General features: G+C 34.4%; 56 protein-coding genes and 1 riboswitch (1 of these 57 only partly in view). Of the genes, 26 read left to right on the top strand and 30 right to left on the bottom strand.

Annotated features, from left to right (window positions below; translation table 11 throughout):
* Positions 1–98: 98 nt before the first annotated feature.
* Complete coding sequence (locus Q5N74_RS00515) at positions 99–764, top strand: alpha/beta hydrolase (RefSeq protein WP_304386706.1); 666 nt, start codon at positions 99–101, stop codon at positions 762–764.
* A 35-nt stretch (positions 765–799) separates the two neighbouring features.
* On the top strand, positions 800–1,726 hold the full coding sequence (locus Q5N74_RS00510; protein ID WP_304386705.1) for a lytic transglycosylase domain-containing protein: 927 nt from the start codon (positions 800–802) through the stop codon (positions 1,724–1,726).
* Positions 1,727–1,804: 78 nt separating this feature from the next.
* Here the strand turns inward: Q5N74_RS00510 and Q5N74_RS00505 are convergent, their stop codons facing one another.
* The 3 genes from Q5N74_RS00505 to Q5N74_RS00495 form a co-directional block, all read right to left on the bottom strand.
* Positions 1,805–2,938 carry a PepSY domain-containing protein gene (locus Q5N74_RS00505; protein WP_304386704.1) on the bottom strand — a complete coding sequence of 378 codons (1,134 nt, stop codon included), beginning with the start codon at positions 2,936–2,938 and terminating at the stop codon, positions 1,805–1,807.
* Between the two features lie 72 nt (positions 2,939–3,010).
* The gene (locus tag Q5N74_RS00500; RefSeq protein WP_304386703.1) at positions 3,011–5,389 is read right to left on the bottom strand and encodes a TonB-dependent receptor; all 2,379 of its coding nucleotides are present in this window, start codon (positions 5,387–5,389) and stop codon (positions 3,011–3,013) included.
* 306 nt (positions 5,390–5,695) lie between these two features.
* Complete coding sequence (locus tag Q5N74_RS00495) at positions 5,696–6,271, bottom strand: DUF2892 domain-containing protein (protein ID WP_304386702.1); 576 nt, start codon at positions 6,269–6,271, stop codon at positions 5,696–5,698.
* Positions 6,272–6,564: 293 nt separating this feature from the next.
* On the opposite strand from Q5N74_RS00495, the gene rpmH reads away from it, so the two are divergent.
* Both rpmH and carB read left to right on the top strand, forming a co-directional pair.
* Positions 6,565–6,726, top strand: a complete 162-nt coding sequence (gene rpmH / locus Q5N74_RS00490) for a 50S ribosomal protein L34 (RefSeq protein WP_296348856.1) — start codon at positions 6,565–6,567, stop codon at positions 6,724–6,726.
* A gap of 112 nt (positions 6,727–6,838) precedes the next feature.
* Positions 6,839–9,691 (top strand): carbamoyl-phosphate synthase large subunit, encoded by a 2,853-nt coding sequence (carB, locus tag Q5N74_RS00485; RefSeq protein WP_304386701.1) that lies wholly within the window; start codon positions 6,839–6,841, stop codon positions 9,689–9,691.
* 30 nt (positions 9,692–9,721) lie between these two features.
* On the opposite strand, the gene Q5N74_RS00480 is transcribed toward carB, so the two are convergent.
* The 10 genes from Q5N74_RS00480 to Q5N74_RS00435 all read right to left on the bottom strand — a co-directional run bounded on the left by Q5N74_RS00480 (position 9,722) and on the right by Q5N74_RS00435 (position 17,477).
* Positions 9,722–10,264, bottom strand: coding sequence for a YceI family protein (locus Q5N74_RS00480; protein ID WP_304386700.1), 543 nt, complete (start codon positions 10,262–10,264; stop codon positions 9,722–9,724).
* Positions 10,265–10,269: 5 nt separating this feature from the next.
* Complete coding sequence (locus tag Q5N74_RS00475; protein ID WP_304386699.1) at positions 10,270–10,644, bottom strand: hypothetical protein; 375 nt, start codon at positions 10,642–10,644, stop codon at positions 10,270–10,272.
* Between the two features lie 30 nt (positions 10,645–10,674).
* Positions 10,675–11,523 (bottom strand): DUF5777 family beta-barrel protein, encoded by an 849-nt coding sequence (locus Q5N74_RS00470; protein WP_304386698.1) that lies wholly within the window; start codon positions 11,521–11,523, stop codon positions 10,675–10,677.
* A gap of 24 nt (positions 11,524–11,547) precedes the next feature.
* Positions 11,548–12,129 (bottom strand): T9SS type A sorting domain-containing protein, encoded by a 582-nt coding sequence (locus Q5N74_RS00465; protein WP_304386697.1) that lies wholly within the window; start codon positions 12,127–12,129, stop codon positions 11,548–11,550.
* Positions 12,130–12,152: 23 nt separating this feature from the next.
* A complete protein-coding gene (locus Q5N74_RS00460) occupies positions 12,153–12,530 on the bottom strand; it encodes a hypothetical protein (protein WP_304386696.1) in 378 nt (125 codons plus the stop codon).
* Between the two features lie 94 nt (positions 12,531–12,624).
* Positions 12,625–13,170 carry an acyl-CoA thioesterase gene (locus tag Q5N74_RS00455; RefSeq protein WP_304386695.1) on the bottom strand — a complete coding sequence of 182 codons (546 nt, stop codon included), beginning with the start codon at positions 13,168–13,170 and terminating at the stop codon, positions 12,625–12,627.
* Positions 13,163–13,879 carry a DUF3307 domain-containing protein gene (locus Q5N74_RS00450; RefSeq protein ID WP_304386694.1) on the bottom strand — a complete coding sequence of 239 codons (717 nt, stop codon included), beginning with the start codon at positions 13,877–13,879 and terminating at the stop codon, positions 13,163–13,165. The genes Q5N74_RS00455 and Q5N74_RS00450 overlap by 8 nt, the downstream gene beginning before the upstream one ends.
* A complete protein-coding gene (locus Q5N74_RS00445) occupies positions 13,876–14,487 on the bottom strand; it encodes a transcriptional regulator (protein WP_304386693.1) in 612 nt (203 codons plus the stop codon). Before Q5N74_RS00445 ends, Q5N74_RS00450 begins: the two co-directional genes overlap by 4 nt.
* A gap of 104 nt (positions 14,488–14,591) precedes the next feature.
* Positions 14,592–15,908, bottom strand: a complete 1,317-nt coding sequence (locus tag Q5N74_RS00440; protein WP_304386692.1) for a DNA recombination protein RmuC — start codon at positions 15,906–15,908, stop codon at positions 14,592–14,594.
* A gap of 60 nt (positions 15,909–15,968) precedes the next feature.
* The gene (locus Q5N74_RS00435) at positions 15,969–17,477 is read right to left on the bottom strand and encodes a reverse transcriptase domain-containing protein (RefSeq protein WP_304386691.1); all 1,509 of its coding nucleotides are present in this window, start codon (positions 17,475–17,477) and stop codon (positions 15,969–15,971) included.
* Between the two features lie 470 nt (positions 17,478–17,947).
* Here Q5N74_RS00435 and Q5N74_RS00430 point away from each other — a divergent pair, with 470 nt between their 5' ends.
* Entirely contained in the window at positions 17,948–18,709 is a 762-nt protein-coding gene (locus Q5N74_RS00430) for a hypothetical protein (RefSeq protein ID WP_304386690.1), read from the top strand.
* A gap of 5 nt (positions 18,710–18,714) precedes the next feature.
* Here Q5N74_RS00430 and Q5N74_RS00425 read toward each other — a convergent pair whose 3' ends face one another.
* Genes Q5N74_RS00425 through Q5N74_RS00415 form a run of 3 tightly spaced genes read right to left on the bottom strand, consistent with a single transcriptional unit; the run spans position 18,715 to position 21,716 of the window.
* Entirely contained in the window at positions 18,715–19,509 is a 795-nt protein-coding gene (locus Q5N74_RS00425) for an ABC transporter ATP-binding protein (protein WP_304386689.1), read from the bottom strand.
* 32 nt (positions 19,510–19,541) lie between these two features.
* Entirely contained in the window at positions 19,542–20,573 is a 1,032-nt protein-coding gene (locus Q5N74_RS00420) for an iron ABC transporter permease (protein ID WP_304386688.1), read from the bottom strand.
* A complete protein-coding gene (locus Q5N74_RS00415) occupies positions 20,574–21,716 on the bottom strand; it encodes an ABC transporter substrate-binding protein (protein ID WP_304386687.1) in 1,143 nt (380 codons plus the stop codon). It abuts the gene before it with no gap.
* A 70-nt stretch (positions 21,717–21,786) separates the two neighbouring features.
* Positions 21,787–22,019, top strand: a riboswitch (cobalamin riboswitch).
* A gap of 28 nt (positions 22,020–22,047) precedes the next feature.
* Between Q5N74_RS00415 and Q5N74_RS00410 the strand changes: the two genes are divergently transcribed.
* Both Q5N74_RS00410 and Q5N74_RS00405 read left to right on the top strand, forming a co-directional pair.
* Positions 22,048–23,898 carry a TonB-dependent siderophore receptor gene (locus Q5N74_RS00410; protein WP_304386686.1) on the top strand — a complete coding sequence of 617 codons (1,851 nt, stop codon included), beginning with the start codon at positions 22,048–22,050 and terminating at the stop codon, positions 23,896–23,898.
* A gap of 16 nt (positions 23,899–23,914) precedes the next feature.
* Positions 23,915–24,973, top strand: coding sequence for a YncE family protein (locus Q5N74_RS00405; RefSeq protein ID WP_304386685.1), 1,059 nt, complete (start codon positions 23,915–23,917; stop codon positions 24,971–24,973).
* An 81-nt stretch (positions 24,974–25,054) separates the two neighbouring features.
* Here Q5N74_RS00405 and Q5N74_RS00400 read toward each other — a convergent pair whose 3' ends face one another.
* Positions 25,055–26,536 carry a S41 family peptidase gene (locus Q5N74_RS00400; protein WP_304386684.1) on the bottom strand — a complete coding sequence of 494 codons (1,482 nt, stop codon included), beginning with the start codon at positions 26,534–26,536 and terminating at the stop codon, positions 25,055–25,057.
* A 40-nt stretch (positions 26,537–26,576) separates the two neighbouring features.
* Positions 26,577–28,076, bottom strand: coding sequence for a S41 family peptidase (locus tag Q5N74_RS00395; RefSeq protein ID WP_304386683.1), 1,500 nt, complete (start codon positions 28,074–28,076; stop codon positions 26,577–26,579).
* 142 nt (positions 28,077–28,218) lie between these two features.
* Between Q5N74_RS00395 and Q5N74_RS00390 the strand changes: the two genes are divergently transcribed.
* Genes Q5N74_RS00390 through Q5N74_RS00375 form a run of 4 tightly spaced genes read left to right on the top strand, consistent with a single transcriptional unit; the run spans position 28,219 to position 30,397 of the window.
* Positions 28,219–28,728: an RNA polymerase sigma factor gene (locus Q5N74_RS00390; RefSeq protein ID WP_304386682.1), complete on the top strand. Its 510-nt coding sequence runs from the start codon at positions 28,219–28,221 to the stop codon at positions 28,726–28,728.
* Positions 28,729–28,738: 10 nt separating this feature from the next.
* On the top strand, positions 28,739–29,200 hold the full coding sequence (locus Q5N74_RS00385; RefSeq protein ID WP_304386681.1) for a hypothetical protein: 462 nt from the start codon (positions 28,739–28,741) through the stop codon (positions 29,198–29,200).
* Between the two features lie 41 nt (positions 29,201–29,241).
* Positions 29,242–29,838 carry a DUF4252 domain-containing protein gene (locus Q5N74_RS00380; RefSeq protein WP_304386680.1) on the top strand — a complete coding sequence of 199 codons (597 nt, stop codon included), beginning with the start codon at positions 29,242–29,244 and terminating at the stop codon, positions 29,836–29,838.
* A 16-nt stretch (positions 29,839–29,854) separates the two neighbouring features.
* Positions 29,855–30,397, top strand: a complete 543-nt coding sequence (locus tag Q5N74_RS00375; protein WP_304386679.1) for a DUF4252 domain-containing protein — start codon at positions 29,855–29,857, stop codon at positions 30,395–30,397.
* Positions 30,398–30,680: 283 nt separating this feature from the next.
* Here Q5N74_RS00375 and purB read toward each other — a convergent pair whose 3' ends face one another.
* Complete coding sequence (gene purB / locus Q5N74_RS00370; protein WP_304386678.1) at positions 30,681–32,024, bottom strand: adenylosuccinate lyase; 1,344 nt, start codon at positions 32,022–32,024, stop codon at positions 30,681–30,683.
* Positions 32,025–32,116: 92 nt separating this feature from the next.
* Complete coding sequence (locus Q5N74_RS00365) at positions 32,117–32,680, bottom strand: adenylosuccinate lyase (RefSeq protein WP_304386677.1); 564 nt, start codon at positions 32,678–32,680, stop codon at positions 32,117–32,119.
* A 39-nt stretch (positions 32,681–32,719) separates the two neighbouring features.
* On the opposite strand from Q5N74_RS00365, the gene Q5N74_RS00360 reads away from it, so the two are divergent.
* Together Q5N74_RS00360 and Q5N74_RS00355 are read left to right on the top strand one after the other, a co-directional pair.
* Complete coding sequence (locus tag Q5N74_RS00360; RefSeq protein ID WP_304386676.1) at positions 32,720–33,193, top strand: heme-binding domain-containing protein; 474 nt, start codon at positions 32,720–32,722, stop codon at positions 33,191–33,193.
* 86 nt (positions 33,194–33,279) lie between these two features.
* Entirely contained in the window at positions 33,280–34,512 is a 1,233-nt protein-coding gene (locus Q5N74_RS00355) for a glycosyltransferase (RefSeq protein ID WP_304386675.1), read from the top strand.
* 16 nt (positions 34,513–34,528) lie between these two features.
* Here the strand turns inward: Q5N74_RS00355 and Q5N74_RS00350 are convergent, their stop codons facing one another.
* Together Q5N74_RS00350 and Q5N74_RS00345 are read right to left on the bottom strand one after the other, a co-directional pair.
* Positions 34,529–35,080, bottom strand: a complete 552-nt coding sequence (locus tag Q5N74_RS00350; RefSeq protein ID WP_304386674.1) for a hypothetical protein — start codon at positions 35,078–35,080, stop codon at positions 34,529–34,531.
* 57 nt (positions 35,081–35,137) lie between these two features.
* Positions 35,138–35,584 carry a KTSC domain-containing protein gene (locus Q5N74_RS00345; protein WP_304386673.1) on the bottom strand — a complete coding sequence of 149 codons (447 nt, stop codon included), beginning with the start codon at positions 35,582–35,584 and terminating at the stop codon, positions 35,138–35,140.
* 131 nt (positions 35,585–35,715) lie between these two features.
* Between Q5N74_RS00345 and Q5N74_RS00340 the strand changes: the two genes are divergently transcribed.
* From Q5N74_RS00340 to Q5N74_RS00320, 5 genes are all read left to right on the top strand, one after another.
* Entirely contained in the window at positions 35,716–37,353 is a 1,638-nt protein-coding gene (locus tag Q5N74_RS00340; protein ID WP_304386672.1) for an ABC-F family ATP-binding cassette domain-containing protein, read from the top strand.
* Between the two features lie 90 nt (positions 37,354–37,443).
* A complete protein-coding gene (locus Q5N74_RS00335; protein ID WP_304386671.1) occupies positions 37,444–38,508 on the top strand; it encodes a sensor histidine kinase KdpD in 1,065 nt (354 codons plus the stop codon).
* An 85-nt stretch (positions 38,509–38,593) separates the two neighbouring features.
* Positions 38,594–39,202: a YkgJ family cysteine cluster protein gene (locus Q5N74_RS00330; protein ID WP_304386670.1), complete on the top strand. Its 609-nt coding sequence runs from the start codon at positions 38,594–38,596 to the stop codon at positions 39,200–39,202.
* 92 nt (positions 39,203–39,294) lie between these two features.
* Complete coding sequence (locus Q5N74_RS00325) at positions 39,295–40,365, top strand: DUF3667 domain-containing protein (RefSeq protein ID WP_304386669.1); 1,071 nt, start codon at positions 39,295–39,297, stop codon at positions 40,363–40,365.
* Between the two features lie 202 nt (positions 40,366–40,567).
* The gene (locus Q5N74_RS00320) at positions 40,568–41,221 is read left to right on the top strand and encodes a DNA alkylation repair protein (RefSeq protein WP_304386668.1); all 654 of its coding nucleotides are present in this window, start codon (positions 40,568–40,570) and stop codon (positions 41,219–41,221) included.
* A gap of 99 nt (positions 41,222–41,320) precedes the next feature.
* Here the strand turns inward: Q5N74_RS00320 and Q5N74_RS00315 are convergent, their stop codons facing one another.
* Both Q5N74_RS00315 and Q5N74_RS00310 read right to left on the bottom strand, forming a co-directional pair.
* Positions 41,321–42,115, bottom strand: coding sequence for a transglutaminase family protein (locus Q5N74_RS00315; RefSeq protein ID WP_304386667.1), 795 nt, complete (start codon positions 42,113–42,115; stop codon positions 41,321–41,323).
* Positions 42,116–42,239: 124 nt separating this feature from the next.
* The gene (locus tag Q5N74_RS00310; RefSeq protein WP_304386666.1) at positions 42,240–42,917 is read right to left on the bottom strand and encodes an NAD-dependent deacylase; all 678 of its coding nucleotides are present in this window, start codon (positions 42,915–42,917) and stop codon (positions 42,240–42,242) included.
* Between the two features lie 147 nt (positions 42,918–43,064).
* On the opposite strand from Q5N74_RS00310, the gene Q5N74_RS00305 reads away from it, so the two are divergent.
* The 3 genes from Q5N74_RS00305 to Q5N74_RS00295 all read left to right on the top strand — a co-directional run bounded on the left by Q5N74_RS00305 (position 43,065) and on the right by Q5N74_RS00295 (position 45,173).
* Positions 43,065–43,883 carry a CHRD domain-containing protein gene (locus Q5N74_RS00305; protein WP_304386665.1) on the top strand — a complete coding sequence of 273 codons (819 nt, stop codon included), beginning with the start codon at positions 43,065–43,067 and terminating at the stop codon, positions 43,881–43,883.
* Positions 43,884–43,952: 69 nt separating this feature from the next.
* Positions 43,953–44,606 carry an RNA methyltransferase gene (locus tag Q5N74_RS00300; RefSeq protein WP_304386664.1) on the top strand — a complete coding sequence of 218 codons (654 nt, stop codon included), beginning with the start codon at positions 43,953–43,955 and terminating at the stop codon, positions 44,604–44,606.
* Between the two features lie 39 nt (positions 44,607–44,645).
* Positions 44,646–45,173 (top strand): SRPBCC family protein, encoded by a 528-nt coding sequence (locus tag Q5N74_RS00295; RefSeq protein ID WP_369686008.1) that lies wholly within the window; start codon positions 44,646–44,648, stop codon positions 45,171–45,173.
* Positions 45,174–45,241: 68 nt separating this feature from the next.
* On the opposite strand, the gene Q5N74_RS00290 is transcribed toward Q5N74_RS00295, so the two are convergent.
* The 3 genes from Q5N74_RS00290 to Q5N74_RS00280 all read right to left on the bottom strand — a co-directional run bounded on the left by Q5N74_RS00290 (position 45,242) and on the right by Q5N74_RS00280 (position 49,014).
* Positions 45,242–46,003: a carboxypeptidase-like regulatory domain-containing protein gene (locus Q5N74_RS00290; protein WP_304386663.1), complete on the bottom strand. Its 762-nt coding sequence runs from the start codon at positions 46,001–46,003 to the stop codon at positions 45,242–45,244.
* A gap of 101 nt (positions 46,004–46,104) precedes the next feature.
* The gene (locus tag Q5N74_RS00285) at positions 46,105–47,976 is read right to left on the bottom strand and encodes a DEAD/DEAH box helicase (protein WP_304386662.1); all 1,872 of its coding nucleotides are present in this window, start codon (positions 47,974–47,976) and stop codon (positions 46,105–46,107) included.
* Positions 47,977–48,117: 141 nt separating this feature from the next.
* The gene (locus tag Q5N74_RS00280; protein ID WP_304386661.1) at positions 48,118–49,014 is read right to left on the bottom strand and encodes a LysR family transcriptional regulator; all 897 of its coding nucleotides are present in this window, start codon (positions 49,012–49,014) and stop codon (positions 48,118–48,120) included.
* 104 nt (positions 49,015–49,118) lie between these two features.
* Here Q5N74_RS00280 and hutH point away from each other — a divergent pair, with 104 nt between their 5' ends.
* From hutH to hutI, 3 genes are read left to right on the top strand one after another with little or no spacing between them, the layout of a single operon-like run.
* Positions 49,119–50,609: a histidine ammonia-lyase gene (gene hutH, locus Q5N74_RS00275; RefSeq protein WP_304386660.1), complete on the top strand. Its 1,491-nt coding sequence runs from the start codon at positions 49,119–49,121 to the stop codon at positions 50,607–50,609.
* 7 nt (positions 50,610–50,616) lie between these two features.
* The gene (locus Q5N74_RS00270) at positions 50,617–52,614 is read left to right on the top strand and encodes a urocanate hydratase (RefSeq protein ID WP_304386659.1); all 1,998 of its coding nucleotides are present in this window, start codon (positions 50,617–50,619) and stop codon (positions 52,612–52,614) included.
* Entirely contained in the window at positions 52,614–53,852 is a 1,239-nt protein-coding gene (gene hutI / locus Q5N74_RS00265; protein ID WP_304386658.1) for an imidazolonepropionase, read from the top strand. The genes Q5N74_RS00270 and hutI overlap by 1 nt, the downstream gene beginning before the upstream one ends.
* Positions 53,853–54,153: 301 nt before the next feature.
* On the opposite strand, the gene Q5N74_RS00260 is transcribed toward hutI, so the two are convergent.
* Both Q5N74_RS00260 and Q5N74_RS00255 read right to left on the bottom strand, forming a co-directional pair.
* A complete protein-coding gene (locus Q5N74_RS00260; RefSeq protein WP_304386657.1) occupies positions 54,154–54,378 on the bottom strand; it encodes a hypothetical protein in 225 nt (74 codons plus the stop codon).
* A 305-nt stretch (positions 54,379–54,683) separates the two neighbouring features.
* Positions 54,684–54,929, bottom strand: a complete 246-nt coding sequence (locus Q5N74_RS00255; protein WP_304386656.1) for a hypothetical protein — start codon at positions 54,927–54,929, stop codon at positions 54,684–54,686.
* A 442-nt stretch (positions 54,930–55,371) separates the two neighbouring features.
* On the opposite strand from Q5N74_RS00255, the gene Q5N74_RS00250 reads away from it, so the two are divergent.
* Both Q5N74_RS00250 and Q5N74_RS00245 read left to right on the top strand, forming a co-directional pair.
* Entirely contained in the window at positions 55,372–56,136 is a 765-nt protein-coding gene (locus tag Q5N74_RS00250; protein ID WP_304386655.1) for a tyrosine-type recombinase/integrase, read from the top strand.
* Positions 56,136–57,092 (top strand): IS91 family transposase, encoded by a 957-nt coding sequence (locus Q5N74_RS00245; protein WP_304386654.1) that lies wholly within the window; start codon positions 56,136–56,138, stop codon positions 57,090–57,092. Before Q5N74_RS00250 ends, Q5N74_RS00245 begins: the two co-directional genes overlap by 1 nt.
* A 507-nt stretch (positions 57,093–57,599) precedes the next feature.
* On the opposite strand, the gene Q5N74_RS00240 is transcribed toward Q5N74_RS00245, so the two are convergent.
* Positions 57,600–57,671, bottom strand: partial view of a hypothetical protein gene (locus Q5N74_RS00240; RefSeq protein ID WP_304386653.1) — the 3' portion only. The gene runs 969 nt beyond the window's last position; the window shows 72 of its 1,041 coding nt (coding positions 970–1,041); its start codon lies off the right edge, out of view; its stop codon occupies positions 57,600–57,602.

The following is a 57,671-nucleotide window of genomic DNA, read 5'->3' as shown; positions in this document are numbered from 1 at the left end:
TACAAAAAATAATCGTTACTAAAAAGTAATGTGATTGTTAATCCCTTATGAAATAAACTGTTAGAGTTTTAAGGGATTTGGATTTTAAATGAGACCGAATGAGCGCCGAACTAATACATGTGTATTTGATGCCAGGAATGGCTGCAAGTCCTAAAATTTTTGAATATATTAAATTGCCTGAAAATCAATTTGAAATTCATTATTTAGAGTGGATGTTGCCTTTAAAAAATGAAACGATAAGTGCCTATGCTTTGCGAATGACGACGCACATAAGCCATGATCGTGTCGTGTTAATAGGCGTGTCCTTTGGTGGGGTGTTGGTTCAAGAAATGTGTAAACATATATCAGTTAGGAAACTCATTATTATTTCTAGTGTCAAGTCTGTGCAGGAATTACCAAGAAAAATGACGCTAGCCAAAACAACCAAGGCCTATAAATTACTGCCAACGCAATTGGTAAGCAATATGGAGCTTTTCACAAAGTATGCTTTTGGGAGCAATATTACCAAACGACTTGAGTTATATAAAAAATATTTGTCGGTAAATGACGCTGCTTATTTAAGTTGGGCTGTTAAAGAAATGGTTTGCTGGAATCAAGAAATAAGTAGAAAAGATATGGTTCATATTCATGGCGATTGTGATGCGGTATTTCCTATTAAAAACATTTCAGACTGTACTGTGATAAAAGGAGGAACTCATATCATGATTATCAATAAATATAAGTGGTTTAACGAAAATTTACCAAGGATAATTTTAGAGAATTAAACAAAATATTTACCTTTAAATAAAACTTTTTAAAAATGAAGATTATACAGAGAATACTGGCGTTTGTGGGGTTATTAAGTTTGTGTGCACTATTTGTTTATGCCATTCAAGATGCGCCTACCGATGCTAATTTTGAAACGAAGCTTATAAACGATTATAATGTTTACGCGCTTCAAGTACCTAGCAATTTAGATTTTGCAGGAGAACCTATGCCGCTTAAAAGTCCGGATATTTTAGAACGTATGGATAAAGAACTTTTGGTTAATACCTATTGGCAGTCTAACGGCTTGTTAATGTTTAAACGTGCCAAGAAATATTTCTCCATTATTGAGCCTATTTTGGCAAAGTATGGTGTGCCAGACGATTTTAAATATTTAGCCGTAATAGAAAGTGGATTAACAAATGCGGTGTCTCCAGCTGGGGCACGAGGCGTTTGGCAAATAATGCCTGCAACTGCACGCGAAAATGGGTTGGAGGTTAATGATAATGTGGATGAGCGTTATCATTTAGAAAAAGCTACAGAAGTAGCTTGTGAGTACTTATTGAAATCAAAAGAAAGTTTAGGGTCTTGGACTTTAGCTGCTGCTGCATATAATGCGGGTAATGCGGGGGTTTCTAGATATTTAAGAGAGCAAAATGTGAAAAATTATTATGATTTGCTATTGGGTGAAGAAACAGGCCGTTATGTGTTTAGAATTGTGGCGCTTAAAGAAATTTTAACGCATCCAGCGAAATATGGTTTTAATTTTAGAGATAAAGACTTGTATTCAAATGTGCCTACCTATAAAGTTGAAATTAATACGGAAGTTACAGATTTCACTGCCTTCGCTGAACAATATGGAATCAATTATAAAATATTGAAAATTCACAACCCTTGGTTGCGTGAGCCTAAACTTAATAATAGGTCAAGAAAAAATTACACAATAGAGATTCCTGAAAAGGGATACTATGATGTTCAATAGGGAAAAGTCCACTAATAATTTATTAAAAAGGCGTGAAACTAAGTTTTACGCCTTTTTTTATAATTGAATTTCATGCTTTTATGAAGTGGTGATTGTCTTTTTACGTTTCTTTTTTAATTTGTTCAACCAGATAATAGTACCTGTCACAGGAAGACTTGTTGCTATGAGGCAGGCTATAAAATAAATGATTTTTGATAGTGTACCAAAAATTTCACCTGTATGTATAGGGCGTATTAGTGCTGCTATTTTTATGTTTAAGGGTTTGTCTTTAAACCATTCTATAGCTAAAATACTTCCCGAAGAATCCATGTATAAGTTATCTGTTGTTACAGGCGACCAATTTTCCTCATTCGATTTTCTGAAAGTATAATAATTGTTTTTTTTATTCGGAAAAGTAACAGCGAGTTCTCCTTTATAATTTAAAGTCGTATTGGCTATTTTCAAGGCTTCATCTAGAGAAACGGGTTTGTTTTTAGCATCCAAATTAAATTCGGGCGTTGTTCTTTCAAAAATTTTAGCATTCAAAATAGTACTCAAACCTTCTCTGTAACTTTGAAACGACCAGCATAAGCCAGTAACACCCATAATTACTATGATGATGCAGGCGTAAAAACCGAGTGTGTTGTGTAAATCGTGATTAATACGTTTCCAATTGGCACCGGTTTTAATTTTTAGTCCATGCTTTATATGCTTCCATTTTAATTTCTTTGGAAACCACAAAACAATTCCTGAAACAGCAAGTAATAGAAAAATAATGGTGGCAACGCCTACTATAGGTCTACCTATAGTAGTTTCTAAAAGTAACCATCGATGTAGTTTAAACATGGTGAATAGGAATGTGTCTGTTTTTGTTTTTTCAATTTTATGAATACTTGAGGTGTAAGGGTTAACTAATATTTGAGTGCCTCGACGTTCTTTCAAATCTTTCTTTACAGAAAATAGATAAGGTTCGTTTGCTTCTACGGGTATGGTTACACCCGTAACAAAGCCATTGTTAGATTGTTTTAGTGTATTAACTAAATTTTCTAAAGGTAGTTTGTTGGATGTAGCTTCAACGATAACTTCTTCAGTAAAGTATGTTTTTATTTCATGTTCAAAAGCTAAAATGGTTCCGCTAAAGCATACTAAAAATATAATAATACCACTTGCTAAGCCTAACCATAAATGGATATCGTTAATAAATTTTCTAATGCTGAATGTTGTTTTTTTCATTAAAATAGATGTTTAACTACAAAAAAGTACAACTAGTTAAAGTTGTACTTTGAGTCAGTTGATTACTAAAAATTAAAATTTATAAGTTAATACGCCTGCAAAATTTCTTGGGTCGGTTTGGTTGATATAACTTGTTCTGTAAGCGTTATAGCCAATTTCGTTAAAGACGTTGTTTAGTAAAAATCTTAAATTCCAATGTTTATTAAAATGATAAGCGGCTTGTAAATTTACCTGTGTATATGCCTCTACATTAAATGGTTCTTGGTTGGGTACAATCCCTTCATGTGTTACGGCACCGGCGCTCCAATCATTTATTGGTCTTTCGCCTGTAAAATATATACCAGCTCCGGCTGATAAACCTTCTAAATCACCATGAAATTTATAATTTGCATAGGCATTGAAAGTGTGTTTTGGTGTGTTTAAAGGGGCGGAACCGTAAACATATGAGGTGTGTTCTTTATATTGTGCATCGATATAAGAATACCCGGTAATGAGTTCTAGATTATTATGAATACGTCCTGTTAATTCTACCTCTATACCTTTTCGTTCGTCATTTCCTCCTTTTTGGTAATAAGCTGTAGCAACCCAATTTTCATCATAAACAGGAAGGTTAATGTCTTTGTTGTTTATTTTAAAGAAGGTGAAATTAAAGCGTAATCGGCTATCTAACCAATTCGTTTTTATGCCTGTTTCAAATTGGTCGAAACGTTCATTACCTAATTGGTTGCCATTAATATCTAATCGTGTGCCCGATCTTGGGTAAGAACTATTGGTGTAAGATACAAACAAGTTGATGTTTTTATGAGGTGTTACAATAATGCCCATTAAAGGGTTAAAAGCATCGCTTTGGGTTGTCTCTGTAGCGGCATCGGTTTGTGTTGTGCTATAACGGAAGCCCAAAAATGTTTTTAACCAATGGTTAAATGTAATCACATCTTGAGCAACTAAACCCAGTGCTCGTGATTGGGAACCTTCTATGCTTACGGCTCCAAAATCCAGACTACCTGGTAAAGTTCTTGTGTTATTTGTAAACGCATTAATAGTATCTATGGTAGAAACACTTTGGCTTGTGGTATTGAATATTGTGGTTCTGTAGTCGAAACCAACTTGAAACGTATGCGATATGTTACCTGTTTTTAAATCGTCTCCAACTAAATCGAATTGTAAAACACTGTTCTCATCATTACGTGTTGATATGGAATAACCACGTTTACGTTCGTTGTAGATAGGATCTCCAAATTCATCATTTATAACAGATCCTAGGCTTGCTCCTTTATCATCTAAATCTAAAACCGATTTATATAAAGCGGCTTTTAAACTTAATTTATCTGTAATATCTCTGTTGAATCGTATGGAATAGGAGGTGCTTTTTGTTAATGATTTGTCGTTTTCAAATCCTAAAAACTGGTTGTATGGCAAATCATAAATAGCATTGGTGTCGTTTTCTCCTAAGTTAATAGTTCCAACATCGGGTGTTCTGCTATCATCAAAGAAGTCCATTTCAAGAGTTAAAGTTGTTTTATCGTCTAATTTCCATTCCAAAGATGGGTTGATGTAAAAACGTTCCGATGAAATTCCATTTCTGTAACCATCTGCACGTTCTAGAGCACCGTCAATTCTAAATGCTAAATGTTCGGTATTTGCTACAGGTCCAAAAACATCAAAGGTGGTACGTGCCTGCCCGAAACTGCCCAAACGTACCGATGCATTGCCTCCAGAATAATATTTAGGTGTTTTTGTAACAATGTTTATTACGCCACCAGGGCTTCCTAAGTCGGTTGCCACACCTTGTGTTATAGAAGCAGCACCTTTTAAAACTTGAATATTATCAACACCTTGCATATCTGTTAAAATACCAGTACCTCTAAAATCGGAATGCACACGCACGCCATTTTTTAATATAGGAATACCTCTAAACCCACGAGAGGACATGCTTTCGCGTTTGTTTCCATAAGTAGCGAAGGTGTATACACCAGGAACATTTTTTGTAGCATCCGAAATGGTGAGGTTTCCCTGTTGTTCAATTACTTTTTCTGAAATAATAGAAATACTTTGAATTTGCTCGTAAGGCGCTAATGGCAGTCTGGTGAGCGCTTCAATTTTATCGGGGTGTTTGTTTCGGTCTCCAAAAAGCTCAATTTCATCTAGTTCTGAATCATTTACCAGTATAAAACTAAGGTTAATGCTTTGATTATTTTTTATTTGAATCGTTTTTGTTGATGATTTGTATCCAACAGCCGATGCTTTGATGTTGTAGTTTCCGTTGATTGTAGTTGGTAATTCAAAATAACCATATTCGTTTGCCGAGGTACCTTTTGAAGAACTTTCAATTAGAATACTAGCGAAAGGGATTGGTTCTTGTTTTTCATTATTAATTGTGCCCGTTATTTTCGATTGGGCAAATGAGACTTGAATGGTTAGAATGAGTAATAAACTTAATTTTTTATACATGACTTTATTTAGATTGATTATAAATAACTCGGCAAATATAGAATTGAAAATTAAATACACAAAGTTTATTTAGACTAAATATAAATAATAAATTAAGTTGTATTGATTATTAGACAGATAGGGGTTGAAAAGAAATAAAATAAGTTTTGGGAGAAAAAGAACCAGCTTTAAGCACAAGTTCTTATTGAAAATAGGGGGAGAGCCTTATTTTTGAACAAAAAAAAGACCAACAAAAACATAATGTTTTTGTTGGTCTTTTTTTATTTTGAAAGGTTTTACTAAAATGAAAACCTCATTATGGGAAATCTAACCTCTTCTTTTTTGAGATCGAACAGAGCCACCTGCACCAAAATGTTGGTTAGGTGCTTGGGCACGTTTCATGTTTTCCTTCATCATTTTTATTTGATCGGCTAACATGCCTTGTTTGTCTAATTTTTGAGCTTCAGAAAGCAGTTTCTCAGCTTCAATTTTTCTGCGTTTAGAAAAAGCAATACCCGATAAGTTCAGTTTTGCCATGGCTAAATCATGACTCATAGATAAACCTAATGTCACCGCTTTTTTGAAATATTTTTCAGCTTCATTCATGTTTGTTTGAGAAACCATTAACCCATGTAAGTAATAATAGTAGCCTTGTTGCTTCGTAACTAAGGCGGCTTCTGGGTTTTTAATTTTGTCTAACCATTTTTTTGCGCCTTCAAAATCTTGCTTACGCAACCTTAAAAATGCTAATAAAATAAACTCGTTTTTAAAATAAAGCAACACGAAAATAAGTGAAAGTAGTATAAACATAATACCGTTACCTATGTTTCCTTCTATGAATTGGTAAACTGCAAAAGCAATGATTCCTGCAGCTATTATTAATTTTATAATTTTATTGTACATTTTATAGTGTTTGAATGGTTGTATTAGATGTTTTTTTAGCGTCTAATTTAATTGTAAATGCAAAGAAACTAAATTTTTGTCAAAATCAATCCATAGATAATTAACAAAAAGGTGTTCATGAACCCAAATAAATAAAGGAATATTGCTTAAATTTGATTCTGAAAAATTAATTCTAAATATTTTTAAAATAACATTTGTCAAAGTAAAAACTCTTTGTATATTTGCGCTCAGTTTTGGAGAAAGCCAAACGAACAAAAAAAAAGTACAATTCAGAATTTTAAAGATATAAGGTAATGAGTAAAAGAACATTTCAGCCATCGAAAAGAAAAAGAAGAAACAAGCATGGTTTTAGAGAAAGAATGGCTTCTGTTAATGGAAGAAAAGTACTTGCTCGTAGAAGAGCTAAGGGTAGAAAGAAATTGTCTGTATCTTCTGAATCTAGACATAAAAAATAATGATTAACAATTGTTGATATTAATAAGGTATTACTTAAGTGTAATGCCTTTTTTTATATCTGTTAATGCCTATTTTTGTAACATATTATAAAACACTTATTAAACAGTAAAAATGCCTAAAAATTCAAAACTTAAATCTATTCTAATTATTGGATCTGGTCCTATTGTTATAGGGCAAGCATGCGAATTCGATTATTCAGGAACGCAAGCTTTACGCTCTTTAAGGGAGGATGGAATTGAAACTATTTTAATTAACTCCAATCCTGCAACCATCATGACCGACCCATCAATGGCCGATCATGTATACTTGTTGCCACTTACAACCAAATCATTAATTAAAATTCTAAAAGAACATCCACATATTGACGCTGTGTTACCTACTATGGGAGGACAAACGGCGTTAAATTTATGCATAGAAGCAGATGAAAAGGGGATTTGGAAAGATTTTGATGTAGAAATTATTGGTGTAGATATTGACGCTATTAATATTACCGAAGACAGAGAGAAGTTTAGAGAATTGATGCTTAAAATTGGGATTCCAATGGCGCCTCAAGCAACGGCTACTTCTTACTTAAAAGGTAAAGAGATTGCGCAAGAGTATGGTTTTCCTTTAATAATTAGGGCTTCATTTACTTTAGGTGGTGAAGGCGCTTCTTTTGTTCATAAAGAAGAAGATTTTGATGAGTTATTAACACGTGGATTAGAGGTGTCTCCTATTCATGAGGTGATGATTGATAAAGCCTTAATTGGTTGGAAAGAGTATGAGTTAGAGTTGCTTAGAGATTCAAATGATAATGTTGTAATAATCTGTTCTATTGAAAATATGGATCCGATTGGTATTCATACAGGAGATTCTATTACAGTAGCACCAGCGATGACTTTAAGTGATAAAACGTACCAAAAAATGCGTGATATGGCTATCCATATGATGCGTAGTATTGGTGATTTCGCAGGGGGATGTAACGTGCAGTTTGCCGTAAGTCCAGATGAAAAAGAAGATATTATTGCTATTGAAATTAATCCTCGTGTATCGCGTTCGTCGGCACTAGCAAGTAAAGCAACAGGGTATCCTATTGCGAAAATTGCGGCTAAATTAGCGTTGGGTTATCATTTAGATGAATTACAGAATCAAATTACAAAATCTACTTCAGCTTTATTTGAGCCGACTTTAGATTATGTAATCGTAAAAATACCTCGTTGGAATTTCGATAAATTTGAAGGGTCTGATAGAACTTTAGGTCTTCAAATGAAATCGGTAGGAGAAGTGATGGGTATTGGTCGTTCATTCCAAGAAGCGCTACATAAAGCAACACAATCGCTAGAAATTAAGCGAAATGGTTTAGGTGCAGATGGTAAAGAAAATAAGAACTACGAGCAAATTATAGAAAAACTTACCTATGCTTCTTGGGATCGTGTATTTATTATTTACGATGCTATTGCTATGGGAATTCCTTTAAGTAGAATTCATGAAATCACAAAAATTGATATGTGGTTCTTGAGACAATATGAGGAATTACACTTGCTTCAAAAAGAAATTTCTACGTTTACAATTGATACCATCCAAAAAGATTTATTGCTTGAAGCTAAGCAAAAAGGTTATGGTGACCGTCAAATAGCACACATGTTGGGCTGTTTAGAAAGTCAGGTTTACAATAAACGTGAAGAATTTGGTGTGAACCGTGTCTATAAATTAGTAGATACCTGTGCTGCCGAATTTAAAGCAAAAACTCCCTATTATTATTCAACTTTTGAAAGTGATATGGAAACTGCAGAAGGAAAACGTTATGCAGATAACGAGAGTATCGTTACAGATAAAAAGAAAATTATTGTTTTAGGTTCAGGACCAAACAGAATTGGGCAAGGTATCGAGTTCGATTACTGTTGTGTACATGGTGTTTTAGCAGCCGCTGAATGTGGTTATGAAACCATCATGATTAACTGTAACCCTGAAACGGTTTCAACCGATTTTGATACTGCTGATAAATTATACTTCGAACCTGTGTTCTGGGAGCATATTTATGACATTATTAAGCATGAAAAACCAGAAGGTGTTATCGTGCAATTAGGTGGACAAACCGCTTTAAAACTTGCTGAAAAATTAACTAAATACGGTATTAAAATTATAGGAACTAGTTATGAGTCTCTTGATTTAGCCGAAGATAGAGGTCATTTTTCAAACCTATTAAAAGAAAACAATATTCCTTACCCAGAGTTTGATATTGCAACAACTGCAGATGAAGCTTCTGCGATTGCAGATGTATTGGATTTCCCAATATTAGTGCGCCCATCTTACGTACTTGGTGGACAAGGGATGAAAATTGTTATCAATAAACAAGAACTTGAAAAGCATGTGGTTGACTTATTAAGCCAAATGCCAGGGAATCAGTTGTTGTTAGATCATTATTTAGAAGGCGCTATTGAAGCAGAGGCTGATGCTATTTGTGATGGAGAAGATGTGTATATTATTGGTATCATGGAACATATTGAGCCTTGTGGTATACATTCAGGTGATAGTAATTCTATGTTGCCTCCATTCAACTTAGGTGAATTTGTAATGCAACAAATTAAAGACCACACTAAAAAAATTGCTTTAGCACTTAATACAGTTGGTTTAATAAATATTCAGTTTGCTATTAAAGATGATATTGTTTACATCATCGAAGCCAATCCAAGAGCATCTCGTACGGTACCGTTTATAGCGAAAGCTTACGGAGAACCTTATGTAAACTATGCTACTAAAGTGATGTTGGGGGAAAAGAAGGTGAAAGATTTTAACTTTAATCCGCAATTAACAGGGTTTGCTATTAAGCAACCGGTATTCTCTTTCAATAAGTTTCATAATGTGAATAAGAAGTTAGGACCAGAAATGAAAAGTACAGGCGAAAGCATTTTGTTTATAGATAGTTTAAAAGACGATGAGTTTTATGAATTATACTCGAGACGAAAAATGTATTTGAATAAATAAAAATTAAAAAGCCGCTTTAAGCGGCTTTTTTTATGTCTTTTTTAATTTGAAATTTAAGGAAACTTCAACGGTTTCTGATACTTTGTCTTTTACGACTTTAGGTATTTTTATATCAAAATCTGAAGTATTTAAAAGGAAGCTTCCAGATACATTTATAAAATCACCTTCTCTTGATAGCTTTAAAGGAATGGACTCTAGTTTTTTCGTTTTCCCATGAAATGTTAAAGAACCATTCATTTTAAATATAGAAGTAGCACTTAATTTATCAATGGAAAAATCTTCTAAATTTCCTTTAAAAGTAGCTTTAGGGAATTGGTCCGATTCGGCATAGTTTTCATTAAAGTGCTCTTCCATGAGAGCGTTTTTAAATCGAAACCCCTTCACTAAAACCAAGGCAGCAAATGCACCGCTTTTAGTTTCAATGATTGCTGTAACCGACTGGTTCATCGCTTTTACTTCTTCAAAAGAGGCTACTGAAGCTTCAAAATTTACCACGCCCGTTTTTGTAATATACTTGCTTTGTGCAACTAAATTAAGGCTAAAAAATGCTAGTAGGTATATTAAATGTTTCATGGTGTTTAGTTTTCTAGAAACCCATCATCTTTCCATTGTTGAATTAAAGTTCTGTTGTTTTGAGACATTAATCCAGACTGCGGCATAGGGTTACTGGTGCTGTTTATTCTTGCAATTAGGCTTCCGGTTTCTACAGATGCTTTTACTTGCGCATAGGTTGTTAAAGACATGGGAGCGCCATTTCTAACCGGACTTCCATGGCAGTTATTACAATTTGAGGTTATAATGGCCTTCACACTGCCATTGTATGTTACCTTAGTTGTTGGTGCAGGGTCTGGATCTGGATTAGGAGACGCTTCCGTTAAATCGTCGTTGCTAGAACTGCTGCAACCAAAAAGAATGGTTGTAAACATTATGCTTGTTAATAGTATCTTTTTCATAGTTGTAGGGTATTTGTATTAGTGTTTTTATTAAAATTGTCTACTTAAATTAAATCCAAAATAAATATCGCCGTCGCTCCAGTCTCCTGTTCCTTGTCCTAAAAAGCCATTAGCATCCATGGGTTGGGCGTTTGTAAAATGCATTTGGAACACGTGTCCACCCGTTTCTAAATCAACTCCAATAGATAATGGGTTTTTAAAAGGTGAGTTGCTGGCTCTGTTTAAATGCCAGCCATAATCGGCGTTTAAAGACCAGCGTGTACTTAATTTGTAGCGGCCACCAAAACCTAAGGCAAATTGCGAATTGTCTTGTGCATCCACAACAACATAGTTATCATGAAAAAATGTAGGCGCTAGTTCCAGCGATAAATCGGTGTTTACTTTTCTAGAAATTAGTATTTGTGCCGTATAACCTAGGCGGTGTTTAAATTCCAGTAAAGGCAAATTTTCCTTGTCTAAGGCGGTGTTTATTAAAATGGAATTGTAACCCACTATGGTAAAAGGAAAGCCGTTTTCTTCCTGTCTTAATAGGCGGTATTTTAAGGAGACATCATAAACTTTTAAATAAGAGCTTCTTGAAACACCTACATTTAATCCATCAGTGACTCCTAAAACAAAGTTGAGTCGAGTGACAGCTTCATCCAAACCAAAAAAAGTGTTGATGCCATTTTTTATTGAGCCAAATCGGTGAGATACAATAAATTGAAGTTCTTTCTTTGCTACTAATTTGGTCGATTCAAAATTTACAATTTTCAAACCTTTAAAGGCTGCTGTTGCGTATTCAGTTCCTGTGGAATCAGTATCAATTTCAGTAAGTAAGTCGTTTTGTGAATTGGTAACTAAGGACGAAAATAAAAGGAGTATTAATAGGTTTCTCATTAATAATGGGGTTCTTTAATTGGGTTACTGCTTTATGAATTTTTTAATTTTTGATTGGCCTTCTGAAGAGACTTTGATGAGTGTAATACCGCGTTCCCAAGAAGTGATATCTATGGGGTTATCTCTATAATTGGCGTTGCTATATATTTGTTTACCTAGAATATTGAATACTTCAATTTTAGCTTCTGCTATAGATTGAGGTAATTGTATTTTTATATAATTTTTTGCTGGGTTGGGAGAAATACTGAAATTAGAAATAGACGCATCTTCAATACCTAAAGGAGCGCTCACGGTAATGGTTCCGCTCATATTGCCGGAATGATAGGTGCATACATAAGGGTTTGATCCGGCTTTAGTAAAGGTGTACGAATATGTTTGTCCGTTACCCGTTAAATCTGGGCTATTAAATGTTTCAGAACTTCCAGAACTACTTGTAACGTTGTGGATTATTCCATCCGTCCAAGTCCATGTAACTATGTCGTTTATATTTACAGTTAGATCTATGTTGGTGCCAATATTAAGTTTCCAGTTAAGATTGTATGTTGTTTGGGCAGCAACATAAATAGTAAAAACGAAGAATAAAAGAGAAAGTAGTTTTGTTTTCATATTTTAAGATTTAAAGTTAATATTTAATCCACTATAAAACACTGGTCTACTTTTACTTGCTCTAGCAAATCATCATAGCCTATAACACGTCCTTTTATTTTAATGTTTGTGCCTTTCTTTGATGGTAAAGTAATAAGATTACTAAATTGGCAGAAAACACTTTCGTTTAAAGTTAAATCTTTTTTATTTATTTCTGTAATGTTTCCAGAGATTTCTATGGTTTTATTAAGATATTTTAATTCTGACTCGGAAGGGGTCTTTAAAAAAGCGGTACTCAAAGCCTGTGCAGATAGCGTGTAAGCGGCTTGCTCTTCGTGTATGTCTCTATGACTTTGGTATATGTAGTTATAGCCAGCGAAACCGGCTAAAAGAAGAATTACTAAAATAAGCCATTTACGCATCCTTTTAGTTTAATACTTAATTTATAGTATATAAATTTAAGGTATTTATGGATGTGTAGTAGTAAAAAAAATAGAATACTTACAAAATGAGCATTTAATTGTCTGTTAACTCAATTTTGGCATTTTGGTCTTTCAAACATTCTAAATACAATTCTACTTTAAATTCTGAAGTTTTAAAGGCAGAGGTTCTGTTTCTTGCTTGTTCTTGTCTGGCTATACTTCTAGCAAAGCGTCTTACTTTGTTTTTTGAATCTAAAATAATACCAGGAACTGGCACGTTTTTTCCGTTTTCATCTTTGGCAACCATGGTGAAATACGACGAATTACAATGTTTTTTTTCGCCTGTTTGAATGTTTTCAGATTCAATTCGAACACCAATAACCATCGATGTTTTTCCGGTATAGTTAACTGATGCTTTAAGTGTAACAAGTTCACCAACTTCAATAGGGTTTAAAAAATCGACCTTGTTTACAGATGCTGTTACACAATAATTTCTTGAATGTTTAGAGGCGCAGGCAAATGCTATTTGATCCATAAGGCCTAAAATATAACCTCCATGAATTTTGCCGCTAAAATTAGAGTGCGACGGTAGCATTAATTGTGTAATTGTTATTTGCGATTCTTCAGTTGTTCTAAGCATAATGTAAAGTTATAGTCGAGTAGATAATTCCCGTTATTATTGCAATTCCAAAACTTATTAAAGTTCCTATTAAAATATATTCTGTGAGTTGTCTGTGTTTCGACTCTTTTAAATCGCCAAATCTAAAAACAGATTTCGCCGTAATTAAAAAGCCAACAGCTTCCCAGTGTCCTACTATGATGAAAATAAACACCAAAACACGCTCTAAAATACCAATATATTTCCCTGCATCCTCTAGTGATTGGTTATTTTTAGTAAGTTCTGAAATATTCCACTTAAAAAAAATGGTTTTCATAATTATAGAGGTGGGAATTGTTAAGAATAGCAAGCAGGCTGCAAGCAATAAGCTGTTTTCGGTCACCAAAAAGCTTAAGTTGAAGGCGTTTTCAGTAAATAGATAATAGCAAAAATAAATAACAGCTATATGTAGCAGTTGGTCAATAAAAAACAACAGACGCTTTGTTTTTTTCTTTTGATATAACAATTTCGCAGCGTCAATAATTAAATGCGTAATACCTATACTTAAAATTATGGGCCATAATGAAAGATCCCAAAGGAAGATACTCGTTAAAGCCACATGAATTAAAACATGCAGATAGAGCTTTTTCGATTTTAGTTTTTTCTTCTCCTTTTCTTTAACCCATTTTCTAGGTTGAAGAAAAAAATCGCCGATAATGTGTGCTAACAAAAGCTTTATTAAAACCATCATAATAAACTTGTTTTGTGTTTGTACATTTGGTTTAACTCTAAAATTTCATCTAAATGAGCCCGTTTCTGGCGGTTGCTAATGGCGTTTTGGTTAATACCTATTAGTTTGCCTAACTCGGTTTGTAACGCTTCGGGATTTTCGATGCTTAGTTTTACAATTTCGGCGGAATTAACACTCCAGCTATCCATGGTAATTAACGCTAATTTAAAGTATAAATTTAACTCTTCATTAATAGCGTTGTTGTTGGTTTTGATGCGTAAGTTTTGTTTTTCCTTTTTTAAAGTTTCTAAAACTTCACCTGAGAACACAAAAGCATCACCGTTAGATTCTGTTACATCGTGCCCTTTAAAGGTTTTGCTTCCAATACCAATAGCCAGCCTAACGTCTAAGTCTTTAATCATTTTAATAGCTGCTTTTATATAAATAGCGGCCATGAAACTGTTCGCGTAGTCGCTTAGTTCTATTTGAAAACTATCTCCTCTATATAGTTCCCAATAAGTAGTATCAGGACTTAAATAGGATAATGCCTTTTTTAAGGTATTTATCCATATTTCAGGGTCTGTTTGTTTTCTGGAGTTTATAATATCTCCTGTTATAACGCTTATCATTCCGTTAAAATTTAAGTATCACTTAATTACATGATAAACAAATATATCACTTAATTACATGATAAACAAATATATCACTTAAATACATGATGTGTGTTCGGGGGTTAATCTTCTTCAGCACGCTTAATAATGGCTTCAGGTAAGGCTTTTTTAGCTTTAGCACCCATTTTTTTAAGACGTTCAACACTCGATATTAAATTTCCTTTACCATCAACCAACTTATTCATGGCAGCCGAATAATCGCTTTTAGCAGCATCAATTTTTTTACCAACACCGGTTAAATCAGAAACTAAACCTTCAAATTTATCATAAAGTGCACCTGCTTGTCGTGCAATTTCAATAGCATTTTGTTGTTGCTTTTCGTTGGTCCACATACTATCAATAGTACGTAAAGTGGCTAAAAGGGTAGAAGGTGTTACTATGACGATGTTTTTCTCGAAGGCTTTGTTGTATATACTATTGTCATCATTAACAACCACAGCAAAAGCAGGTTCTATAGGGATGAACATTAAAACAAAATCGGGTGATTCTATATCGTATAAATCTTGATAATTTTTTTCTGAAAGTTGGTCTACGTGCTTTTTAACCGAATTAATATGGGCTTTTAAGTAACGTGCTTTATCCTCATCATCGGCATTCACTAAACGCTCATAATCGGTTAAAGATACTTTAGAATCGATAATCATTTTTTTACCGTCGGGAAGATGAAGCACTACATCGGGCAGCACTCGTGTGCCATTTTCGCGGGTAAAACTTTGTTGTACAAAATACTCTCTGTCTTTTTCTAAGCCCGATTTTTCTAGTACGCGTTCTAAAACCAATTCGCCCCAGTTTCCTTGCATTTTACTATCGCCTTTTAAAGCACGCGTCAGGTTGGTAGCCTCTTTAGTCATTTGTTGGTTCAAGTCTTTTAAACCAACTAATTGCTCTTTTAAAGCGGAATGCATACTAATGCTTTCCTTTTGAGTTAAATCTACTTTATCTTCAAAAGTTTTAATTTTATCTTGAAGTGGTTTTAGAATAGCATCTAAATTTTCTTTGTTTTTGTTAGTGAATTTTTCAGATTTCTCCTCTAAAATTTTATTAGCCAATAACTCAAAATCTTTACGCAGTTGCTCTTGGCGTTCTTCAATTTCTTGATCGCGTTTAGCACTTAATTGTTGTAGGTTTTCGTATTCGGTGTTTTTACGTGTTAATTCAGAATTTAAAAAGTCTTTCTCACGACGAATGTCTTCACGTTCTCTTTCAACCTTATCAATAGTTTGTTTCAGTTCGCTAATAGTCGTGTTTAATTGACTTTGGCGCTCTTCTAAAGTGCTTTGTTCGCTTTTACTTTTTAGTTTGGTAATGGTCATGCCTATATAAGCACCTATTCCGCCAGCGATAAGTATGGCAAGAATTAGAATTAGGTTGTCGTTCATATTATTTAAATCTTATAACCGTAAAAGTAATAAATTATAAAGGTTTGTAATTGTGAAACCCTAATCTTTCTTAACATTTGAAAAATCATATTTCTTCAATGTTTTTTGAAGTATTTTCCAATGATTTCGTAATTGTCTTTTAATTTCAGGTGCTTCCAAATCATCTGAAGCTCTATAAGCGTATCTTAAAAAATTGCCTCGGAATTTTCTATAATAATATTTTGTTATTGCTTTTCCATCAACAAAATCAGTCCTTTTTGCCGGGAGCATTCTCGATTTCTCTCCTTTAAAACTAAAAAGTCTATAAATTTTTCTTTTAAATACTGGAGCTTCATCTAAAAGATGTTTTTCTTTAACGACTTCTACCCGCTTATGTTTTCGCTTAATGGTTTGTTTCATTTCTCTATAAAACTTAGCTAAGTTTTTGGACTTAATTAAAGTTTGATAACCATAAAATTCAAACCCTAAATAATTTAATGGCATGTTATGATTTAAAACTCCATCTTTATCGATTCCATAGGATTGTAAACGACCATTATTTAATTTGAAAAGTGTTTTTTCTGTTTTCTCTAATGATACTGTCAATTCATTTTTTTCTATCTCATTTTCGACAAAGTCTTCAATTGATTTTATTTGATTTTCATTGCAAATCATTACAATATCATCAGAGTATCTACGATAAAAAATATTGTGTTTTAATGTTAATTCATTTATAACAGCTTCGTCAAATGCAATCATATAAATATTAGCTAGCAATGCGCTAATAGGCAGTCCTTGTGGGATACCAATCAATTCTTTTTGGTCGTTTTGTTTTTGATTTTTATGAATTATTATATCAGAATCTATTAATTCCTTAATACTTCTGAAAAAGGTATGCTTCCCTTCTTTTCTGAATTTTGATAATTCTTTTTCATCAAAATGACCATTTTTAGTTTTTAGGTCTTTCAATTTTACATAAGAAAATCGGGTAGTGGCTTTGAAAATATTAAAGTGATCTTTAGGTAATGTTTTGTAGCCTAATATTTTTGCCCAAGCCAATTTTAATTTTTTATGATCTAAACTAGGAAAGAAGTTTTCTATATCTAAAACAAGCGTTACACAGCTTTCTCTTCGTTTAATTTCATCAAATACATCTTTAGCAAAATGTACATTGTTTTTAAACTTTAGTTTATCGTCGGTTTCAATTTGTCTATAAGCAGTTATTGAATTTGAAAGCAATGGGTTTTGCTTTAAGTAGGCTTCATATTTTGGAGTGATAATTTGTTGCGTGTAATAAGAATAGATATGAGCATCTATATGCGTTGCGTATAATATTTCTCTAATTTTTGTGTTTGAAACAAATTTTCCTTTCTTTATTTTTTTGTGAGAACGTCTCAATTCTCCATTAAAATCAGATAATTTATAGCGTCTCTGCTTAATTTCTTTAAAGATAAGTGGAGAAAAGGAATGTTGAGACACTTTTTTTTGATTGGTTACAAAGCGCTCAATATTTTTTCTAATAGACATTGGAGTCTTATTAGTAAAATGTGGATAACCTCTGTCTTTAAACCAATCTTTTTGCTCTATCATAATAAAAAAAGAAAAGGAAGCTCTCGCACGTATTTATAACAGAATAAAACTTACACCTTATAAAGGATTGAACTATTAGCCGAATTCTCGACTCACGTTGCAATTGTACGTTCATTATACTTTGTCGGTATAATATATTGTCTAATTTAAACTTAAGCCCTCTAGAAATGATTGTAACATTAACTAAATTGTGTCGTCTAATAACTATAACTTATAAATATTTCTGTATCTTACAGAAGTTGCTGGTTTATACAGCATTTATAACGTTATACTTGCTGGATAAACCAGCAGCTTATACATCTTCCTTAATCTCCATATTTATTATCCTTTTTCTTGAAAAAGTCGGATTAAGTGATTGGTTAAAAACCAATACAGTAGTTCAACAAATGTTTTATTTCTTTTTAACTAAAGAACTTCCTTGCTTTAGTGTAAATGTAGTATTTTTTTTATATTTATAAAAAAATAAGACAATGAGTTTAGACAATCAATTTAAAATTGGGAATATTGTAACTTTTAAGACGCATCCATTACTTTATGACAGGTATATAAAAGGGGATGGGAAATTAGTTCCTCCATTTATGGTTGTGATAGAAGTGTTTTTTGAAGATGAAAAAAAGAAAGTTGTTGATACATCTAATGGTAAAACCATAGCTGAAAGAATAAAATATACTTGTATCTTTTTTGATGATAATAAGAATGAGTTTAAGGAATTAATAGTTTATGAGTCTATGCTGATGGATTTTACTAAGTTTTATATTTCAAAAATGGATGGAAATACAGTCGAAGACCCAGAATATAAAAGTCTTATAGATGAAGTGTCAGGTTATAAAAATCCAAGTTATAAATATGGAAACATAATCTATTTCAAAACAAAAAAACTTGAGATACTTAAAAAGCGAAGTTCTGTAAAAACTGAAATTAAAAAAGAAAAAGGAAAGCCAGTTGAAGAAAAAAAGGAAACGATTCAATATGTTGTTAATTACTCTACACCAGAATTTGTTTTATGTGGATATAAAGAAGAATTAGGCGAAGATTTATTTTATCCTAATGGTGAAAAGAAGAAAATAGTGGCAAAAGTGTTATACAAAGTAAAATGGTTTAATTCTAATCAAATGAAATTTAGTGAACAATATTTACCTAAGAAATGTTTTATTGATGTTCAGCCTTTTTCAACTTTAGTTGCACATAATCTAAAACCTAAAACAGAAAAACCTTCAGAAGAGAGTTTATAAGACATTTACTTTTTCACTCGAAAACTCCCCGTTTTTTCATCAAAAGCAATTAAATCTTTAGGGAATAAGGTTTCAAATGTCCCGTTTGAAATGAGGTTGCAAGGAGTGTCTGTAACCACTTGGTTTTTAGACATCACAATCATGGTGTCGCAAAGTTGAATGGCTAAATCTATTTCGTGTGATGAAAACAGAATGGTTTTACCCGTTTCTTTTGCTAATTGCTGAAGCAGTTTCAATATATAAGCTTTGTGATACATGTCTAGATGTGAGGTGGGTTCATCTAAAATAATCAAGTCGGTATCTTGTGCCAACGCACGTGCAATCATTACTTTTTGAAATTGTCCGTCGCTTAATTCGAAACATCTTTTATGTTTTAAATCTGTAATATTGGTCTGGATAAGTGCGGTGTTTATACAAGCAATATCGTTCTCAGATAAATTTCCAACCCAATTGGTGTACGGTTGTCTGCCCAGAGCAACCAATTCGAAAACCGATAAGTTTTTAGACATCATTTGTTCTGTTAAAACCAGACTCATTACTTTGGCTAAATCGAGCGCAGGAAACTGTTTTATATTTCTTTCAGCGATAAAAACCTCGCCGCTTAAAGCGTCTTGAACATGAGTAAGTGTTCGTAAAAGGGTCGATTTTCCAATACCATTACCGCCTACTAAACCAACCAATGCGCCTTTGTGTAACTCAATATTAATATTAGAAGCCACAATGATGCGTTCTTTTTTAGAGGTGTAACCAATAGATAAGTCTTTGGTTTTCAGTATGATATGTTGGTTTTTATCTGACAATCTTATTTTTATATTAATCTAACAAATCTTAATTAAAACACCATATTACGTTTTCTAACCAGCAACCAAATCACCACCGGTGCGCCAACTAAAGACGTTATGGCGTTAATAGGTAAGGTGTAATCGCTATTGGGTATTTGGGCAATGGTGTCGCAAATAAGCATTACAATAGCCCCGAATAAAAACACAGCTGGTACTAAAATTTTATGGTTCGAGGTGTTGAAAACTTGACGGGTTAAATGCGGAATAGCTAGTCCAATAAATGCAATAGGTCCTGTAAACGCCGTAATAGTACCTGCTAATAAACTGGTTGAAATGATAATGGCTAGTCTGCTTCTTTTAATATTCAAGCCCAAACTTTTGGCATAATTCTCACCTAAAAGCAAGGTGTTTAGCGATTTTATTGAAGCCAGACAAACAAGAATACCAATGGCATAAATGATGAAAAACACCCCTAATTCACTCCAAGATAGGTTGCCTAAACTACCAAAACCCCAGAAAATATATTGCTGTAATTGCTGTGCAGAACCAAAATAGGAAAGCACACTTACAATGGCAGATGTGATACTCGCAAACATAAGCCCTATAATAAGTATGGCCATGGTGTCGCGTACTTTTATAGATACCATTAAAACGGCTAGTAATACTAAAAAACTACCTAAACTGGCAGCGATAACAATACTCCATTTTGACATTAAAAGGGTAACGAAAACACCTCCAAATACCGATGAACCCAATATAACTAAAGCAACCCCCAAACTCGCACCCGAACTAATACCTAGTACAAAAGGGCCTGCCAAGGGGTTTCTAAATAAGGTCTGCATTAATAAACCCGAAATACCTAAACCAGAACCTACTAAAATAGCGGTAAAAGCTTTAGGTAATCTGTAATTTTGAATGATATGTTGCCAAGTTTCCTGTTCCGTAGTGGCGCCAATAAGACTATTGAAAACATCTTTAAGGGGAATGTATACAGAACCTAAACTTATGTTTATTAAAAAACAGAGTATGAGTATAAGAACTAATACTAAAAAAGAAATATTGTATGTTTTTGTATCCGGCAATTAGTCTAAATGTTTAAAAAAGTAAAGGTCATGATTTTTTAAGAGTTTTGGATGACAAATTTTAATAAGATCTTTTAAAACCAAATCGGGGCGGGTGGTGCCCAACTCAAAATATAAAATCCCGCCAGATGTTCCTTTGGTGTTTATAGTAGAATAAATATTGTTGTTTTGAAACGCCTTAAACATGGTGTTGTGCGTGTTGGCATTTTTAAGCGCTTCTCTACTTGCATAATTTGAAGGGCTTAACCAAATATCGGCATCTTTAGCTTTCATGAAAACGGTTTCAAAATTTAGCGACAAACTACCGGAGCCTTTCGAGTCGCTCCATAAATAATTAACGTTGGCGTCCTTTAAAAGTTGCGCTTCGGTGCTGGTTCCATTGGGCAAATACCAAACATCGTTGTGCATAGCGCCACTTAAAACGCTAGGTTTGGTTTTAGCATCTTTAGCCAGTTTTTTTGCGTTTAGGTAATCTTTTTCAATCGTGTTGAAAATAGAATCGGCTTGTTTTTGTTTATTGAATAATACACCGAAAAACTTAATCCATTCTGCTTTTGCAAGCGGCGATGCTTCTACCCAATCACCATTAAAAATAACAGGAATGCCCGATTTTTTAATCGTCTCAAAAGTTTTATTATTACCATCAATACCAAAACCAATAACCACATCGGGTTTTACTTCTAATAAAACTTCGGTGTTAATACCTGCATTTTTTCCTAACTCCCTAACTTTTCCGTCGTCAATGCGTTGTCTTGTTTTTTCAGACGAAATATAATCTGTTCCCGGGAAACCAACCAAGGTTTGTTCTACATTCAATAATTCTAAAGCAGGAATGTGTGTGGTGCTGGTAACCACTATTTTTTCAATAGGAATGGTAATAATACCATCAAATTCATCTTTGTTTAATGTTATTTTTGATAGCATGTTTTTGTGAACCAATGCGTATTTATATGTTTTCTCCGCTTTGGGCCAAGGGTTTGAAACCGTTAGTATTTTAAAGTTTTCGTTGTTAGTAATTGAAAAGCCTTGAGCATATTTATAGGCAGATGTTTCAATATCTTGTTTAATTTCATTAGGGGCTTTGGTGTCGTTTTTACATGTAAAAAAACTTGTAAGTAGGAAACAGATTATTATTTTTTTCAAGTGTGTATGTTTTAATGTCTCAAAAGTAAGATTATTTAGTGTTTTGAATAAATCATTAGACAAAATGTTTACTTTTGCAGCGAAATTTGGTTTTATCTATTTCAAGTAGATGAATTAAAAGGGAATCAAGTACGTTGATTTGCGATTCTAAAAATCGTGACTAAGCAATTCTTGAACTGTTCCCGCAACTGTAGGCTATTAAGCTTCGTGTTAAACTTCAAAGTCACTGTTCCGATGTATCGGGATGGGAAGACCAACACGAGGACGCAAGTCAGGAGACCTGCCAATTTCATCATCTAAAATTACTTTCGGGAAAAGGTATTCAAGATTTATGAAAAAGATAAGCGTTTTTTTGGTACTTGTATGTTGGTGTTTTAGCAGTTTGGCTCAAACAGTGACAGATTCTATTCAGTATTTAGATGAAGTTGTTTTAAGCGATACCAAATTACGTGCCTATACTTCTGGCGTAAAAGTGCGTGTTCTAAACGATTCTGTTTTGGCAAATAATGCGCAATCTTTAACAGGTTTACTAGCGTTTAATAGTAATTTGTATTTCAAGGAGAATGGGTATGGTATGGTGTCTTCACCATCTTTTAGAGGTACAAATGCGTCACAAACAGCTGTGATTTGGAATGGTATTAATATTAATTCTCAACTTACCGGACAAACAGATTTTAATACCATTAATGTAAATAATTTTAGCGATGTCACTGTAAGAAGTGGTGGCGGAAGCGTGCAATACGGTAGTGGTGCTATTGGTGGTAGCATTCATTTAAATAATAAATTGCTTTTTGAAAATCATTTTGAAAACAAATTTCAGGTGTCTTTTGGGAGTTTTAATACCAAACAAACGAGTTTTAATTCATCGTATGGTAGCAATGAAATATCTATAAACGCAGGTGTTTCTTATATAAATTCAGATAATGATTATAAATATTTGGGGACGAATAAGGTTAATGAAAACGGACAATATAATAATGTCAACTTCAATTTTAACTTAGGGTATTTTGTTTCAAATAAAGATGTATTGAAAATGTATCACCAAACGTTTATTGGAGACAGACATTTTTCTGGAACGGTAAGTACGCCGTCTAAAAGTGGCTATGAAGATGAGAATTACCGTACCATGTTAGAGTGGTCACGTATTGCAAATAAGTACACTTCAAAACTAAAAGTGGCTTCTTTACAAGAACAGTTTAGGTACTTTGAAAATAAAGAAAAAAGTAATTATTCCTTCGGAAAAGTGAATACCTATTTGGTTAATTATAATTTGAATTTGAAGGTTTCAAACAAACTTCAGTTTAAAACGGTATTAGATTATAATAAGTATAAAGGTTCTGGTAGTAGTTTTGGGAGCCCAGAACGTGAGGCTTTCTCTGCTACGCTATTAATGAACCATAAGGCTACAAATAAAATAGTTTACAACCTTAATGTTAGAAAGGATTTCACATCAGGTTTTACGAGCCCGTTCGTATTTGCGGTTGATGCAGGTTATACCGTTAATAAGTTTTATGAGGTTAAGTTAAATGCTTCTAAAAATTATAGAGTGCCAACCTTTAATGATTTGTATTGGAACCCTGGTGGTAATTTGAATTTGGTGCCAGAGTCGTCTTATCAGGTTGATTTGGGGCATCAATTTACTCATAAACATTTCAATGTCAAATTGAATAGTTATTACATAAATACATCCGATTTAATTCAATGGCAACCCAACACTTCTGGTATATGGTCTCCCAAAAATGTAGCCAAGGTTAATAGTTATGGTGCTGAATTAGAATTTGAAACCAGATTTCATTTTAAAGCACATCACTTTAATATTACGAGTCATTATTCTTATACGGTTTCTGAAAATATTGAAACGAAAAAGCAACTTATTTACGTGCCATTTTATAAGGCGAATTTGGCTGTTGCTTATAGTTGTAAGAAGTTTTCAGTCTATTACCAGTATCTATATAATGGAAATGTATTTACGACTACAGATAATTTAAGGGGACGTTTTTATTCCTTAGAAGCCTATGCTGTGTCGAATATCGGGTTTAATTACAGTGTTTTAAAAACTAAAAAACAGCAGCTTAAAGCAGGTGTTTTAATTAAAAATATATACAATAAAAATTACCAAAATGTGGCATTTAGACCAATGCCTAACAGGAATTTTAACATTCAATTATATTATCAATTTTAAAAAACAAACTAGTATTATGAAGAAGATTATTTTATCAATTTTTACATTGTCATTATTTGTATTGTCATGTTCGAATGACGACGATGCGGTTGTATTGCCTTTAGGAGATTATGAAAACGGTATTTTAGTAAGCTGCGAAGGCGGGCCATCATCTATATCTTTCATTTCAAATGATTTCATGACAACTGAGAATCAAATATATTTTAATGTGAACAATGAAGAGTTAGGTGTTTACTTGCAGTCTGTCGGTTTTAACGATTCTGACGCTTATATTGTTACCGATAATGCAAATACTATCAATGTTGTTAACCGTTATACATTTGAAAAAAAAACAACAATTACTACGGGATTATCTACTCCAAGATATATCGCTTTTTTGAACGGAAAAGGGTACGTAACGAACTGGGGCGAAGGAGGCGTGGCTTCAGATGACTTTATTGCGGTTGTAGATTTAGCTACAAATACAGTTGAAAGCACTATCGCTGTAGGTGAAGGGCCAGAGCAAATTTTAGCAGTTGGTAATAAACTGTTTGTTTCTCATAAAGGTGGATACGGATCTAATAATATTGTAACTGTAATTAATACAGCAACAAACGATGTAGCAACAATTACTGTAAACGATAACCCAGATGAAATGGTTATTAATAACGCAGGAGATCTTGTGGTTTTATGTAGCGGTGCTGTTCAATATGATGCTAGTTGGAATGTTATAGGAAATACAGATGGAAGTATTGTTAAGATTAATGTGTCTGATAATTCTATTATTTCAAATTTCAATTTTGCTAATGGTGTGCATCCAGGTTTAATGGCTTATAATAATGGAGCCTTGTACTACGTATCTGCCAATAAAGTGTATACTATGGGCGATGCAAGTACTAGTTTGCCAACAAGTTCTATAATCGATTTAACGGCGAGTTATGCGTATGGCTTATCTGTAAACAATAATAAATTATATGTTGCTGATGCTAGTTTCTCGGCACAAAGTGAATTAGTGGTTTATGATTTGTCTTCAAAAACAATAACAAATACATTTCCTGTAGGTTTAGGAGCTTCAAAAATTTACTTCAATAATTAAGAAGTTGTAAGTTTTATAGGAAGATTATAACCTATGGAGTGAAAAAAAAAGGGAGGCTGTTTAACAGCCTCCCTTTTTTTATTATTTATTTCTTTTTATCAAATCGAATGGAATCTCTTTGTCAACGTGCATTTCATTATTAAAAGGCTCAAAACTATTACTATCTTTAAAAGGTTTTATGGTTTCTGAGGATTTAGATTTTATGCTTTCCAATTTACTAATAGAACCTTCAATATCTGCTAAAGCAGCAGCTAAAAGACGTTCATTTACATCACCTAAAACACCTAGGTTTATAAAACTTTCTTTAAGTTCAATGTCGGGTGTTAAGCCGGTGTCATAATCTGTATGGCCTACTTTATTCAACGATTTAAAAATAAGTGGCTGCATAGCATAAGCATGGTTTTGGCTGGCTCCTTGGCGACCAAAATCATCCGAATCGTATAAAGTTGTAGAGGCTTGGTATTTTCCTGTGGTAAAATCGCCAATGTGTATCACGTTAATATAAGGGTCTAGACTGTTTATAACCAATTCGCTGGCAGAAGCAGAAGCGTCTGTTGCTAAAATGTGAACTTTTTGAAGGTTTAAACTATTTAAAGCAGTTCCTTTATTGTTGTTTGTAAACCTGTTAATTAATAATTCGGGATTGTTGTCTTCAAAAGCTTGTTGGAATTCGGTGTTCCATTGTTCTGTACTAAATATTTCTCCATTAAATTGACCTGTAATCATACTTGATAAAAGAATGGCAGAGTTTACAGATCCTCCAGAGTTGTATCTTAAATCTAAAACCAAGTGTTTTACATTGTTGGATTTAAATTCTCCAAAAACAGCATTCAATTGTGTGTCGTAGTTTGCTGTAAAGCCGTTGTACATTAAGTAGCCAACGTTTTCACCTTTTACAGTTAATATTTTAGATGTGTAAATAGGGTTTTCAGAATACTCAACCTTGTTAAGGGCAATCGATTCGTTTTTTGAAACTACAGTGTCATCACTGGTTTCTGTGGTGTTATTCGTGTTGTAGGTAGCTAAATTTAAAGTGTAAGCATTGGTTCCTAATAAGCTATTGAAATTAGAGGTTGTTAAAGGTGTCCCGTTAATGGCATTGAACACATCTCCGCGTTTTAAACCTTTGGAATCTGCATCGCTGTTTGTTAAAACTAAGCGTACAATACCTATAACCTTTGTTGTGCTATTTGGTTCTAAAAATAGTTTAAATTCCATACCATTACTTGTAGAAACACCACTGAATAATTGTTCTAATGCAATATAATCATCCACAATCCAGCTGTATTTATCTACAGTTTCACGTTGGTGAATAAGGCTTTCAAATAATGCTTCGGGGCTTGAATAGCTGTTTATAAAATCGGCATAATCTGCGTTTGATGTAAACCTGTCGTTAGCAAGATTTGGGATATTGTCTTTATAAAGGTAAAACGTGTTCATGCCTTTCCATACAAAATCGTTGATGGAGTTTCCTGAAATTTGAGTGTCGTCATCGTCTTTAAAACAGCTGGTGGTTAAAAAGGAAATGGTAATAAGTAGGAGTAAGGATTTATAAGTTTTCATGAAATGGGGATAAACAGAAATTTAATGTTTCTATGTTGTGTTATTTTTTTGATTTATATTCAAAATTCATCGTTTTGCCTATAGGGGTGAATTCTTTGGAGTCTGCAACATTTTTAAAATGAATACCAATGGCTTTAGATGAATTACTAGACTTAGTCGTACTTCCTGTAATTAAGGAAATAGCTTTTGCTAAAAAGGGTTCATTTACATCGCCTAAGATACCCATGTTTAAAATGTTTTCACCTTCATAAACAGCTCCAGAAGATGTTTCATAGGTTATGGTGTGATTCGGGGGAATGCCATTATAATAATCACTTACGCCTTTCGAGTTTGTTGCTTTAATTGCGATTGGTTGTAACGCGTATTTATGATTAGGGTTTGCGTTGTCTTTTCCGAAATCATTAGAGTCATACAAGGTGACCGAACCAACATATTTTCCATATGTAGTAGTTCCAATTTGAACCACATCTATGTAAGGGTTTAATCCATTAATAAGTAATTCGCTTGCAGAAGCGGTTCCGTTTGTTGTAAGCACATATACTTTATTTAAGTTAAGACTTGTTAAAGCAGAATTGTCAAATAATTTATCTGTAAATCTATTAATTAGTGATTCTGGTTGATTAGTTTCAAAATAATTTTGATAATCAGTATTCCAAACTTCGGTGTAAAAAATATCATTTAAAAATTGCCCCGTAATCATACTTGATAGAATTGTTGTGACGTCTCCGTCGCCTCCTGGGTTGTATCTTAAATCGATAACTAACTCAGTAATTCCGTTAGATTTTAATTGGGCTATAGCGTTGTTTAATTCAAGATCAGAATTTCTTGTAAATTGATTGTACATCAGGTAGCCAATTTTAGTGCCGCTTGCCTCTATGGTTTTGTTAATTAATATAGGGTTTTCAGTAAAATCATATTTGTTTAATGCGACTGTTTTACCATTTAAAAAAATCGATCCATTCGTAATATCTGCCATTCCTAATGTATAAGCATCATTATCGCCAAATAACAAACCTATATAATTGTCAACGGTGAGTTGTTGGCCATCAGCCGTTAGGAAAAAATCACCTCTGTTTATATCTTTAGTGCTAGCATCAGAGCCATTTGCAATATATTCTACATAGCCAAAAATATCATTAGAATTACCTAGTCTTGCTAAATTGAAATTTAAACCGTCGGTTTTAGAGGTGCCTTGAAGGGCATTTTCCCAAACCACATAGTCTTCAATTAATAAACTAAATTTATCTACAACTCCTTTTTGGTATAGTAAATCATCAAATAAATTTTCAGGGGTATTATAGCGATTTAGAAATGTATAATATTCATCTTGTGTAGTGAATTTATTATCGGCGAGATTTGGTATGTTTTCTTTCCATAAGTAAATATTATTTAGCCCTTGCCAAACGAAATCGTTTATTTCATTATTTAATTCTGCGACAACATCTGTCACAGCTTCATCGTTTTTAGAACAACTAACTAAGGATACTGAGCTAATAATAAAAATAAATAGTAGATTTAGGAGCAATTTTTCTGTTTTCATAAAATGATTTTTAACATCAATAGTCGTAAATGTACTTACATTATTATTTAATAAAAAATAAATTGTAACAATTTAGATGTACACTCGTCGTAATATTAAATAGCCCAAATAAGGCCGTTTCAACCAACCAAGCAACCAAAAAATGACTCAAACAGAGTTTTTAAATATTGTGATGCCTTTTAAAGATAAAGTGTTTCGTTTGGCAAAACGATTACTGGTATCTACCGAGGAAGCAGAAGATGCGACACAAGAGGTGCTGTTGAAGTTGTGGAGTAATAAAACAAAGATTGAAGATTATAAGAATGTTGAAGCGTTTTCAATGACCATGACCAAAAATTTTTGTTTTGATAAATTGAAATCGAAGCAAGCGCAAAATTTAAAAATTGTGCATAATAATTATGAAGATGGTCAAACACCTTTACAAAAACAAATAGAACTAAACGATAGTGTCCATTGGGTGGCTAAAATAATTGAAGATTTGCCCGAGCAACAAAAATTAGTCATTCAATTACGGGATATAGAAGCATACAATTTAGACGAGATTGCAAAAATGCTAGACATGAATAATACAGCGGTTCGGGTCGCTTTGTCTAGAGCCAGAAAAACGATAAGAGAAAAATTAACGAGTACACATAATTATGGTGTTAAATAATATAGAAAAGTTGCTCGAGAAATACGAGAACGGTGACACATCACTAAAAGAAGAGCAAGCGCTAAAAAACTATTTTTCGCAAGAAACTGTAGCGCCGCATTTAGAGGTGTATAAGCCTATGTTCGCCTATTTTTCGGTAAGTAAACAAGAACAATTTACTAAAGACCTTCCATTAAAAACTAAAAAGGTGTTTACCTATAGATGGATTGCTGTAGCTGCCGTAGCGGTTCTTGTTGTGATGGTTTATTTTAAAAAACCAGCTGTTTCAACGTATCAGGAATATGCGTATGGAACTTATAATAACCCTGAAGATGCGTTTAACGAGGTTACGAAACAGTTAGCCATGATTTCAAATCATTTTAATAAAGGCGTTTCAACAGTGAATTACCTAGAAGAAGTAAATAAAGGTACTGGAACTTTAGGGTATTTAAATGAAATTGGAAACGCGACAAGTATCATCTTTAAAAAATAATGAACCTAAGCTGAATTTATTTCAGTGTAAAAAACAAACAAATGGATACATCAAATCAATTAAAAACAAATAAAATGAATAAGTATATACTAGTATTCGTAATGGCAATGATGTTATTGCCTCTAAGCGGAATGGCTCAAGATATTTTTGAAAAATATAATGATAATTCCGATGTGACCTATGTGTCCATTAAACCCAAAATGTTTCAAATGATAGCAAAAATGGGTATTAATGTAGAAGAACCAGAAGCCAAAGCTTATATGGATATGGTAAAAAGCATCACGAGTTTTAAAACCATTGTTACCGATAACAAAAGCATTTCTGCCGATATTAGTAAATGGGTTAAATCGCGTTCAAGTTCTTTAGAAGAATTAATGGAGGTGAAAGATGAAGGTTCTGAAGTGAAATTTTATATAAAAGAAGGTAAAGATGCCAACCATGTTAATGAGCTTTTAATTTTTGTTAACGGAATTAATAAAGTCATGAAAGAGGGCGTAGATGTGAATGGGCAACAAAGACGTTTTGAAACTGTCATTGTATCACTTACTGGTGATATTAATTTAAATGAAATTTCGAAGTTGACGGATAAAATGAATATTCCCGGAGGAAATCATTTAGATAAAAAGAAACGAAAATAAGTAGCACTTAGCAATCATGAAACGAACAATCAATCATATGTTATTACTTTTACTCGCAACCTTTGTGTTCGTGAGTTGTAATGACGGGGCTAGTTTACAGCGTTATTTTGTAGACAACCAAGAGTCTAAGAACTTTATAACGCAAGATGTGCCTATTTCTATGTTGAAAATAGATGAATCTGAATTAACAGAGGAACAAAAGGAAGCTTATCATTCTGTAAAACGCTTAAACTTTCTGGGATACAAAACCAATGAAACGGATAGTGAAACCTTAGAAATAGAATTAGCAAAAATTAAAACTATTTTAAGCCACGAGAAGTATAATGACCTTGCAGAATTTAGCGATAGAGGTAATAAAGTGGTTGTGAAATATCTAGGAAATGATGAAGAAGCTGATGAAGTGGTGGTTTTTGGAAGCTCGAAGGAAATGGGTTTCGGGATTGTACGTGTTTTAGGAGACGGTATGAGCCCTGATAAAATGGTAACTCTAATTAGTGTTTTACAAAAATCTAATATGGACGAAGACCAAGTTCATGATATAATAAACTTCTTTAAATAAATTTTAAGCTGTATAATTAGAAAGTATCTTTATTACAGCAGCGTAATTAATTATAAAAAAAGGTTTGCCAGAAGTTTGGCAAACCTTTTTATTTTAAATCGTTTTGTTCTTCCTTTTTCGATTTTGTGATAAAAATGTTAATCATTATCACAAGAAAAAGGATTGTTAAAACCGTTTTTATAATATAATTATCTAAAATTTCTAGAACACCAGACACAAAAAAACAACCGGTTACCAAACCGCATAGTATTAGTGATTGTCTGTCGTTTAGCATAGTTTAGATTTAAATTCCTGTGTAATTACTAGGTGTAATACGTTTTAATTCGTCTTTTATTGTGTTGGACACCTCTAATGTATCAATAAAATTTGAAATGGAGGCTTGATTTATTTTTTCGTTAGTACGTGTTAAACCTTTTAAAGCTTCATATGGGTTTGGGTAAGCTTCTCTACGTAATATGGTTTGAATCGCTTCAGCAACCACTGCCCAGTTGTTTTCTAAATCTTCAGCAAACTTAGCTTCGTTTAATAATAATTTGTCCAAACCTTTTAAAGTCGATTTAAAACCAATTAAAGTATGTCCAAAAGGCACGCCTACATTTCTTAAAACCGTACTATCAGTTAAGTCACGTTGTAATCTTGAAAGTGGTAGTTTTGCCGATAAATGCTCGAAAATAGCATTTGCAATACCTAAGTTACCTTCACTATTTTCAAAATCAATTGGGTTTACTTTGTGTGGCATGGCGCTACTTCCAACTTCTCCAGCTTTAATTTTTTGTTTGAAATAATCCATAGACACGTATGTCCATATATCACGATTTAAATCGATAATAATGGTGTTGATACGTTTTAAAGTATCAAATAAACCAGCCATATGGTCGTAATGCTCTATTTGCGTTGTTGGAAACGAATGGTGTAAGCCTAACTTTTCTTGAACAAATTTGCTTCCAAATGCTTTCCAATCAATGTTTGGGTAAGCCACATGGTGTGCATTAAAATTACCAGTTGCACCACCAAATTTAGCAGCGCTTGGTATATCATTTAATAAATTAAATTGTTCTTGTAATCTTACAGCGAACACCTCAATTTCCTTTCCTAATCTGGTTGGAGAGGCTGGCTGTCCGTGGGTTCTTGCTAACATAGAGATAGTAGCCCAGTCTTTAGATAATGCTTTTAGTTTATTTACAACAATGGTGTATTCTGGTACATAAACATCGTTGATAGCTTCCTTAATACTTAAAGGAATAGCGGTGTTGTTTATGTCTTGAGACGTTAATCCGAAGTGAATAAATTCTTTAAATTTCGATAAACCTAGCCCATCAAATTTTTCTTTTATAAAATACTCAACCGCTTTGACATCGTGGTTAGTAACGCTTTCAATTTTCTTTATCGCAAGCGCATCTTCCGTACTAAAGTTTTTGTAAATAGCTCTTAAATCGTCAAAAACATTAGCATTAACATCTTTAAGTTGTGGTAACGGAATTTCGCAAAGTGCAATAAAATATTCTACTTCTACTAGAACACGGTATTTTATTAAAGCTTCTTCAGAGAAAAAAGGTGCTAATTCGTTTACTTTACTTCTGTATCTACCATCAATTGGTGAGATAGCGTTTAAGGGAGATAATGACATGTGTTGTTTGAGTTTTTTTGAAGCTGCAAAGATAGGAAACATCCATGACTAAATGTTTATCAGCAATCAAAAATGATGAGACCTGTATCGCGTTACTTATTTAGCTTTTTTAGAATGCGTTTCGCTCGTGCTTTATAGCCGGCACTTTGCAAGGGGAAATCTTTCTCTAAAATTTGAGTTAATTGTGGGTGTACCCACGGGTAATCGTAACCTAAATTAAATAAAGTGTCCATGGCATAGGCCTTTGGGGCTATTTTGTGATTGCCTATCATCCAATCAAAACAGACTTCAATAAGTTGTTCTTTGTGTTTGGGTTTTAATACCTTTTGTAGGGTGTTGGCTTGTTTAGAGTTCGATTCTTGTGCTATAAAATGACACACTTTGGCTACTGGTCGCATGGCGGAATCTAAGTGCACATTTTTAATATTACTGCAAAAAAGGTCTAGATAAGGTACTATGGCATAAATATAATGTTCACAAACAAATTCAAAAATCCCAGCGGCACGACAAGATAGTTTGTCGTCTACTCTAAACACCAGTTCAATTAACTTGGGAAATAAAGTCAAATCGTCTAAAACAAGCTGTGCATATTTTAGTCGGTTTTCGCGTGAAGCATCGACATAATTTAATTCAGAATAAAATTCATCTATACTCATATTTTAATTTGCTATTTTTAAACTCTAAACAAAACGGTGATGAAAGTAGTGAAAAATATTTTGATAATGTTATTAGTTCTTTTTGGGATAGCACAATTTTTTGGACCAGATAGAAATGAAGGTGACCTAACTTCGGTTGATGCGTTTTTAGCAGAAACAAACCCGCCAGAAGATGTTAAGCTTATTTTGAAGGAAACGTGCTACGACTGTCATAGCGATGTAACCCGCTATCCGTGGTATAATAAAATTACCCCTGTAAATTATTGGTTAGCGAACCATGTGAAAGATGGGAAAAAACATTTTAATGTGTCAAATTGGGAAGGGAACTCGATAAAGAGAAAAGACCATAAATTTGAAGAATTAATAGAAATGGTTGAAGCTAAAGAGATGCCGTTGGAATCGTATACATGGACGCATGACGAAGCAAAACTTACCGAGATGCAAATAGCGTCGGTTATAGAATGGGCAAAACAAGTACGCTTTACGTATAGTTTAATGCCGAAGCCCGAGTAATTCAAAAAGTAAAGCGTCCATGCTCCATACTACATGATTGGAGTTTGGTGTTTTATTTTTAAATATTTATACGTTGAGATGTTTTTATGGAGAATAAAATACTAATTATTGGTTATGTATGGCCAGAGCCCAAAAGTTCTGCGGCTGGTAGCCACATGATGGAGTTGATTTATTTTTTTCAATCTCAAAATTATCAAATCAGTTTTGCGAGTCCTTGTGCTAAAAGTGACAATGCCTTCGATTTAGCAAGTATAGGTGTTAAACAAATATCTATAGAGCTTAATAACGCGAGTTTTGATATTTTTATAACAGAACTGAATCCTCAAATTGTTTTATTCGACCGTTTTATGATGGAAGAACAATTCGGTTGGCGTGTCGCAGAACAATGCCCCGATGCCTTGCGAATTATCGATACGGAAGATTTACATAGCTTACGTAAAGGCAGACATCAAGCGTTTAAAGACGGAAAGCCTTTTGATACCTCGTACTTATTCAACGATTTTGCAAAACGTGAAATTGCCAGTATCTATAGAAGTGATTTAAGCTTAGTGATATCAGAAACTGAAATAGATTTTCTAAAAAATAAATTTAATGTCCCCAGCGACTTATTGGTGTATTTGCCTTTTATGTTAGATGCTCTTTCAGAAGAAAATATTCAAAAACTGCCAAAATTTGAGGAAAGACAAGATTTTATAAGCATTGGCAATTTTCTGCATGAACCGAATTATAATGCAGTTTTGTACTTAAAAGAATCCATTTGGCCATTAATAAGAAAACAACTTCCTAAAGCAAGCTTACATATTTATGGGGCCTATGCGTCTCAAAAAGTAACGCAACTTCACAACGAAAAAGAGGGGTTTTTAGTGAAAGGATTTGCAGATAATGTAAATGATGTCATGAAAACCGCCAAAGTATGTTTAGCGCCCATTCGTTTTGGAGCTGGTTTGAAAGGGAAATTGGTAGATGCCATACAAAACGGGACGCCTTGCGTTACAACAACTGTTGGGGCAGAAGGCATGTTTGGTAATTTGAAAGTTAACGGATTCATTGAAGATAATCCAGAAGCTTTTGCAAACAAAGCAGTTCAACTATATAAAGATGAAAATGTTTGGGTTAACAAGCAGCAAAACGGATTTCAAATAGTTAGTAAGCGTTTTAATAAAGTTGAATTTCAGGAAAAATTGGCTTCAATCATTGAAGAAGCATTACGTGAACGCGACAATAAACGCCTAAACAACTTCACAGGGCGTATGTTACAGCATCACGCCATGCAAAGCACTAAGTTTATGAGTAAATGGATTGAAGAGAAAAATAAATAACCTCGCTTTATTCAGCTTATAACCAACTAAAATCAGAGATGTTGATGCCAAAAGAGCAGTCGTCTTGACACCCGTTTGGAATATAATAACAGTCTTTAATAATACTTGAATCATCTACATTAAAAACAACAGTGTTTTTATCGGTATCAACGATTAAGTATTTACTTAAACATGCCGTGTACAAAGCATCAATGGTTAGTGGTAAAGCGCCATTGTTGTTAGAGCCTATGCTAGCCTCGTTTTCAGTATAAGAATCTAAGATAAGCCTGTTTTCGTATCCCAGATAATTGCCTGTGCTATCGTACATGGAATAGGCTTCATATATTCTAGAAATCACAGCATTATTGTTTACAGTAATTGTTGTTGTACTGCCGTTTCTGGAAAATGAACTAAAACGAATGGAGTAGGTGTAAGACGTTCCATGGGTTTCTTTTAAAGTATTCCAAGTGTCTAAACTGGAGTTGTATTCAGCCGTGTTTTTTACTCTTGTAGTGCTGCTAGTATCACAACTTAGGGTAATGGCAGAAAAAAAGGTAATAAAAAATAATACATTCAATTTTAATTTCATGCTTAGTTTTTATTACCTAGATGTGCAAAGTGCGGAAAGGTTGCGTTAAGATTTTAATTAAGCCTCAACCTCGCTCTTTTTTATTTTTCTATAAGTAAACGTATTGAAAATGTTACGTTTTGCAAAACGTGTTAATTTATCAGATTGACAAAGTTTAACATATAACGCCTTGTTCACACCAAAATACTCATAAGTATTGCCGTCTAAGAAAGTAATTTCTAAAAGCATTCCTTTATGTTGCCAATCTACAATTGGGCTAGTAATAGTTTCGTTATAATCGTCTAAATTAGCAGCCGTAGTTTCAGGAGCAATACTTACTAAAAAATGGTAAGCATCAATCACTTTTCTACTCATTAATTCTGCTTCAAGAGCTTTGTCGTCGCCCGCTTGAAACTTATCAGGATGCCACTCTTTTACTAAATTTCTGTAAGTGGTTTTCAGTTGTTTAAGTGTCATTTCTTTCTCAACACTAAACAATTTTTTATACTCGTTAATACGTTTCATTCTAAGCTTTTTTTTGAAATAAGGCGCAAAGATACTCTTTTTAATATATTGAAGTACAACTGTTTTCATTATTATAATATTTCTTTTTACTATGCTGCTTTTTTATAGCTTTGCATTTTTAAAAATTTACTATGATTTCAGTTGATAATTTAGCGGTAGAGTTTGGCGGAACGGCCTTATTTAGTGATGTGTCTTTCACCATAAATGAAAATGATAAAATTGCCCTTATGGGGAAAAATGGTGCAGGGAAATCTACAATGATGAAAATTGTTGCAGGTGAACAAAAAGCTTCGCGTGGGCATGTTCGTTACCCAAAAGATGCGGTGATTGCTTATTTGCCTCAACATTTATTAACTGAAGATGATTGTACTGTTTTTGAAGAAGCTTCTAAAGCCTTTAATCATGTTTTTGAAATGCGTGACGAAATGGATCGCCTCAATAAGGAATTGGAAACCAGAACCGATTACGAATCGGACGATTACATGAAAATTATTGAAAAGGTTTCAGATTTAGGTGAAAAATATTACGCTTTAGAAGACGTGAATTACGATGCCGAAGTTGAAAAAGCCTTGGCTGGTTTGGGTTTTAAACGCGACGATTTTACGCGATTAACCAGCGAATTTAGTGGTGGTTACCGCATGCGTATTGAGTTGGTCAAAATATTATTGCAAAAACCCGACTTAATTTTGTTGGATGAGCCTACCAACCATATCGATATCGAATCGGTTATTTGGTTGGAAGATTTTTTATTAAATAAAGCCAAAGCGGTGGTGGTTATATCGCATGATAAAGCCTTTATCGATAACATTACCAACCGAACCATTGAGGTTACTATGGGGCGTATTTACGATTACAAAGCCAACTATACACACTACTTACAATTGCGTGAAGATAGACGTGCACACCAAGTAAAAGCATACCAAGAACAACAAAAGTATATTGCCGATAATATGGCGTTTATTGAGCGTTTTAAAGGAACTTACTCTAAAACTAACCAGGTAACATCGCGCGAGCGCATGTTAGAAAAGTTGGAAATTATTGAAATTGATGAGGTGGATACTTCGGCTTTAAAACTGCGTTTTCCACCAGCGCCACGTTCGGGAGATTATCCGGTAACCGTAAAAGATTTATCGAAATCTTATGATGAACATGTGGTGTTTAAAAATGCAAACATGTCTATTGCTCGTGGTGAGAAAGTATCCTTTGTTGGTAGAAATGGTGAAGGGAAATCGACCATGATTAAATCTATTTTAGGTGAAATAGATTTTGAAGGTGCCTGCGCTTTGGGTCATAATGTAAAGGTGGGCTACTTTGCCCAAAACCAAGCATCGTTATTGGATGAGAATTTAACGATTTTCCAAACGGTTGATGAGGTAGCGGAAGGCGATGTACGTACCCAAATTAAAAGCATTCTAGGTGGTTTTATGTTTAAGGGCGACGATATCGATAAAAAAGTGAGTGTGCTTTCTGGGGGTGAAAAAACCCGATTGGCTATGGTGAAATTGCTTTTAGAACCTGTTAATTTGTTAATTCTCGATGAGCCTACAAACCACTTAGATTTGAAATCGAAAGATGTTTTAAAGGAAGCCTTATTGAATTTTGATGGTACCCTTATTTTGGTGTCGCATGATCGTGATTTTCTTCAAGGTTTGTCGCAAAAGGTATTCGAATTTAAAGACCAACGCGTTATAGAACACTTTGAAACTATAGACGATTTCTTGGTTAGAAATCGCATTGAAAACTTAAAACAAATAGACTTAAAAAAATAAATACACGTTTATAATTTATATATATTTACTAGACGTAACGCCGGTTTTTAATCGTGCTTATTTACGACTTAATTTATATAAATCATGCTTATGTTTAATAGGTTTGAAACTAGTTATTTGGGTTTCTTGTTAACACTCGTAGCTATATTAGTCATTGGGGTCATCGATTTTAAAACAGGGGTAGAGCTTTCCTTCTCCTTTTTTTATATTATTCCCATTGCTTTATTTTCGAAACATCGTGCCACAAATAAAGTCTCTATAATAAGTTTGGCTTTAGTGGCAGCTTGTTGTTGGTTTATTTCAGAGTATGCAAATCGTGATTTCTCCATGTTTTGTTTTCCTGTATGGAATGCGCTTGTTAGGCTTTTCATATTTTTACTAATTGGTTTTTCATTATTTAATTTACGGATTAAGGAGATGAAACTAAATGGTATTAATAACGATTTACAGCTTCTTAATAATGAAAAAAATAAAATGATAGGTGTGGCAGCACACGATTTAAACAATCCTATAAGTGCTATAAATTCCTTTTCACATCTATTAATTCACGATAGTGAAAACACAAAAAAGGATTTAATTGAAGGGCTTGAAATCATCGAAACCTTAAGTTCGAATACTCTGGGCGTTTTAAAAAATTTATTGAGTGTCTCTACGATAGAGTCAGGTAAAGTAGTGTTGAATATAGAGCAGCACAATTATGTGGAGTTTGTGCGACAACAAATGCTGTTCAATCAAATTCTTGCCAATAATAAAAAAATCACCATCAGTTTAGACGCTCCAATGGAAACTATTTCTTTAGGTTTTGATGCCAATTATTTAAGCCAAGTCATGGGGAATTTAATTTCGAATGCTATTAAATATTCGGTTCAAAATAGCCACATTACTATTAGAATATTAAAAAGTGATAGCAATTTTGTGCGCACAGAAATAATAGATAACGGTAAAGGCATTCAAGAAAAGGAACTTGAAAAGTTGTTTAATTATTTTCAAAAAACAACCACACAACCAACGGATGGAGAATCTAGCACAGGTTTAGGACTCGCGATTTCTAAAAAAATAATCACTTTACATCAAGGTGAAATTGGTGTGAAAAGCACTATTGATAAAGGTTCTGTGTTCTATTTCACCTTGCCCATGGGTTTTGTGATGAGTTAATTATGTGTTTGAAAATCATATATTTAAAGTATTTCTTCATTTAAAACGATTGCCGCTTTAATTAGACTACATTCGTTAAAAATTAATGTCTATAGAATCTAAAGTAAGGCAAGTTGAACATTTGTTTGAAAGCCTTGACGGTGAAATTTCTAAATTTCAAACCGAAACCCATTTACATTGTATAGCAGGCTGTGGTAAATGTTGCACCACGCCACATATTGATGCCTCACCACTAGAGTTTTTACCTTGGGCTTTCCATCTTTTTTTAAATGGTGAAGCAGAAAATACACTTATAGAATTACAGAACACTACCAAAACGGCTTGCTTTATCTACAAGCCACTAGCGGCGTTAAATAGTACTGATGGACGTTGTGGTAACTACCAATACCGGGGGCTTATTTGTCGTTTGTTTGGGTATGCGTCAAGCAGGGATAAGTATGGGCAATTAAGGTTAGCGACCTGTAGTATTATTAAAGAAAACCAAAGCGGTGCCTATAAAGATGCAGAGGAAGCCATAAGTAAAGGTCTATACGTGCCTATTTTTACAGATTATTACATGCAACTTAACCAGATTGATTTTTATTTAGGTAATACCATTTTGCCTATTAATGAAGCGTTAAAAGTTGCTATAGAAGAAGTTTTGAATTATTATATTTACAGACCATTACCTAACGGATTTAAAAATGCATCATAAACACACGTCATTTAGAACTTGTTTTTTTAAACAGAATGCACGTGTAATAATGTCGTTAATTAAACAATAGCCATTGATTAGCACTTAAACTTATGGGAAAAGCACCTTTGCGTCATGATAAAAACTGCCTAAATTGTGGCCACCATGTTGAGAAACGTTTTTGTCCTAATTGCGGACAAGAAAACACAACAAGCCGTAAAAACTTTCATCATATATTTAATCATTTTTTTAAAGATTTTACTAATTACGATAGTGCGTTTTGGAGAACTATCTATAATTTGCTATTTAGGCCAGCAGCTTTATCTAAAGCTTATATGGCAGGTAAGCGTCTGTATTATTTAAACCCCATTAGGCTTTATATTTTTATTAGTTTTATCACCTTTTTTGTGATCTCGGTCTTTCCAAATAATACAGAACCGAAGGAAGTTGCTACAAGCCAAATACCGGCACAAAAGTCTATTATACCATCCGTAGATTCTTTGCGAATTGAAGAACGTGGTATCAATGGCTTAACAAAAATTGGTGTGATTTCTCAAGAGAGTAACGATACCATAAAAAAACTATTAAAAGAAACGAAGGAAATTAATTCTAAAGGCATTATAAATTTAGGCTTTGAAAATATTAATGAATTAGATTCCTTGCAAAAAAGTGGTGCGAAAAATATTGAGGTGAATTCTATAAAAAATTATTTCCTTAAAAAATGGCTAACGGTAGAAGAGGAACATACCGAAGAAGAAATATTCAAAGAGTTTTCAGAGTCGTTTAGGAATAACTTTCCGAAGGTACTCTTTATTTATATGCCCATATTTGCTTTTATTTTATGGATATTTAATAATAAAAAGAAGTACTATTATTTTGATCATGCCATATTTACGCTGCATTATTTCTCCTTTTTACTTATCATGATTTTAGTGATCTTCTTTATAGATAAACTGAAACCTTTATTGAGTGTGTCCCCAGGTTTAGCTTGGGTTCATTTAGGTTTAAAATCAATTGGCGTGCTGTTTATGTTCTATTATTTTTTCCCTGCACATCGTCTGTTTTATAAAGATAAATTCTTCCTGTCTTTTGTGAAAAGTGCGTTGGTGTACTCAATTAACCTATTTGTTTTTAGTGTTATTTTGGTATTGTTCAGTTTGTTTACTTATTTGAATTTGGATTAGGTTTTTGATGGTTGTTTCTGAAATAATTCTCTGTTTGTAAGCTTGATTTTGTAGAACAAATAAAGTACATTCGTTTTGTTTCGAATGAAATTCAATAAAAGAGATTTAATATTTTTTGTTTTTTTATATCAACTTATAAAGCTTATTGAATCGTACTGCTGAAGGTTGATGCCAGAAACTAGAAGATAAATAATCATATGAAATGACAGCAAACGCGTTTAAAGCAACTTTGGAAATTATTGGTTTGGAGTATGCAAAAGGTATTCCTAAAAGGGAATTATTTTCTTTAGCGAAAGAATATCAGCATATGCCCGTAATGGAGGTTGTTACATTGTTGCAAGATGAAAATGATGATTATCGACTCGCTGCTGTCTCTATTTTGGATTGGAAAGCCCGAAACATTAAAACAACAGAGGGTGAAAAGGAAGCGGTTTATAAGGCGTATATAGATAATTATATTTGGATAGATAATTGGGGGCTAGTAGATCGAGCTGCGCCTTATGTAGTAGGCGGTTACTTATTTGATAAGGACAGAAAACCATTGTATGATTTAGCAAAATCTAATAACGCGATGGAAAGACGAACGGCCATAGTAAGTACCTACTATTTTATTAGAAAAAAGGATGTAGAAGATACCTTCAAGATTGCTGAAATTCTTGTGAATGATTCCGATTTGTATGTTCAAAAAGCTGTTGGTAGTTGGTTGCGGGAGGCAGGAAAACAAAATGAAGGACGACTTAGGGAATTTCTTGACAGGAATGCTGTTACGATGCCTCGTATAACACTTCGCTATGCCATCGATAAATTAGAAAAACAAGAAAGGAACTATTATTTGAATTTGAAAAATGATATGTAATAGGCAGTGCGTCTGTAAGTTGGTCGTTCAGTTAAATCTATCTGATAAACTTTCTTTTTTAATTAGCAATGCCCTCCGTTTTACTTTAGAATCATAAGGTTATTCCACTTCCTCAATCACTGCCACATTCACCACTTGTTTAATAGGGTAAACTGAAGGTCCGAATTGGTTAAATACGGCGACATTGGCAGCATCATGCCCGTAACCAATTGCAACATAACCGCCTTTAGCTTCGGTTTGGGTGGCATCAAAGGTGTACCAACGTCCGCCCACATAGGCTTCAAACCAGGCGTGCATATCCATAGGTTTTAAATTGTGTAAATAACCCACCACCATACGTGCAGGAATGCTTAGGCTTCGGCACAAGGCAATGCCTAAATGTGCTAAATCTCTACAGACTCCAGATTGTTTGTAATTAACTTCAATGGCCGAAATTGGGTAGTCGCTACATCCAGGAATATAGCTAATATTGTTACGAAGCCAGGTTTCAATGGTAGCTACTTGGTCGTAACCCGGTAAGCAGTCTGCTGTGATTTCCATGGCTAAATCGTTAAATCGATCCGATTCGCAATACCTGCTTGGTAATAAATAATTAAGAATGTTGTGTGGTAAATGTTGTATTTCTACAAAGGGTGCGCCAGGAGCGATGTCTACAAATTCAGATATTTGTACATCAGCATTGGTTTGTATGGAAAAATAACCCGGTTGTGCTATGAGGCGTTGGCAAAGGTTTCCGTAGTCATCAGTATATTCAATAACAGGAACATTTGGTTTTATTTTAAACTCATCACGAGCTACCCATTGTTGGGTGCCGCTTCTGGGACGAAGCATTAGAATGAAGGGTGTTGGCACTTCTATTTCAAATAACAAGTCGAAACCAATTCGTAGCCACATAAATTTTGTGTTTAAAATACCTATTTCAAAATTAGGTGAATAAACGCATATAACGTAGTTGTTTATGTTAATTAGTGGTATTTCAAAATATTAAAACATATAATAATATTCTGATACCGTTTTATTACGTAATTAATAATTTCATTAGCTTTTTTGTTCCAATTGTTGCGTTTTCGGCAATAACGGTTAAATTTTTGTTGCTCGCGATACTGGGTTTAGGATCTATGAAATAAGTGGGCGTATTGGTTGGAACATAATGCATTAAACCAGCTGCGGGATATACTTGCATGGAGGTACCAATTATAAGAAGAATATCGGCTGTTTGGCAAATGTCTACGGCCTTTTCAATCATGGGTACATCTTCACCAAACCACACAATACGCGGACGTAATTGGTGCCCGTTGGCACAGGTATCACCTAAGTTAATATCGGTTTTACAGTCGTAAAAAGTAAAAGCATCCACAACGTTTCTCGATTTTAATAATTCGCCATGTAAATGAATGACGTTGCTACTGCCAGCACGTTCGTGTAAATCGTCTACATTTTGGGTGATAATGGTTACTTTATATTGGGTTTCAAGTGCTGCTAAATCAAAATGCGCTGTATTGGGAGTAACTTCAAATAATTGATTGCGGCGTTGGTTGTAAAAATCTAAAACAAGTTCGGGGTTCGCCGCAAAACCTTCAGGTGTGGCTACTTCGGCAACATCGTGTCCTTCCCATAAACCATCGGAATCTCTAAAGGTTTTTATACCACTTTCGGCACTGATTCCTGCGCCGCTAAGTACAACTAGGTGTTTCATTTAATTGTTTTTTAGTAGCAAATTAATAAATATCTATTTACCAATACAGATATTGTAGTTAAATTCTTTGAGTTAATCATTATTTCATATGAGCAAAACTTCCTTTTTATATGTGTTTACTTTTGTCTAAATCTAAAAATTTATAATATGAAAAAGATAGTTTTAAACATTTTATTGGTGTTACCCGTTTTGTTCTTAACAAATTGTGATGATGATAAGGATACAGTTGTAGCGGCGACACAAACGTTTCAATTAAAATCGGTTGCTAACCCCAATATTTCTGGTACAGCAAAATTTATTGAAAATGAGGATAACTCAACTACTGTGGAGTTGCAATTAACAGGGACGTCGTCTGGAGGAAGTCATCCTGCACATATCCATTTTAATACAGCAGCAGAGAGCGGAGATATAGCAGTTACATTAGGGGTGGTTAATGGTGATACGGGGTTTAGTACCAAAACATTTTCCAAACTTGATAATGGTACAAGTGTCTCATTTTCCGAAATGCTAGATTTTGATGGTTATGTAAACGTGCATTTAAGTGGTTCTGAATTAACGACTCTAGTTGCTCAAGGAGATATAGGGCAAAATGAATTAACAGGAAAATCGACAGTTTATACTTTAAATGAAAAGGATGTTGCCGGTATTAATGGTACTGCTACATTTTTTGAACGTAAAAACGGTGAGGCTCTGGCGGTTTTAAATATTGCAAATACACCTGATAACGGTATGCATCCCGCGCATATACATACAGGAAGTGTTGCTACGGCTCCAGGAAGTATTTTGTTTACTTTTAACTCTGTAAATGGTAATACGGGTACAAGCATGACAAACGTATCTAAATTAGATAATAATACCTCGTTTAATTATAGCGATGTGTTGAGTATTAATGGGTATGTTAATGTTCATTTAAGTGCTGCAGACTTAGGCACCATTGTAGCTCAAGGAAATGTAGGAGTCAATTAATTTAAATTAGTTTTAATAAGAATTTGAAAAACCCGATAAAATTTTATCGGGTTTTTCTATTTTTAAAGCATGATAGATATACATCTTTTAAAGCACCTAGAAACCTTTTTAACCGACGCACGCAAAGATAAATTTACTAAAGTATTAGGCGAACGCACCAAACATTTTACTGTTGCTACCGAAGATGTGTTTCAATTACATAACACGAGCGCCGTAATGCGTAGTTGCGATGTTTTTGGTATACAAGAGTTGAATATTGTTGAAGAGCAAAATTCGAAACATATTGATAGAGAAATTGCAATGGGTGCCCAGAAATGGGTAGACTTAAATAGGTTTCAAACGGTGAAGGCTTGTATTAGCGATTTAAAACAAAAAGGGTATCAAATAGTGGCTACCACACCACATACCAACGATTGCGAGTTACATGATTTTGACGTGACTAAAAAGTCTTGTTTTTTCTTTGGAAGAGAAACGGAAGGCTTATCTGAAGAGGTATTAAATGCTGCGGATTGTTATTTAAAAATCCCTATGGTTGGTTTTACAGAAAGCTTGAATATTTCAGTGAGTGCAGCCATTATTCTTCAACATGTAACAACCAAATTAAAGCAAACAACCATAGATTGGCAATTAACAGAAGCTGAATTACTCGAAAAACGTATGGATTGGATCAAGAAAACAATTAAAAGTTATGATGAAATAGTAGCGCGCTATTACAGCGAATAATTTTTTTAGTATCTTTAATTTGATTAAAATTAATGAGTTATGATGGTGGTGGTGTATCTTTTTATTGGTGTTTTGGTATCGTTACTAATTGTCATGTTTGTAACGCCACAAAAGTATGAAGTGCGTAGAAGTCTTGTTATTAAGAGACCTATAGAGGATGTTTTCCTCTATCTAAAATTTATTAAGAATCAAGATGAATGGTCGCCTTGGAAAAAGAAAGACCCTACTATGAAGCAAAGTTATGTTGGGACGGATGGTGAAGTAGGTTTTATAACTAAATGGGAAGGTAATAAAGATGTTGGAATGGGCGAACAGGAGATTTTAAATATCACTGAAAATGAAAGTGTGATATCCAAACTGCGTTTTTTTAAACCGTGGAAATCAGAATCGGATGCTTATTTAAAACTTGAAAAATTCACCGAAGCACAAACGGAAGTTACTTGGGGGTTTATGGGTAAGAATCCCATGCCGTTTAATGTTTTTATGTTGTTTTTTAATATGGAAAAAACGGTTGGAAACGACTTTTTAGAAGGTCTATATAATTTAAAACGTATTTTAGAAAAGTGAAACCTAAGTATAAGGCATAAAAAAAGGAAGCAAATGCTTCCTTTTTTTATTGTTTTAATTTTATGATGTTATCGGCTTCTATTCAAAACCTTGTATTCTTCATAACATTCGCTAATAGCATCTAGTATTTGAAGGTCGTTTGCCGTTTGTATAAACCCTTTCGAGTAGTTACACTGGCTTACTATTTCATCTAAATCAACTTTATCTACTTGTAATAAAGCCAAAAGCATTTCTCTGTCAAAACGAGAGGCCAAAAGGTTTCTAATTTCATCATCTTCCTTCATCTTTTTTAGCTTACGCATTTCGTTCGGTCTTTTACCAAACATGCGATGCAGAAAATCGGCTGGATTAAAAATAGATCCAATAATTTTTGTGATCGTTGATGATTTTCCGGCTTCATAACCGCTCGATAAACCAGAAATACTATAACGGTAATTATTGTTAACTATAGGTACTTGTTTAATGTCTACGGCTAAATATCCTGTTAATTTTAACTGGTTTACTACCACTGTTTCCAGTGCTAATGCCAATTCGGTAAGTTCAATTTTAGAACTACCAAATTTTAACCAGTCGTTAGTAACACGTACTTTTATAGACTTAAAACCTAAAAACGATAAGTGTAATGTGTCGTTTACTTTAGCAACAATTTGGAAGCTTCCTTCGCTGTTAGTAGCTGTTCCTTTAACTTGGTTTAAGTTAACAATGTTTACATTTTCAAGTAGATCGCCACTTGCTGAGTTTACAACAACTCCCATAACACTATTTATTTCTTGAGACATTGCTGTTGCTGAAATAAATAAACATATAAAAAGGAGTGCGTAATTCTTCATGTAATTATTGTTAACGTAAATTAAGGTTAAAAGTACTAAACGAAACACTAAAAATGTGTTTCAATGTTTTATTTTGACTTAAAATTAACAAAAACGTTTAATTAGCGTCTAGAACGTCTTGGTCTTGATGCCCCAGAATCACTTGTTTTAGTGTCTCCACCAGAACGTCTTGCAGATCTGTTTGGAGAAGAACCATTTGATTTGAAATCACCGCCGCTGCCGCTTCTTCTATCGCCTCTGCTTCCAGAATCACTTCTAGAGCTAGAACGACGTTCGCCGCCGCCACGTCTTTCTCCACCACCACTACTTCTTCCGCCACCGCGTCTGTCGTTACGTCTTCCGCCGCCACCGCGGTTTTCAGAAACTTCAACATTTACAAAGCGTCCGTTGTGTTTGTAATCTGTAAAGAAAGCTAATATTTTATCTTTTAATTCGTTTTCAGTATTGAAGAAAGAGAAACTGTCTTTCACTTCCACTTTAAATACGTCGTCTCTACCAAGTTCTAAAACTTCTTTTAAAAAATCTTTTAACTGCATCCAGTCGAAACCATCTTTACTACCTACGTTAATAAAGTAACGTGTAGAATCTGCGCTTCCACCAAAATCGCGTCCGCCATCGCGTCCACTATCTCTATCGCGAACATCACCTTCTGAAACGTTTAGGTTTTTAGATTTTTGGTAATAGTTGAAGAAACGAGAAAACTCAACCGAGAAGAATTTTTTGATCAATTCATCTTTCGATGTATCTTCAAACAATTCGTTAATACTTGTTAAATATTTATCAATTTCGTGATTAACTTCTGTATGGTGAATTTTATTAGCAAGCGACATAAGTTGTACTTCACAAATAGCCATACCGTTTGGAATGTCTTTTTTCTCGAAAGCTTTGTTTATAATACGCTCGATACTTTTTATTTTGCGCACTTCACTTTTAGAAACGATTACCATAGAAACTCCCGTTTTTCCTGCACGACCTGTACGACCAGAACGGTGTGTGTACGTTTCGATTTCATCAGGAAGTTGGTAGTTTATTACGTGTGTAATATCATCTACATCAATTCCACGAGCAGCTACATCGGTAGCAACAAGCATTTGGATTTGGTTATTTCTAAACGATTTCATAACCAAATCACGTTGGTTTTGACTTAAATCGCCGTGTAATGCACCTGCACTGTAACCATCTTCAATAAGACGTTCAGCAACTTTTTGAGTGTCATTTTTAGTTCTACAGAAAACTACCGAGAAAATATCTGGATTGGCATCTGCTAAACGTTTTAAAGCATCGTAACGGTCTCTAGAATTAACTAAATAATATTCGTGCGATACTTGACTGGTACTTTCATTTTTATTTCCAACCGTAATTTCTTGTGGGCTGCGCATAAAGTTTTTTGCAATGGCTGCCACTTCTCTTGGCATAGTTGCAGAAAATAACCATGTGTTTTTTTCTTTTGGGGTGAAACTAAGAATATCAGTAATATCTTCTTTAAAGCCCATGTTTAACATTTCATCAGCTTCATCTAAAACAGCATATTCTATTTTAGAGATATCAACTAACCTTCTGTTAATCATATCTTTCATTCTACCCGGAGTAGCCACAATAATTTGTGCTCCTTTTTTAATGTCTCTGGCTTGGTCTGTTATGCTAGAACCACCATAAACAGCAACAACATTTAATCCTTTACAGTACTTTCCGTAAAGTTTCATTTCGTTGGTAATTTGCAAACAAAGTTCGCGAGTAGGTGATAAAATTAGGCCTTGAGTGGTACGACTGTTAACATCAATTTTATGAAGCATTGGGAAACCAAAGGCAGCCGTTTTTCCTGTTCCGGTTTGGGCTAGTGCCACTAAATCGGTTTCAGATTCTAATAAAATAGGGATTGCTTTGTCTTGTACTTCACTTGGTTTTTCAAAACCTAAATCGGTAATAGCGCGTAAAAGGTCTTCATTAAGACCTAAATCTTGGAATGTGTTCATTCTTGTATAAGTATTCGATTGTTTTATGTGGTGTTACATAAGAAGCGAATCGACATACTTAAACCTAAACTTCTAGTAACACATCCTCACTCTGAGGAATTATTTCAAGCGGCAAAGGTAATCATTTATTTTGTATTTCAGCTATTTTATGTTTTCCTTGTGAATTATAGATAAAATCTTACTTAATATCGGGTTCTGGTTTTCTTTGTTCCAAATAACTGATAGTGTGGTTCTTTGTGGGATTTTGCTTAATTCAATAAACTTAATGTTGGCATTGTTTTCCGTTTGAAGTGATTTAGGCACAATAGAAATACCGAAATTGTTTTCAACCAATTTATAGATAGAACCGGCGTGTATGGTGTTGTGTGAAACCAGCGGATTAAACCCGTTGTCATCAAAAATTTCCATCACTTTTTCATAGTAAGAAGCACTGTATTCGGGGTCGAATAGAATGAAATGTTCCTTTTTACATTGTGATAAATTTTTGAAATTTGAAGCGTTAAGAGGGTGGTTTTTAGGAAGTACCAAACAGAAAGGTTCTTTTACAATGGGGTGAAGTTCCAAACCTCTAGGTACTTTTTCTAACCTCACAAAACCAATATCAATAGCTTGTGCCAGTAAACCTTCTATTTGTTTAGTGTTGTCCATTTCCTTGAGGCTAAACAAAATATTTGGGTGTGTTTTGGTGAAGTTTAATAATAACTCTGGTATAATTTTCTGCATGGCAGAACCTACATAGCCAAAGTTTAATTGTCCATCTTTACCATCTTCAAGTAACTTCGCATGGTGTAAAATAGCATCTAAATTTTTAAGGTTTTTGTTGAGTTCAGCCTTTAAATAGGTGCCAACGGTGGTGAGTTTTACACTTCTATTGTGGCGTTCAAAGAGTTTAATACCTAAACTTTCTTCCATTTCTTTTATTTGTCTACTTAAACCAGGTTGCGAAATATAAAGGGTTTCTGCGGCTTTTCTAAAGTGCAAATGGTCGGCAACAGCCAAAAAATATTTTAAATGTCTGTATTCTATTTGATAACTCATGGTTATTAATAATCTAAATATATGGTCTTATTAGGTATTAAATTTATCAATAATTTTGTAATGGTCGGGTGGAATACCTAATTATTTAATTAAAATATAAGAGCATGTTTGTTTACGGAACCGATAGATTAACTGTAACGAGTGTTATGGATATAGCCAATGGAAGCTTAAAAGGTGTCTTGACAGAATACGTAATTTCTAAAATTAACGATTCAAGACGAAAAGTAGAAGTTATGGCAGCTTCTAAGAAGGCTATTTATGGTATTAATACGGGTTTCGGGCCTCTGTGTGATGTTAAAATTTCACCAGATGAAACCAGTCTGCTTCAAAAAAATCTGCTCATAACCCATGCCGTTGGTGTTGGGAATCCTATAGCGAAAGAGTTGTCAAAAATCATGATGATTTGTAAAGTACACGCTTTAAGTAAAGGCTTTTCGGGGATTCGCTTAGAGGTTATTGAACGTATTATTTATTTTATTGAAAATGATTTGTTGCCTGTGGTTCCAGAGCAAGGTTCTGTGGGCGCTTCGGGCGATTTAGCACCCTTGTCTCATTTGTTTTTACCTTTAATTGGTGAAGGCGAATTCTGGGTAGATGAGGCTATAGTGCCAGCAAAAACTGTTTTAGAAGCTCATGATTTAGAACCCATACAATTAGCTGCTAAAGAAGGTTTAGCCCTTATAAATGGCACGCAATTTATATTAGCACACGCCATTACTGGCTTAAAAAAAATGGCCTATTTGCTCGATTTGGCCGATGTTGCTGGCGCTATGAGTTTGGAGGGCTACCAAGGAAGTGCTTCTCCATTTAAGGAATTGTTGCACAGTATTCGTCCGTTTAAAGGTAACGTGGAAGTTGCCAAACGTATGCGCATGTTGTTTTATAAATCTAAAAATATAAAGTCGCATAAAGATTGTGCCCGTGTGCAAGATCCGTATTCTATGCGCTGTATTCCGCAAGTGCACGGTGCATCCAGAAATGCGTATTATCATTTAAATGATTTGGCAGAAATTGAAATGAATTCAGTGACTGATAATCCTATTGTGTTAAGTGAAACGGAAGCGATTTCAGGAGGTAATTTTCATGGCCAACCACTCGCTATGGCTTTGGATTATTGTTCTATTGCTGCTTCAGAATTGGGTAATATTTCAGATAGAAGGTGTTATTTACTCATTGAAGGAAAGTATGGATTACCCCGTTTATTAACAGCAAGTGGTGGATTGAATTCTGGTTTTATGATTCCGCAATATACCACTGCAGCTTTGGTTACCGAGAATAAGTCGTTGTGTTTTCCGCCTTCAGCAGATAGTATTCCAACTTCATTAGGGCAAGAAGATCATGTGTCTATGGGGAGTATTTCGGGACGACAATTCAACCAAATATTGGGAAATATTGATAAAATATTAGCGATAGAACTCATGTATGCCGCACAAGCGATGGAGTTTAGACGCCCGAATACTTTTTCTGAAATAATAGAAAGTAACTTTAAAATCATCCGTAATAAAGTTGCAAAACTAGAAGAAGACCGCATTCTTAAAGATGATATTAATGCACTAATCACCTTAGTTAAAACTCAAAAATTCATTGTAAAATAGAAAGGTTATGACGTTTAAAGAACAGATATTACAAGGGATTCCAAACGAATTACCAATAAAACATAGCTATCCCTTAGATGTGAATAGGGTGCCGAAGCGAAAAGATATCTTATCTCTAGAAGAAAAGCAATTGGCTATACGCAATGCCCTGCGCTATGTTCCAAAAAGTTGGCATAAAGAATTGGCCGTAGAATTTGCTGAAGAATTACAAGATTTTGGTCGTATTTACATGTATCGATTCAAACCAAGTTATAAAATATATGCCAGAGCCATTTCAGAATATCCTGCAAAAAGTACACAGGCAGCGGCTATTATGCTTATGATTCAAAATAACCTCGATCCTGCTGTGGCGCAACACCCAGAAGAGTTAATTACTTATGGAGGCAATGGGGCGGTGTTTCAAAATTGGGCACAATACCTGTTAACCATGCAATATTTATCGCATATGACTGATGAACAAACACTACATATGTATTCGGGACACCCCATGGGTTTGTTTCCATCATCTAAAGAAGCGCCTCGCGTCGTAGTGACAAATGGAATGATGATTCCCAATTATTCAAAACCAGACGACTGGGAGAAATTTAATGCTTTGGGTGTTACCCAATATGGGCAAATGACAGCTGGTTCGTTTATGTATATTGGTCCGCAAGGCATTGTTCACGGTACCACAATTACGGTGATGAATGCTTTTAGAAAGATGCTTCCAAAAGGCGAAACACCTGCAGGTAAGCTGTTTTTAACCGCCGGTTTGGGCGGTATGAGTGGCGCACAGCCCAAAGCAGGGAACATAGCAGGTTGTATTACTGTTGCTGCAGAAGTAAACCCCAAAGCAGCCACAAAACGCCATGAACAAGGATGGGTAGATGTGTTGGTAGATACGCTCGATGCGTTGGTTTCGCGTGTTAAAAAAGCTCAAAAAAATAACGAAGTAGTATCCATTGCTTATATTGGGAATGTGGTCGATGTTTGGGAACGCTTTTATGAGGAAAACATTTTCGTTCATGTGGGGTCCGATCAAACCTCGTTACATATACCTTGGACGGGAGGTTATTACCCCGTTGGTTTGTCTTATGAAGCATCTCATAAACTCATAGGGGAATCACCCGAGATTTTTAAAGAAAAAGTACAAGCATCGTTGCGAAGACATGCTGAAGCTATTAACAAACATGTTCAAAAAGGCACCTATTTTTTCGATTATGGCAATGCTTTTTTATTAGAAGCGTCGCGAGCAGGAGCCGATGTGATGGCTGTGAATGGTATCGATTTTAAATACCCATCCTATGTGCAGGATATTTTAGGACCTATGTGTTTCGATTATGGTTTCGGGCCCTTTCGTTGGGTGTGCACATCGGGGAAACCAGAAGATTTAGATAAAACAGACGCGATCGCGAAGATGGTTCTGCAGGAGATTATGAAAACGGCTCCAGTAGAAATTCAACAGCAGATGCAAGATAATATTACTTGGATTGCCGATGCTAAAAAAAATAAGATGGTGGTGGGCTCGCAAGCACGTATTTTATATGCCGATGCGGAAGGGCGTGCAAAAATAGCCGAAGCTTTTAACAATGCCGTAGCTAAAGGAACTATTGGTGCGGTGGTTTTGGGGCGCGACCATCACGATGTAAGCGGTACCGATTCGCCCTATCGTGAAACCTCCAATATTTACGATGGCAGTAAATTTACAGCAGATATGGCTATTCATAACGTTATTGGTGATAGCTTTAGAGGTGCTACGTGGGTTTCCATTCACAATGGCGGTGGCGTAGGTTGGGGTGAGGTGATTAATGGTGGTTTTGGCATGTTGTTAGATGGTACTAAGGAAGCCGAAGCTCGTTTAAAAAGCATGTTGTTTTTTGATGTGAATAACGGAATTGCCCGCAGAAGTTGGGCCCGAAACGACGAAGCTTTATTCGCCATAAAACGCGAAATGGCGCGTACACCCAACTTAAAAGTAACCATCCCCAATTTAGTAGATAACCAATTATTAGAAAACTTATTTTAATGCGAACGCTATTCAAAAATATAAAAGAATTACTGCAAGTAAGAGACCGTGATGTGCGGTTTGTTTCGGGGAAAGAGATGGCTGAATTGCCTTCCATAAAAAACGCCTTTTTATTGGTGGAAGATGGCATTATTAAGCAATTTGGTGTCATGGCAGATTGTCCAGAAGCGGCCGTTGAAAATGTTGTCGATGCCACAGGTAAAATAGTGATGCCCGCATGGTGCGATTCGCATACACACATTGTGTATGCAGGAAACAGAGAAAGCGAGTTTGTCGATAAAATAAAAGGGCTTTCGTATCAAGAAATAGCTAACAAAGGAGGCGGTATTTTAAATTCAGCAAAAAAACTTCAAGAAACAACAGAAGTCGATTTATACCAACAAAGTAAAACACGGCTGGAGGAAGTGATGGCTCTGGGTACGGGAGCTATTGAAATTAAATCGGGTTATGGGTTAACAGTGGAAGCCGAATTAAAAATGCTTCGAGTTATAAAACGGTTAAAAGCAAATTATTCCATTCCCATCAAAGCGACATTTTTAGGGGCACATGCCGTTCCCAATGAATTTAAAAATAACAAAGCAGGTTATATCGATTTACTTATAGACGCGATGTTGCCGCAAATAGCACAGGAACAATTGGCAGAATATATCGATGTATTTTGTGAAACCGGTTATTTCTCGGTGGCAGATACCGAGCGTATTTTGGAAGCAGGAAAACGGTACGGACTCATCCCTAAAATACACGTTAACCAATTCACATCCATTGGCGGTGTGCAAGCAGGGGTAAAGCATCGAGCACTTTCTGTAGATCATCTTGAAGAAATGACCGAGCAAGATATGGAGGTTTTAAAAGCAACCCAAACCATGCCTGTGGCTTTGCCAGGTTGCTCGTATTTTTTAAGTATTCCGTACACACCTGCACGAAACATGATAGACAAAGGTTTGCCTTTGGCCTTGGCAACCGATTATAACCCTGGTTCCTCACCATCAGGAAATATGAATTTTGTGGTGGCAACAGCCTGCATAAAAATGAAACTAACACCGGAAGAAGCTATCAATGCAGCCACCCTAAATGGTGCCTATGCGATGGGTCTGGAAAACGAAGTGGGCAGTATAAGCGTTGGCAAGCAAGCCAATTTAATACTCACAAAACCTATTAATTCTTATGGGTTTATGCCTTATGCCTTTGGTGGAAACCACATAGAACAGATTTATATAAAAGGAGAGGTGTTGAAATAAAATGTTTTGGGCGTTTTAACACGTTTACTCATGCATTTATATTTTAAATTTTGGAATTCGTGAATATAAATATTTCCGCTATATCTTTTTAGGTCATTGCGAAGGAGGGACAACTGTGGCAATCTGTCTAATTTTAGTTTGGAGTTTGTTTTTATCTATCCTGTTAAAAAATGCAGCTTCAATCGTTAAGGCACTTATGCGTCAGGGTCATAGGTAAGAGACAGGGCCAAATGTAGTGCTTCGGTTTAGAAATAAAATTAGTGAATGCTTACTGTGTTTGTTGCGCTAGTATTTTGGATAACTAAAAAGTTAAAACATGCGTCCATTTTAAAATAAACATGATTAGAACGGTAACTCCGGTACTTATGTATATAGCACCTTCCCAATAAAAAGTTCTAGTTCCCCATAATTTCCACATTTTTTCACTGTATTCTTTTTTTCTAAAACGTGCAGTTATCCTCCAAAACAGAAAAATACTCAATAAAAAAAGGGATGCTGCGATGACTGCTAACCAAATTTTTTCCATTTTTTGAGGTTTTACGTTATGTGATTTTGTAGGTTACTATGGTTTATTAGGGATATTGAATAGCTATATACTCAGTTATTGAATCCCATTCTGCTATTTGCTAACCTTCTTGAAACTAATTATGGGTGTTTGCTTAATAAAATTAGCATTTTTTGAATTGTTGTGCAACAGTTTTTATTTTGCTTTATCCAATGCTATTTTTACAGTAAGTCCCGTTAATACAGAAGCCATAAACCATTTTCGGATTCTTAATCAAATATTTTTTATCCGAATCAACATGAAAGTCTTTGTATTCGTAATCAATATTAAGACTGATGTTGTTGTTTGTGTAACCACAACCTAATTTCTTTTCGTAAAGAAACTTCAGGTTTTGGTAACGGAATTGATTGTCCAGATTGTTTGCTTTTATTAAATTTTGAAAACATAGTTTTATGTTTTTTCCAAACTTCAGGATACAATTCTAAGAACTTATTAAAAAAACTTTGTTCATTAATTTTTCCTTCTATTTGAGATAGTACTTCTTTAAATTTTTGCTCTTGTTCTATAATCATTTTGTTATTATTCAGTAATAAATGAAACTATTTGTAGTTTCTGATTTTATGTTTTTTAATTGTGGGTAGCGGTTTTGTTTCTGGAAAGTTGCGTGTTTGTGTGCGAGGATTTTCCGCAGGAAAATCAGATGTAACAAAACAGCAACGACCTTTGGTTAAGCCCAAAATTGAGCCATTATTTTATGCATTGTTGAACGAATCCTCCCTATCGGTCGGAAGCCCTTCTGACTGATTCAGAATAGGTTGTTCTTTTGTAAAAGTAATAGATTTATTAACTTATAGCTAAATTTAAATTCTATTATTATGTTTAAAAAAAAGTAAAACCATTGCTGAACGCGCCTTTTCAGATATAAAGGATTTCAGTCATCTTCAAACTAAACTCGAACAGAGTTTTTCTATCAATGGTAAAGCAAAAAGCACTTTAAACAACTATCTCCGGTGCTTGGCACACTTGGCTTTGCATTACAACCGAAGTCCTGAAAAACTATCGGTAGAACACGTTCAGAACTATCTTTACCATTGCCAGAAACTGCACAAAACACCTTCCGAGAGTTTCTTTAAACACACCATTTTCGGACTCATAGCAGCCTACAAAGTGATGGGCATGGAAGCCAAACGTGTGGTGCTTCCTCAAATTAAACGAGATATTAAACTACCATGTGTTCTAAATAAAGAGGAAGTTAAGCGTCTTTTAAAAGCGCCTAAATATCTTAAGCATCGTTTGATAATAGGTATGCTTTACGGCTGTGGATTACGTAGCTACGAACTCTGCGCTCTTAAATTATCTGATCTCGATTTTGAGCGTAAAACCGTCTTTATTCCTAAGAAAAAAGGAAAAACAGATCGCTATGTACCTTTGAGTCCGCTTCTTATTAGAGGATTAAAAAAATACATCACAACAGAAAACCCACAGGTACATCTTTTTAATAGCCAAGTGTCTAAAGCTGGAAAAGCACGCGGATTAACCACCAACGGTATACGCTGGATTATCAAAGAAAACAGAAATAAAATAGGGAGTTCTAAACAGATAACCGCCCATACTTTACGGCACACGTTTGCTACACATTTATTAGAGTATGGTGTTGACATTGTCAGTTTAAAGGAGCTTTTAGGGCATGCACATATCGAGATGACACTCACATATCTCCATGTTGCCAATTTGCCTAATGGTTCCAAATTTTCTCCCTTGGATAAACTTTACGATTAATGTTTTGTAAACACAAAGTAGCCGACATTTTAGAAATGGAACAGCTACAGCTCAAAACATTGAGTCTGACCTCTTGGCATTACCGCGGGTTACAAGCCATAAGGAGGTGTCGCACCAAAGCTATGGGTGGCCATATTGATAAATGCGATTGTTGCCAAGGCTTGCACATTAGTTATAACAGTTGCAGAAACAGGCATTGTCCAACATGTCAAGGACACAAACGAGAACAATGGATAAAAGCAAGAGAAGGCGAACTCTTAAATGTGCCTTATTTTCATATCGTTTTTACGCTTCCAAGTGAGTTTAACCCTTACGCCCTGAGTCACGGTAAAGTAATTTATAGCAGTTTGTTTAGAACCGCATGGCAAACCCTGCAGCAATTTGGAGACAACCCAAAACACTTGGGAGCTAGACTGGGTATGATTGCTGTACTTCATACCTGGGGACAAAACATGAGTCTACATCCGCATTTGCATTGCATTGTTCCTGGCGGTGGATTGCGTAAATCAGGGTCATGGAAAAGCGCAAAAAACAATGGCAAATATCTATTCAATGTAAAATCTATGAGCAAGGTGTTTAAGGCTAAATTTATCGCCGAACTTAGGAAAAGTGAAGTGAAAATCCCAAAGAAAATTTACAATACAGTGTACAATAAAAAATGGGTTATCTATGCGAAACAATCTTTTAGAAGTCCAAAATATGTTATTGAATATCTAGGCAGATACACGCATAAAATTGCGATAAGTAACCATCGTATTGTTGCTGTAGATCGTAAAAATAAAACGGTGACTTTTACGGCCAAAGATTACAGACACCAAGCTAAAAAGATAAAGTTGTGTTTGTCGAGTGAAGAATTTGTTAGACGCTTTGCCTTGCATATTTTACCCAAGGGATTTACACGCATACGGCATTACGGAATTTTAAGTAGCAGTTGGAAAAAAAAAGAAATTACCTAGACTGCAAGCCGAACTGGCTTGTAAAAAGATAGTGAGTATTAAAACAGTCGAACCTATTTTACACCGTCGTTGTCCTGTTTGTAAAAAAGGAAAACTGCATACCATACTGTTATTTAACGACCGTGGTCCACCCGAAAATTGGAGACTATTATTAAGGGATAAAAAATTAAATAGAGCCAATTAAAAAAATAATCTGCTAACGCGGACAGATCTCTCAATGCCTAAACTTAAAATTTAAGCCATTATAAAGTGAATTATATTAATTATTACCGAAAAAAGAAACAATAGCTTCCAAATAAAGACTGATCAGCGTAGTCTAAACATATAATCTACAAGTGATTACCGATCCATCCTTCTCTAAATACATCGTTTTACCCATAAGAGACATATTCTGCCGACTTCGTCAACACAATATTCAGCTCTGGCCTATCGGCGAGCCGAATACTTAGTTATTATTCAGCTCTGGCCTATCGGCGAGCCGAATACTTAGTTATTAGCAAATGTTATTTACTCGCTTTCAATTCGGTATTTATATTTTCTCACGTCCTTTTTTCCAGTTTTATAATTGGTAATTATTTC

The sequence above is a fragment of the Mariniflexile sp. AS56 genome (genome assembly GCF_030552475.1).
Lineage (GTDB): Bacteria > Bacteroidota > Bacteroidia > Flavobacteriales > Flavobacteriaceae > Mariniflexile.
Note: the sequence above shows the minus strand (reverse complement) of the source record. Positions and strands in the feature narration are given on the sequence as shown.

What these genes read in the sequence shown, in the direction of transcription:
- Q5N74_RS00510 (WP_304386705.1), top strand. Translation starts at nt 800, where the DNA reads ATGAAGATTATACAGAGAATACTGGCGTTTGTGGGGTTATTAAGTTTG.
- Q5N74_RS00340 (WP_304386672.1), top strand. Translation starts at nt 35,716, where the DNA reads ATGATTTCAGTTGATAATTTAGCGGTAGAGTTTGGCGGAACGGCCTTA.
- Q5N74_RS00430 (WP_304386690.1), top strand. Translation starts at nt 17,948, where the DNA reads ATGAGTTTAGACAATCAATTTAAAATTGGGAATATTGTAACTTTTAAG.
- Q5N74_RS00255 (WP_304386656.1), bottom strand. Translation starts at nt 54,929, where the DNA reads ATGATTATAGAACAAGAGCAAAAATTTAAAGAAGTACTATCTCAAATA.
- Q5N74_RS00500 (WP_304386703.1), bottom strand. Translation starts at nt 5,389, where the DNA reads ATGTATAAAAAATTAAGTTTATTACTCATTCTAACCATTCAAGTCTCA.
- Q5N74_RS00345 (WP_304386673.1), bottom strand. Translation starts at nt 35,584, where the DNA reads ATGAAACGTATTAACGAGTATAAAAAATTGTTTAGTGTTGAGAAAGAA.
- Q5N74_RS00270 (WP_304386659.1), top strand. Translation starts at nt 50,617, where the DNA reads ATGACGTTTAAAGAACAGATATTACAAGGGATTCCAAACGAATTACCA.
- Q5N74_RS00405 (WP_304386685.1), top strand. Translation starts at nt 23,915, where the DNA reads ATGAAGAAGATTATTTTATCAATTTTTACATTGTCATTATTTGTATTG.
- Q5N74_RS00285 (WP_304386662.1), bottom strand. Translation starts at nt 47,976, where the DNA reads ATGAACACATTCCAAGATTTAGGTCTTAATGAAGACCTTTTACGCGCT.
- Q5N74_RS00505 (WP_304386704.1), bottom strand. Translation starts at nt 2,938, where the DNA reads ATGAAAAAAACAACATTCAGCATTAGAAAATTTATTAACGATATCCAT.
- Q5N74_RS00245 (WP_304386654.1), top strand. Translation starts at nt 56,136, where the DNA reads ATGTTTTGTAAACACAAAGTAGCCGACATTTTAGAAATGGAACAGCTA.
- Q5N74_RS00455 (WP_304386695.1), bottom strand. Translation starts at nt 13,170, where the DNA reads ATGCTTAGAACAACTGAAGAATCGCAAATAACAATTACACAATTAATG.
- Q5N74_RS00440 (WP_304386692.1), bottom strand. Translation starts at nt 15,908, where the DNA reads ATGAACGACAACCTAATTCTAATTCTTGCCATACTTATCGCTGGCGGA.
- Q5N74_RS00480 (WP_304386700.1), bottom strand. Translation starts at nt 10,264, where the DNA reads ATGAAACATTTAATATACCTACTAGCATTTTTTAGCCTTAATTTAGTT.
- Q5N74_RS00290 (WP_304386663.1), bottom strand. Translation starts at nt 46,003, where the DNA reads ATGAAGAATTACGCACTCCTTTTTATATGTTTATTTATTTCAGCAACA.
- Q5N74_RS00410 (WP_304386686.1), top strand. Translation starts at nt 22,048, where the DNA reads ATGAAAAAGATAAGCGTTTTTTTGGTACTTGTATGTTGGTGTTTTAGC.
- Q5N74_RS00355 (WP_304386675.1), top strand. Translation starts at nt 33,280, where the DNA reads ATGGAGAATAAAATACTAATTATTGGTTATGTATGGCCAGAGCCCAAA.
- Q5N74_RS00390 (WP_304386682.1), top strand. Translation starts at nt 28,219, where the DNA reads ATGACTCAAACAGAGTTTTTAAATATTGTGATGCCTTTTAAAGATAAA.
- Q5N74_RS00320 (WP_304386668.1), top strand. Translation starts at nt 40,568, where the DNA reads ATGACAGCAAACGCGTTTAAAGCAACTTTGGAAATTATTGGTTTGGAG.
- Q5N74_RS00325 (WP_304386669.1), top strand. Translation starts at nt 39,295, where the DNA reads ATGGGAAAAGCACCTTTGCGTCATGATAAAAACTGCCTAAATTGTGGC.
- Q5N74_RS00300 (WP_304386664.1), top strand. Translation starts at nt 43,953, where the DNA reads ATGATAGATATACATCTTTTAAAGCACCTAGAAACCTTTTTAACCGAC.
- Q5N74_RS00495 (WP_304386702.1), bottom strand. Translation starts at nt 6,271, where the DNA reads ATGTACAATAAAATTATAAAATTAATAATAGCTGCAGGAATCATTGCT.
- purB (WP_304386678.1), bottom strand. Translation starts at nt 32,024, where the DNA reads ATGTCATTATCTCCCTTAAACGCTATCTCACCAATTGATGGTAGATAC.
- rpmH (WP_296348856.1), top strand. Translation starts at nt 6,565, where the DNA reads ATGAGTAAAAGAACATTTCAGCCATCGAAAAGAAAAAGAAGAAACAAG.
- Q5N74_RS00260 (WP_304386657.1), bottom strand. Translation starts at nt 54,378, where the DNA reads ATGGAAAAAATTTGGTTAGCAGTCATCGCAGCATCCCTTTTTTTATTG.
- hutI (WP_304386658.1), top strand. Translation starts at nt 52,614, where the DNA reads ATGCGAACGCTATTCAAAAATATAAAAGAATTACTGCAAGTAAGAGAC.
- Q5N74_RS00295 (WP_369686008.1), top strand. Translation starts at nt 44,646, where the DNA reads ATGATGGTGGTGGTGTATCTTTTTATTGGTGTTTTGGTATCGTTACTA.
- Q5N74_RS00360 (WP_304386676.1), top strand. Translation starts at nt 32,720, where the DNA reads ATGAAAGTAGTGAAAAATATTTTGATAATGTTATTAGTTCTTTTTGGG.
- Q5N74_RS00515 (WP_304386706.1), top strand. Translation starts at nt 99, where the DNA reads ATGAGCGCCGAACTAATACATGTGTATTTGATGCCAGGAATGGCTGCA.
- Q5N74_RS00475 (WP_304386699.1), bottom strand. Translation starts at nt 10,644, where the DNA reads ATGAAAAAGATACTATTAACAAGCATAATGTTTACAACCATTCTTTTT.
- Q5N74_RS00380 (WP_304386680.1), top strand. Translation starts at nt 29,242, where the DNA reads ATGGATACATCAAATCAATTAAAAACAAATAAAATGAATAAGTATATA.
- carB (WP_304386701.1), top strand. Translation starts at nt 6,839, where the DNA reads ATGCCTAAAAATTCAAAACTTAAATCTATTCTAATTATTGGATCTGGT.
- Q5N74_RS00450 (WP_304386694.1), bottom strand. Translation starts at nt 13,879, where the DNA reads ATGATGGTTTTAATAAAGCTTTTGTTAGCACACATTATCGGCGATTTT.
- Q5N74_RS00315 (WP_304386667.1), bottom strand. Translation starts at nt 42,115, where the DNA reads ATGTGGCTACGAATTGGTTTCGACTTGTTATTTGAAATAGAAGTGCCA.
- Q5N74_RS00280 (WP_304386661.1), bottom strand. Translation starts at nt 49,014, where the DNA reads ATGAGTTATCAAATAGAATACAGACATTTAAAATATTTTTTGGCTGTT.
- Q5N74_RS00330 (WP_304386670.1), top strand. Translation starts at nt 38,594, where the DNA reads ATGTCTATAGAATCTAAAGTAAGGCAAGTTGAACATTTGTTTGAAAGC.
- Q5N74_RS00310 (WP_304386666.1), bottom strand. Translation starts at nt 42,917, where the DNA reads ATGAAACACCTAGTTGTACTTAGCGGCGCAGGAATCAGTGCCGAAAGT.
- Q5N74_RS00375 (WP_304386679.1), top strand. Translation starts at nt 29,855, where the DNA reads ATGAAACGAACAATCAATCATATGTTATTACTTTTACTCGCAACCTTT.
- Q5N74_RS00400 (WP_304386684.1), bottom strand. Translation starts at nt 26,536, where the DNA reads ATGAAAACTTATAAATCCTTACTCCTACTTATTACCATTTCCTTTTTA.
- Q5N74_RS00350 (WP_304386674.1), bottom strand. Translation starts at nt 35,080, where the DNA reads ATGAAATTAAAATTGAATGTATTATTTTTTATTACCTTTTTTTCTGCC.
- Q5N74_RS00460 (WP_304386696.1), bottom strand. Translation starts at nt 12,530, where the DNA reads ATGCGTAAATGGCTTATTTTAGTAATTCTTCTTTTAGCCGGTTTCGCT.
- Q5N74_RS00435 (WP_304386691.1), bottom strand. Translation starts at nt 17,477, where the DNA reads ATGATAGAGCAAAAAGATTGGTTTAAAGACAGAGGTTATCCACATTTT.
- Q5N74_RS00335 (WP_304386671.1), top strand. Translation starts at nt 37,444, where the DNA reads ATGTTTAATAGGTTTGAAACTAGTTATTTGGGTTTCTTGTTAACACTC.
- Q5N74_RS00365 (WP_304386677.1), bottom strand. Translation starts at nt 32,680, where the DNA reads ATGAGTATAGATGAATTTTATTCTGAATTAAATTATGTCGATGCTTCA.
- Q5N74_RS00445 (WP_304386693.1), bottom strand. Translation starts at nt 14,487, where the DNA reads ATGATAAGCGTTATAACAGGAGATATTATAAACTCCAGAAAACAAACA.
- Q5N74_RS00305 (WP_304386665.1), top strand. Translation starts at nt 43,065, where the DNA reads ATGAAAAAGATAGTTTTAAACATTTTATTGGTGTTACCCGTTTTGTTC.
- Q5N74_RS00470 (WP_304386698.1), bottom strand. Translation starts at nt 11,523, where the DNA reads ATGAGAAACCTATTAATACTCCTTTTATTTTCGTCCTTAGTTACCAAT.
- Q5N74_RS00465 (WP_304386697.1), bottom strand. Translation starts at nt 12,129, where the DNA reads ATGAAAACAAAACTACTTTCTCTTTTATTCTTCGTTTTTACTATTTAT.
- hutH (WP_304386660.1), top strand. Translation starts at nt 49,119, where the DNA reads ATGTTTGTTTACGGAACCGATAGATTAACTGTAACGAGTGTTATGGAT.
- Q5N74_RS00395 (WP_304386683.1), bottom strand. Translation starts at nt 28,076, where the DNA reads ATGAAAACAGAAAAATTGCTCCTAAATCTACTATTTATTTTTATTATT.